Here is a 54,495-nt window from a genome sequence, read left to right on the forward strand (position 1 = left end):
GCTCGTACTCCTGCTCGTGCAGACCCGCGGCGGAGCGCGGCCGTTCGAGCACGTCATCACGGGACTGATGGTGCTGATCGCCGTCGGCTTCACGGTCGGCGTCGTCGTCGATCCGCCGGACGCGGGGGCGACGATCGCCGGCCTCGTCCCGCGTTTCGACGGCTCGGAGTCGGTACTGCTGGCCGCGTCCATCCTCGGCGCCACCGTCATGCCGCACGCTATCTACGCGCACTCCGCGCTCGCCCGCGATCGCTTCGGCCACGTCCAGGGTCTCGGCGCCCGTCGGAGGATCCTCGTCGCAACCAGGATCGACGTCACCGTCGCGCTCGCCATCGCCGGCACCGTGAACCTCGCGATCCTCCTCCTCGCCGCGCACTCGCTCGCCGGGGTCGCCGGTACCGACAGCCTCGAGGGGGCACACGCGGCGATCGCGGCGGCGCTCGGGCCCGTCGTCGCGACACTGTTCGCCATCGGCCTGCTCGCCTCCGGACTCGCCTCGACCTCGGTAGGGGCCTATGCCGGAGCCGAGATCATGCACGGGCTGCTGCACCTGCGCGTGCCGCTGGTCGCCCGACGGCTCGTCACCCTGCTCCCGGCACTGCTCGTCCTGGCGCTCGGGATCGACCCCACGCGCGCGCTCGTGCTGAGCCAGGTCGTGCTGTCGTTCGGGATCCCGTTCGCCCTGGTGCCGCTCGTGGCCCTGACCCGCGACCGTCGCCTGATGGGTGAGCAGGCCAACCGCTGGTTCACGACTCTCGCGGCCACGCTCGCCGCCGCCTTCCTCATCGTGCTCAACGCCCTGCTCCTCTGGCTGACCTTCTCCTCCTGACGTCCCCACTGTGAGCCGTTCCGAAGCCCAGCTCGTTATCCTCTGAGAGCGCCTCTCAGGCGCCCGCGCGCTCCTTACGGGCGCCGTCCGCCCGCCGAACGAGAGACCACGCCGTGCCCCGAGACACGATGTCCGCGAAGAACCGCGCCCGCCAAGAGAAGCTCGAGAGCTACAAGCGCGAGCAAGCGCGCCGCAAGCGCAACAGCCGCATCTGGATCGGGACGCTCTCGGCCCTCGCCGTGCTCGCCGTCGGTGGGATCATCGCCGTCACCGTCTTCGGCAACCAGCAGATCGTTCAGGCGCGCCAGATCGACGGCCTCCAGACCTTCGAGAACGACGCCACACACGTCACCGGCTCGGTCGACTACGCGCAGACGCCTCCGGCGGGCGGCCCGCACAACGCGGTCTGGATGAACTGCGGCGTCTACGACCAGCCCGTCCCCAACGAGAACGCGGTGCACGACCTCGAGCACGGTGCCGTGTGGGCCACCTACGACCCTTCGCTCCCGACGAGCGACGTCGATGCGCTGATCGCCGCCCTGCCGAGCACCTACTCGGTCGTCTCGCCCTACGAGGGCCTGAAGTCCCCCATCGTCCTGAGCGCGTGGGACGCGCAGGTCGCGATCGACTCCCCCGACGATCCGCGACTGAAGGCCTTCGTCGAGCGCTTCTGGCAGTCCTCGAGCGCGCCCGAGCCCGGCGCCCCCTGCACGGGAGGCCTCGATGCGCCCGGCAAGCAGTAGAGGGCGCCTCCTCGTCGCCGCCGTCGCGGTGGTCGCGCTGCTGCTCGGTGCGGCCGGCGGCTACCTCGTGGGCGCGCTCGCCCCGTTCGCGCCCACGACGACCCCGTCGAGCACCAGCGCGGAGGCGGGCTTCGCGCGCGACATGCAGGTCCACCACCTGCAGGGCGCCCAGCTCGCGATGATCGCGCGCGAGCGCAGCGCCGACGGGGAGGTGCTGACGGTCTCGAAGGACATCCTGCTCACGCAGCAGCAGCAGGCCGGCCAGCTCTTCGGCTGGCTGACCTCGTGGGGTCTGCCGCAGGCCTCCCCCGAGCCCTCGATGACCTGGATGGGCCGTCCGACGCTCGCCGGGGCTGCTGACGAGCACTCGGCGATGGGGATGTCGACCGAGGAGGGCGTGGTGCCCACGAGGATGCCCGGCCTCGCGACTCCCGAGCAGATTGCGGCCTTGAGCGCCGCCTCGGGCCGCGACTTCGACCGGATGTTCCTCGAGCTGATGATCGCCCACCACCGTGGTGCCATCGACATGGCCGAGGCTCTGCTCGCTCGGAGTCGGCTCGGCGTCGCGACGAACTTCGCTTCCTCCGTCGTCACGGCACAGGAGGCCGAGATCTCGCTGATGGAGCAGATGCTCGCCGACCGGCCGGCGGAGTGACGGGCTCGGCGGGCGCCGGCGCACACAACGTCAGCTGAGTCGGCTTCTCGCGCACGATGGTGCGCGACGGCACGTCTCCGCTGACGTTGGGCGGCCATCGACGTCCACGATGGCGCGGATCGGGGGCCGACTAGGTGGTATCACCTTGCTTTCGCCGACATCTGCCGCTGAGATGCTCGAGGCCCCTTTCTGAGGGCGCCATCCGCCCCTGAGGAGTCCCGCCATGACCGACCCCACCACCTCCATCGCCGCACCCTGGCCGCCGCCGGTCCCAGAGAAGACGCCGAAGACGCGCCGCCGGGTTCCCCTGCAGGCACTCGTCTGGACGTCTCTCGGAGCTCTGATCCTCGGCGCCCTGATCGGCGGCTCTGGCTCGGGCCGTGGCTCCCAGAGGACCGAGGCCCAGCTGAGCGCCGTCCAGGAGCAGCTGGACGCCGCACAGGCGTCGGTGCAGGAGCAGAGCGAGGCGCGCGCGAAGGCCGACTCGGATCGCTCGGCAGCGGAAGCGACGGCGTCGGACCTCCGCAAGACGGTCGACTCGATGACGGCGGAGGCCGCGACAGCGTCGACGACGCTGGCCGGCCGAGACGCGCGCATCGCCGAGCTCGAGGCCGCAGCATCGTCGTCCTCGGCAGCATCGTCGTCCTCGGCAGCGAAGCCTGCCGCCGCAGAGCCCGCGGCCGAGACCGCCCCCGAGCCGGCCGCCGTACCCGCGGAGCCCGCGAGCTCCTCGGTGTCGTACGCGAACTGCGCCGCTGCGCGCGCGGCGGGCGTCGCTCCCCTGTCGACGGGCGACCCCGGCTACAGCCGCAAGCTCGACCGAGACGGCGACGGGATCGCCTGCGAGTAGCAGACTCGTCCTGCGCGGCGCGAGGAGGCGTCGCGCAGGACGACCGTCTTGGCGTCGAGACCCTGCGAGGCGGCTGTCCGCGCGGCGGTCACGCGCTGAGCGCCGAGTCCGCCTGCTGTGCGTAGAGCGAGGCGTAGAGCCCGCCCCTCTCGATCAGTCCGTGGTGGGTCCCCGACTCGACGATCCGACCGCCGTCGACGACGTGGATCGTGTCGGCCGAGACGACCGTCGAGAGACGGTGGGCGATCGCGATGGTCGTGCGGCCTCGGGAGGCGTCGTCGAGCGCGGTCTGCACGATCCGCTCCGAGACGGTGTCGAGCGCGCTCGTCGCCTCGTCGAGGATGAGGACGGCGGGATCCTTGAGAAGCACTCGAGCGATGGCGAGGCGCTGCTTCTCGCCTCCCGACAGGCGATAGCCGCGTTCGCCGACGAGGGTGTCATAGCCGTCGGGGAAGGACGCGATCGTGTCGTGGATGTTGGCGGCTCGCGCGGCGGCCTCGAGCTCCTCGTGAGTGGCCTCGGGTCGTGCGTAGCGGAGGTTCTCGGCGATCGTCGCGTGGAAGAGGTAGGTCTCCTGGCTCACGATGCCGATGTGCGACACGAGCGACTCCTGCGTGAGCTCGCGCACGTCGGTGCCGGCGAAGCGCACCGCGCCGCCGGTGACGTCGTACAGTCGCGGCACGAGGTACGAGATCGTGGTCTTGCCCGCGCCCGACGGGCCGACGAAGGCCACGAACTGCCCGGGCTCGATCGACACCGAGACGTGGTCGAGCGTCGGGCGGGCGTCCTCGGCCTGGTCGGGGTAGCGGAACACGACCTCGTCGAGCTCGACCCGACCGAGCTCGCCGGACACCTCACGGGCCGAGGCGCGGTCGCGGATCGAGGGACGCAGGTCGAGGTATTCGAAGATGCGCGCGAAGAGGGCTCCGGCCGTCTGCAGGTCGAGCGCCACACGCAGGAGACCGAGCAGGGGCCACATGAGTCGAGCCTGCACCGTCGTGAAGGCGACGACGGTGCCGGCGGTCACCGTGGTGCCGCCGAGGATGAGCCACGCCGCGACGAGGTAGACGATCACCGGGATGACCGAGAGGAAGATCTGCACCATCGCGAAGAACCACTGGCCCGACATCTGCTGACGCACCTGCAACTCGATCTGGCGGCCGTTCTCGTCGGCGTAGCGGGCGACCTCCGACTCCTGCCGTCCGAAGCTCTTGGCCAGCAGGATGCCGGAGACGCTCAGGGTCTCTTGAGTGATCGCTGTCATCTCGGAGAGCGATTCTTGCGTCTTCGTCGCGATGCGGGCGCGCACCTGGCCCACCCGCCGCTGCGCGACGACCAGGACGGGAGTGAGCACGACCGCGACGATGGTCATCTGCCACGACAGCAGGAGCATCGCCACGACGGCCGCGATCACCGTCACGGTGTTGCCGAGCACGCTCGAGACGGTGTTGGTGAGCACGCTCGCCACCCCGCCGACATCGTTCGCGAGGCGCGACTGGATCACGCCCGTGCGAGTTCGGGTGAAGAAGCCGAGCTCCATGGCCTGGAGATGACGGAACAGGCGGATGCGCAGCTCGCCCATCACGGTGTTGCCCACGGTCGCGGTGAGGTAGGTCTGCCAGACGCCGAGGATCGCCGAGATCGCCCAGACGAGCACCATCACGCCGACGAGCTCGAGCAGAACGGGCAGGTCGGGCGTGCCGGAGGTCGGGAACAGGCCGTGGTCGAAGGCGAGCTGGGTGAGCAGCGGCGGGACGACCGTGAGGGCCGCGCCGACGAGGACGAGGACGACCGTGAGGGAGAGCTTGGCGCGGTGGAGGCGGAAGAGCTCGGCGATCCGGCGGAGAAGTCCGGGGATGCGCGGGGCCTCGGCGTTGCTGCGGCGTTGGCTGTCGGGGTCTCCGCCGGAGATCTTCCCGGGGCGTGCACCTCCGCCCCGCATCCCGCCGCCTGCCGCGACGTCGCCCATCCTGCTCACCGCTCGACCATAGCCCCGGGCACCGAGATCCCTCGCCGCTTCCGCCCACGGCGAATCCGTGCTTTCGACGTGCACAGAGAGGGGGCCTCGACACGGGATGTCTCGAGGCGCCCTCTTGCGGGCGAGAGCGGAGCGACCGCCGACGGTGCGTCAGCCCTTGGTGGCGCCGGCGAGGAGACCGCGAACGAAGAACCGCTGCAGCGCGAAGAACACGATGAGGGGAACGATGATCGAGATGAACGCTCCGGCGGTGAGCAGCTCCCACGACTGTCCGTACGATCCCGAGAGGTCTTGCAGCGCCTTCGTGATCGGCAGACCGGCTCCCGAGGTGAAGACCGTCGCGACCAGCAGGTCGTTCCACACCCAGAGGAACTGGAAGATGCCGAACGAGGCGATGGCCGGCACCGCGAGCGGCAGCACGATGCGGAAGAAGATCTGCCCGTGTCCCGCTCCGTCCACGCGCGCCGCCTCGATGACTTCGCCGGGGATCTCCGAGATGAAGTTGTGCAGCATGAAGATCGCCAGCGGGAGGGCGAAGATCGTGTGCGCGATCCACACCTTCGCGTAGGAGCCGTCGAGCCCGTTCACCCCGAGACCGGGGAGGATGTACAGCCCTCCGATCCGCAGGCCGTCCGAGAACAGCTGCAGGAGTGGCACGAGGGCCATCTGGATCGGGACGATCTGGAGCGAGAACACGAGCACGAAGAGCGTGTTGCGGCCCTTGAAGTCGATCCACGCGAAGGCGTAGGCCGCCAGGCTCGCGATCGTGATCGGGATGAGCGCCGCGGGGAGCGTGATGACGAGCGAGTTCACGAATGCCTTGCCGAGCGTCAGGCTGTCGCCCGAGTTGAGGGCGTTCGTGTAGTTGTCGAGAGTGAAGCCGGGGTTGGCGAAGATCGTCCACCAGCCGGTGGTCTTGATGTCGTTCGCCGGTCGGAACGACGAGATGAACAACCCGAGGGTCGGGAGGGTCCAGATCGCCGCGATGATCGCCGCCGCGAGAGTGGCGCCGCGCGAGGTGGTGGCCCTCCGCACCTTGCCGCTTGCGGCCTCGATCTTCGATTCCCCGCGGAGGAGGCGGCGTTCGGTGGTGCGATCGACCGGGACCTGGATCGGAGTGGGCGTGACGCTCATCGGATCTCCCTCTGCTTGGCGAGCTGGCGGGCGTTGTAGACGACGATGGGGAGCACGAGCAGGAACAGGATGACCGCAAGGGCCGCGCTGTAGCCGCTGCGGGCGCCGAGCTGGAACTGGCGGACCATCTCGAAGGCGAGGACGGTGGTGTCGGAGCGGCCGCCGGTCATCGCCGAGACGATGTCGAAGACCTTGAGGGAGGCGATCGAGATCGTCGTGAGGACGACGACGATCGAGGAGCGGATGCCCGGCACCGTGACGTTCCAGAAGGCCTGCCACGCGGTCGTGCCGTCGAGCGACGCCGCCTCGAGCTGTTCGGCCGGCACGCCCTTGATGGCCGCCGAGAGGACGGTCATGGCAAATCCGGCCTGGGTCCAGATCAGGACGATGACGAGGAACAGGGTGTTCCACGGCTCGAGACCGAGCCAGTCGATCGGCGTGCCTCCGAAGGCGGTGAGGATGCCGTTCAGCAGGCCGATCTGCTCACCCTGGCGCACGTCGTAGAAGAACTTGAAGATGATCGACGCGCCGACGAACGAGATCGCCATCGGCATGAACACCAGCAGTTTGAAGAACTTCTCTCCGCGGCTCTTGTCGATGAACACCGCGTAGGCGAGGCCGATCGCGGTCGCCGTGATCGGTGCGAGGAGCACCCAGACGACGGTGTTCAAGAACGCCGTGATGCCGTCGGGGCTCGTGAACACCCAGACGAAGTTGTCGATCCCCGCGAAGCCCGAACCGTCGTTCTTCATGAAGGCGTTGATCGCCGTGGTGATCGTCGGGTAGATCAGGCCGATGAGGATGAAGAAGGCCGCCGGCGCCATGAACGCGATCAGCTGGAGGCCGTAGCCCGCGCCTTTGCGGGATCGGAAGTCCAGGAGGAACAGCACACCGCCGAGCGCGGCGGCGACGACGGCGATCCACAGGACGGAGTTGTAGAGGCCGAAGGCGAGGAGGAGGACGACCGGCAGGATCACGGTCACGGCGAGGCGGAGCACGGTGTAGCCGGCACCGCGCCGAGGAGCGATCTCGACGAAGAAGAGAATGACCGCGACCACGGCCGCGAACGCCAACAGGATGAGAGGGATCTGCGCGAGCGGCGGCACGCTCGCGAGCCACTGGAAGAATGCGGACATGGACGCCCTTTCGAGTGCGACTCTGAACTCAGGTGAAGCCTAGCCCCGGGGCCCGCTCTCGCGGGGCCTGGCGCTAGGCAACGGCGCAGGGCCGCCGCTCGGGGTGGAGCGGCGGCCCTGCACTGTCGTGCTAGGAGGTGTATCCCGCTTGGATCTCCTGGAGGACCTGGTCGGTGCTCGATCCGTCGATCCAGTCCACCATTCCCTTCCAGAAGCTGTCAGAGCCGACGGACTTCGGCATGAGGTCCGAACCGTCGAAGCGGAACGTGGTGTCCGGGTTCTGCAGGATGCTGATCGAGTCCTTCAGGATGTCGCTGCCCGCGTTGGCCGGGTCGAGTCCCTTGTTCGCCGAGATGACGCCTCCGAGCTTGACGCGGCTGTTGGCCCAGTCGGCGCTCGACAGGTAGGCCTGCACCTTGGCGGTGTCGGCGTCGTTCGAGAACGCGGCGACCATCTCGCCACCACCCGTGACGGCCTGGGGGTCGTCGGCCTTCACCGGCGGGGTGAGGAACGCCCACACGTCGCCGTCCTTGGCGACCTTGGCGCCGGCCGCGGTCAGGAAGCCCTCGAAGAAGGAGGCCTGGTGGGTCAGAGCGCAGCTTCCGTTGGCCACGTTCTGGGCGACGTCGCCGAACGCGGTCGAGTTGATCGACTTGACGTCGCCGTAGCCGGCGTTGACGAGGGTCGGGTCGAGGAGGATCGAGCCGACGGAGTCGAACGCCTCCTTGATCTTGGGGTCGGTGAACTTCGTGTCGCCGGCGACCCAGGAGTCGTAGACGTCGGGCCCGGCCTCGCGGAGGACCGCGTCCTCGATCCAGTCGGTGCCCGGCCAGCCCGAGGCCTCGCCGGAGTTGAAGCCCGCGCACCACGAGGGTCCGCCGGTCTTCTGGGCGATCGTCTTGCCGAGCGCCTCCATCTCGTCCCATGTCTGGGGAACCGAGACGCCCCACTCGGCGAACTTCTTCGGCGAGTACCAGACGTAGCCCTTGACCGACGCCATCAGCGGCGCGCCGTACTGGGTGCCGTCGACCTGGCCGTACTTCTGCCAGTCCGCCGACCAGTTCTTCTGGACGTTGGCGAGCGCGTCGGCCGGGAGCTTCTGCACCTTGCCCGAGGCGATCGTGTCGGCGAGGAGCCCCGGCTGCGGGAAGATCGCGAGGTCGGGGGTGTCGCCGCCCTGGACCTTGATGCCGATCTGCTTCTCGAACTCCTTGTCGCCCGTGTACTTGATCTCGATGTTGTTCTGCTTCTCCCAGTCCGCCCAGGACTGCTCGAGAAGGGTGGCCTCGTCGCCGTTGATGGTGCCGTACACGTTGACGACGCCGTCCGCCGTGCCGACGTTGCCGGCCGAGTTACCGCCGCCGGCGTTGGGATCGTTGGGGTCATTGCTGCTGGAGCAACCCGAGAGAGCGATGCCGGCTGCCGCGAGAACGGCGACCGGGACGGTGATACGGCGGTGCAGGGATGACCGCATACTTCCTCCTCATTGAGTGGTGGATCAGCCGAGGGAGCCGCCCCCTCGGTCGAGACCGGGGCCTGTGGCGGCTCGAAGCGTGTGCCGCGACAACTCGGATGGTGGTGATGGCGACGCCGGGAGGACCTGCGGTGAATCTGAAGGACCTTCGAGCGAACCATCGGGTGTGACGTGGGTGGGCTCCCACGAAGGGAAACCTTTCCACAAGAACGATGAAAGCACAACGAAGTCGATAGAGCGCTCTCTCAGGTAACGATTCGGCGTCAAACCGGGCTTGTACCGCGTGCGGCCCCCACGAACCTCCACGTGGACTGGCCGGACGCCATGCCGCGCGGTATAACTTCCTGGAACCGTTTCCAGCATCGAGGCAGGGGGCGTGGGGAGGAACGCCGTGACAGGCATCGAAGAGGTCGCCGAGCTCGCCGGGGTGTCGAAGGCGACGGTCTCGCGGGCGTTGAGCGGTCGAGGCTACGTCTCGGCCGGCACGAAGCAACGGGTCGAACTCGCCGCCTCCAGCCTGGGATACGTCGTCTCGGCCAACGCGTCGAGCCTGGTCACCGGTCGCAGCAACAACATCGCGGTCATCATCCCGATCATCAACCAGTGGTTCTTCGCCGGCATCATCGAGGGCATCGAACGCGCCCTGCTCGCGGCCGGCTACGACCTGCTCCTCTACAACATCGACAAGCACCTCGAGGCGCGCCGCAGCGTGTTCGAGTACTACCTCGTGCGCAAACGCGTCGACGCCATCGTCGCCGTCACGCTCGAGATCTCGCCACACGAGACCGAGGCGCTGCTCGCCCTCGGCAAGCCGATCGTCGGCATCGGCGGCGAGCTGCCCGGGATCCCCACCTTCAGCATCGACGACGTCGCCGCCGCTCGACTGGCCACCGAGCACCTCCTCTCCCTGGGCCACGAGCGCGTCGTCCACATCGGCGGGCTCACGGAGGAGGAGATGGACTTCCACGTGCACACCAAGCGTCGAGAGGGCTTCTTCGAGGCGCTCGTCGCCGCTGGCCGGCAGCCGGACCCCTCCGACTTCGTGCCCACGCGCTTCGACATCCCCGGGGGCCACCGCGCCGGCCGGCAGGTCCTCGGCGATCCGCGCTCGCGACCGACCGCGATCTTCGCGGCCTCCGACGAGATCGCCATCGGCATCATCCTCGCCGCACGCGAACTCGGCCTGTCGGTGCCCGAGGACGTCTCGATCATCGGTATCGACGACCATCCGCTCGCTGAGCTGTTCGGGCTCACCTCGATCCGACAGGACCCTCGTCAGCAGGGCGAGCTCGCGGTCGAGCTGGTCCTCGGCGCGCTCGCAGCGGGAGCGCGCGGCGAGGAGCCTCCGCCCGCACGCCACACGATGATCCCCGCCTCCCTCGTCATTCGCACGAGCACCTCGGTTCCACGGGGAGCGAGAATCGGAGCATGACCGACACCGACTCCCCCGCCGTCCGCGACGTTCCCGAGCGCTCCCGATTCGAGATCGAGGTCGGCGGCACGGCGGCCGGCTTCGCGGCCTACGTGCGGCACGACGACGAGGTCGTGCTGACCCACACCGTCATCGACGAGGGCTGGGAGGGGCGCGGGCTCGGCGGCGTTCTCGCGCGCGCGGCCGTCCTCGCCATCACGGAGGCGGGAGGCACCGTGGTTCCGCGCTGCCCGTTCATCGCGTCGTGGCTGCGCAAGCACCCCGACGTCCCGGCGCGCGTGCGCTGGCCCGAGGACTGAGCCCGGCACCCGAGCCCTCCCGCGTCCGCGCTCAGGCGGGAGGCGTCGTGACGGCGATCTCCTGCAGCGCCCACGAGTTGCCGTCGGGGTCGCCGAAGTAGGCGTACTTCACGCCGCCCATGTCGTACACCTCGCTGACCTCGAGCGAGCGGGCGGCGAGCTCGGCTCGAGCGGACGCGATGTCGTCGACGACCAGGTGGAGATTGCGGACGACGCCCTCCTCCGGCCCGGGACCCATGCCGGTGCCGATCACGATCGAGCAGGCAGAGCCGGGCGGTGTGAGCTGCACCACCCGCATCGTCGGCGACGGGCGGACGTCGTGATCCAGGTGGAAGCCGACGACCTCGGTGTAGAACGCGAGGGAGCGATCGACGTCGGTGACGGGAAGGGGAACGAGCTCGAGACGCATCTGCACGCGACCAGTCTGCCGGCCGCCCACGGTGACACGCGCATGCCCGGCGACCGCGGTCAGGCGCGAGGGGCGACGACCAGTCGCTCGTGCATGATCTCGACGGCACGTTCGAGCACACGTCGATCGCCGGGCGCCAGATCGGCGAAGATCGGAGTGAGTGCCTCGCCGAGATGCGTGCGCCAGGAGGCGAGCGCCTCGGCTCCCGCCGGCGCCAGACAGATCTGCCACGCTCGCGCGTCGACCGGATCGGCGACCCGGTCGAGCCAGCCGGCATCGACGAGGTTCTTCACGATCTTGGTCATCGTGGGCTGCGACACGCGGCTCTGGTTGGCCAGCTCTCCGAGCCGCATCGGCCCGATCGAGAGCAGCACCGAGAGCGTGCGCCACACGGCCTGCGACTCCTGGTTGTCGGTCGCCTGAGCGGCGAGACGGACGAGGCGATGCGTCACCGAGACGAAATCGCTCAGGAGCTCGCTGAGCGAGACCTCGCTCGGAGGCACGTCGCGCGCGGGGAGCCCGGCAAGCGGATCGATCACAGTCACCTTCCGATTTTAGAGGCGCCTGCCCGCGCCAACGCGGGAACGACACAGGGCGCCACCCCCGAAGAGGTGACGCCCTGTGTCTGCGCGAACCGCCCGGAGGCGGACTCGCTTCACCCGTGCGGGTGACCGGCCGGAGCCGGCGGGGACTACTTGACGGTGACGGTCGCGCCGGCGCCCTCGAGCTGAGCCTTGGCCTTGTCGGCGGTCTCCTTGTTGACGGCCTCGAGGACAGCCTTGGGAGCGCCATCGACGAGAGCCTTCGCCTCACCGAGGCCGAGGCTGGTGAGCGCGCGCACCTCCTTGATGACCTGGATCTTCTTCTCGCCGGCCGACTCGAGCACGACGTCGAACTCGGTCTGCTCCTCGACCTCTTCGGCGGGGGCAGCAGCGCCGCCACCGGCCGCGGCGACCGCGACGGGAGCAGCAGCGGTGACCTCGAAGACCTCTTCGAACTTCTTGACGAACTCCGAGAGCTCGATGAGCGTGAGCTCCTTGAAGGCCTCGATGAGCTCGTCCTGCGTGAGCTTTGCCATGATTTTTCTCCTTGTTTTTCTTTGTCTACGAACCGCGCGCGCACTGCCTCCCTAGGGAAGACGTCAGCTCGCGGACTCCTGCTTTTCACGCAGCGCCTCGACCGTGCGAACGGCCTTGGACAGCGGTGCGTTGAACAGATATGCGGCACCGAACAGCGAGGCCTTGAAGGCGCCGGCAAGCTTGCCGAGCAGAACTTCGCGGGACTCGAGGTCGGCGAGCTTGCCTACCTCTTCTGCGGTCAGCGGGTTACCGTCGAAGTAACCGCCCTTGACCACGAGGAGAGGGTTTGCCTTGGCGAAGGCACGCAGCGACTTCGCGACGGCGACAGGGTCGCCGTGCACGAACGCGATGGCCGAAGGGCCAGCGAGCTCGTCGTCGAAGGACGAGATACCGGCGTTGTTCGCCGCGATCTTGGTCAGCGTGTTCTTCACCACGGCGTAGGTTGCGTGCTCACTGATGTCCTTGCGCAGCGTCTTGAGCTGAGCAACGGTGAGACCGCGGTACTCGGTCAGCAGAACGGCCGTCGAGCTCTGGAACTTCTCCGTGAGTTCGGCAACCGAGGCTTCCTTGTTCGCCATGGCTACTCCTGTGAATTCTCGTGCCGGTAGCCCGAAGGCAGGCAAAGAAAAAAGCTCCGACGCAGGGGCGCGGAGCTGGGGAGACGCAATGATTGCGATTCGTGACTCGTGCACCTGCGCGGGCAATTCGCTTCGCGAATCCTTCGTCCGGTGCAGTCCTCGCGGGGCCGGGGCCCTGCTCGCACGCACACCGGAAACCGGCGGTCTTTGGCTCCAGACAGAGTACGACGCGGAAGGCGTGGGCGCAAGTCGGGGACGGCCGCTCGTGACCTCCGGAGGCAGAGAGGACCGATCGGACGGTCCGCTCCCCGGCAGCGACGTGCCGCTCCACGCACCGCGGGTCCCGACGGGGGATGCTGGTCGCATGACCGCTCCGTCTCCGCAGCCCGACAGGAGCCGAGTCGACTCCGCCATCGCCTCGGTCGAGGGCGAGTTCGGCACCTTCTTGCACCGCGTGCGCGCCGCGATGCGCTCGTACGCCGAGCGGCTGCATCCCGAGCTCGGCGCTCTGGGCTACCGGACGCTCTCGACGCTCGAGCGCTACGGCCCGATGCACGCGGGCGCGCTGGCCGAGCTGCTCGAGATGGACAAGTCGGCGTTGAGCAGGCAGCTCACGGCGCTCGACAGGCTCGGCTTCCTCGTCCGAAGGCCTGACCCTCAGGACGGGCGCGCGACGATCCTCTCGCTGACGCCCGCGACGGCCGAGCGGCTGAGCGAGATCCGCAGCTCCAACCAGGCGATCATGCACGAGGAATTGCGGGCGTGGGATCCCGCTGACGTCGAGCGCTTGGCCGTCCTGCTGCACCGGATCAACGCACTCGACATCTGAGCGGCAGGCCCGGACCGCCTCCGCTCGACGAGACCCGCGCCGTCGACGGCAGGCCTAGCACCCTCGCAGCGCCGGGACAATCAGCCGACACCTGTGAGGAGGACTGCGTAGCGTCGAACGCGATGGATCCGCTCACCTCCGCCTCGCTCCCCACCGATGTCGACGACGCCCTCACGTTCGCGCGCGCCCTCGGGGCCGCCGCACCGCGTCCCGGAACCGGCCGCACCGCGGAACTGCACGGACTCCTCCTGCGAGTGGCGCGCCGAGACCTGGGCGCCGCCCGCGCCCTCGAGCCGCACCTCGATGCGCTCGCGATCCTGGGGGAAGCGGGGGTGCATTCCCCTGAGCTCGGGATCGCCGCCGACGCGTCGTGGGGTGTCTTCGCCGCGGAGGGCGGCGACGAGCCACTCGTCGCCCGCGAGCGTGATGGCGCGTGGACCCTCGACGGCGTGAAGCCGTGGTGCTCGTTGGCCGACCGCCTCGACGCGGCCCTGGTCACCGCCCACCTGGGCGACGCCTCCGGCGAGCGCAGGCTCTTCGCCGTGCCGCTGCGGGAGGCGACGGTGGCGCCCGAGGCCGGCGCCTGGCATGCACGGGGGCTGGTCGAGGTGCCCAGCGGGCCCGTCCGCTTCGGCGGCGCCTCCGCCGCGCCCGTCGGCGAGACCGGGTGGTACCTCTCGCGTCCGGGATTCGCGTGGGGCGGCATCGGCGTCGCCGCCTGTTGGCTCGGTGGCGCGCTCGGGGTCGCCGCTACGGTCGCGTCGGCGGCGGCACGGCGCGACGAGCCCCACCTCCTCGCGCACCTCGGCGCGATCGACACGGCCGTCGCAGCATCGCGGCGAGCGCTGGCGGAGGCGGCGACCGCCATCGACGCGGGAGAGGCCCAGGGCGCCCGTGGCTCGCTCCTCGCGCAGCGCGTCCGGGCGAGCGTCGCGTGGGCCGTCGAGGAGATTCTGGTGCGCGCCGGACGCGCCCTCGGACCAAGCCCCCTCGCCCTCGACGCCGAGCACGCCGCCCGCGTCGCCGATCTCACCCTGTACGTGCGCCAGCACCACGCCGAGCGCGACGACGCGGCGCTCGGGCGGGCCTTGCTCGCCTCGGGAGAGACGGAGCTGTGGTGAGTCGTCCCTTCGACGGACGCCTCGAGGGCACGCCCGTCGAGCGATGGCGCGAGGACGGCCGCCGCGACCGCCTCCCCCGCCTCGAGCTGCCCGAGCCGGTCGAGCGACTGCTCGTGGTCGTCGCGCACGCCGACGACGAGACGCTGGGCTGCGGCGGCACCCTCGCGCTCGCTCGGAGAAGAGGGCTCGCCGTCGACGTGGTGATCGTGACCGACGGAGCCGCCGCGCACGGCGCTCCCGACACGACCCTCGCCTCCACCCGACGCGACGAGGCCGCCGCCGCACTGCTGCAGCTCGGTGCCGGCATCGGCCTGGAGTTCCTCGAGGTGCCGGACTCGACGACCCCGGAGCACCGCGACCGCATCGCGGCGCACGTGCGCCGGCGCGCAGCGGGAGCGCCGGGCACCGTCCTCCTGCTCTCGACCTGGACCAGCGACGGGCACCGCGACCACCGCGTGGTCGGCGAGGTCTGCGCCACGATCGCTGCCGAGTACGCCCATCCGCTGCTCGCCGCACCGATCTGGCTGTGGCACTGGGCCGACCCCGACGACGACGAGGTGCCGTGGAGCGCGCTCGCTCGGGTCGCGCTCGACGAGGAGGCACTCGCGCGGACACGGCGGGCGCGTGCCTGCTACCGGAGCCAGACGGAGCCCGGGCCGGACGGGTCGGCTCCCGTGCTGCACCCCCTGTTCGTCCGCACTTTCGCGGGCGACGACCGACTCGTCCGGGTGCGGGGGTGGACATGAGCTCGTTCGACGAGCTGTACGCCCGGCACGAGGACCCGTGGGGCTACACCAGCCGCTGGTATGAGGAGCGCAAGCGGGCCCTGACCCTCGCGTGCCTGCGTGAGCGGCGCTATGCCTCCGCGCTCGAGGTGGGAGCGTCGATCGGCGTGCTGGCGGAGGCGCTCGCGGGGCGGGTCGACCGTCTGCTCGCCATCGACGTCGCGGAGGCGGCCGTCGAGCGCGCCGCCCGGCGACTCGCTCACCTCCCCCACGTCCAGGTCCGCCGGCACGATGTCACGACCGGCGTCCCGGAGGGCCCGTTCGACCTGATCGTGCTCTCGGAGGTCGGCTACTACCTGGGACGCGAGGCGCTCGAGTCGACGCTGGTCGGCCTCCGCGACCGGCTCGCGGTCGACGGGGAGCTGGTGACCGTGCACTGGCGGCACCCGATCATGGGGCTCGAACTTGACGGGGACGCGGTGCAGCAGGCCGTCGCCAGGCTCGGCCTCCCGCGCGTCGTGCGGCATGAGGAGGAGGACCTGCTGCTCGAGGTCTACGCGCGCGACGGCGACTCGGTGGCGAGGCGGGCGGGGCTGGTGTGAGGCACGGTATCGAGGAGGTCGTGGTCGTCGTGCCCGCGCACGACGAGCACGAGCGGGTCGGGGCGCTCGTCGCCTCCGTGGCCGCGAGCGCGCGACACCTGCGCTCCGGTGCGCCCTCCGTGTGCGTGCGGATCCTGGTGGTCGCCGACGGCTGCTCCGACGCCACCGCAGCGGTGGCCCGCTCGAGGGGAGCCGAGGTGCTCGAGCTCGATCGCCGCGGTGTCGGAGCAGCCCGCGCGGCGGGGATCGCGCACGTCCTCGCCTCCGCCCTCGTCCCGCACGAGCGCCTCTGGATCGCGAACACCGACGCCGACTCGGTAGTCCCCTCCGACTGGCTGCTCGCGCACATCGAGCACGCGCGCCGCCACGACGCCCTGCTGGGCACGGTGCGCCCCGACCCTGCCGATCTCGCTCCGGAGGCGTACGGCCGCTGGCGCGAGACCCGGGAGCGCGAAGAGGCGGTCGGCAGCATCCACGGGGCGAACCTCGGAGTACGCGCGAGCGCCTACCTCGCCGCCGGCGGCTTCGGCACGGAGACTCTGCACGAGGACGTCCGGCTCGTCGAGCGCCTGCGCACGACGGGCGCGCGAGTGGGCGCGAGCGACCGCGGCGAAGTGGTCACCTCTGGTCGACGTGACAATCGGGTGTCCGGCGGATACGGGCGCTACCTGCACGAGCGCTTCGCCGGCGACGAGGTCACGGCTTCAGCCTGAGCCCTTGGAGGCGGATCGCTGCGCGCGACGGACCCGAGAGGCGCGCCCGCGGACACGACGAAGGGGGTCGCTGTCAATGGTCAGGCCGCGGTTTGTCATGAAGTGCGCAGGAGAGTCAAATGGGTGACGAGCACAGCCGTGTGCTCTCCGATGGAAGGGTCACCGCATGAATCCCCGCCTCGTCCTGCTGGCACTCGTCGCCTTCGCCGCGTACGTCTTCGGCGCACGTGCCGGGCGCGCTCGGTACGAAGAGCTGCGTCACCTGGCACTCGGTGTGTGGAACGACCCTGCCACGAAGAAGACACGCAAGAAGCTCAAGAAGACCTCGAAGCGCGAGGCCAAGCAGCTCACCGCCATCGCGAGCAAGGCCCGCGACAAGGTGCAGCGCTCCCTCCGCTGACCACCGCATCGGGACGGAAAACCGCTTTGAGAGACGCCAGCATCATCGGCGTCGTCGCTCGCATCGGAACGGCCGGTCGAGCACCACAAGAAGGAGAAACATCATGGGCATCATCAGCTGGATCATCCTCGGCCTGATCGCGGGAGCGCTCGCCAAGCTCATCCTCCCGGGTCGTCAGGGCGGTGGCTGGATCATCACCATCGTCCTCGGCATCGTCGGCGCGCTGCTCGGCGGGTTCCTCAGCTCGCTCTTCGGCATCCGCGACGCGGTCACCGGCATCAACATCGTGAGCATCATCGTCTCGGTCGTCGGCGCCATCGTGGTGCTGCTGATCTACGGCGCGGTCACGGGCCGCAAGTCCCGCGCGTAATCCGCGCCCTGAAGTCCCTCCGGCCTCCGCGCCGGGGGGACTTCGTCGTTTCCAGACACACGCAAATCGGCGGACGCTGGGCGTTCGCCGAGCGCACAAGGGGTTGATGCGGGGAGCGGTCGGCGGTGGACTGAAGACACGACGCCGCGGCTCCGCCGCGCCCGTCGCCCCCGACGAAAGGACGTGACTCCGTCATGAGCAACGAGACCGGAACGGTCCCCACGATCACCCTGAACAACGGCGTGGAGATCCCGCAGCTGGGCTTCGGCGTGTTCCAGATCGACCCCGCCGAGACCAAGGACGCCACCCTCGCGGCCCTCGAGGTCGGCTACCGCCACATCGACACGGCCGAGATGTACGGCAACGAGGCAGGCGTCGGAGAGGCAGTGCGCGCCTCCGGGCTCGACCGCTCCGACGTGTTCGTCACGAGCAAGCTCAACAACGGCTTCCACGCCCGCGAGGACGCGCTCGCAGCGATCGACTCGACCCTCGCCGAGCTGAAGTTCGACTACGTCGACCTCTTCCTCATCCACTGGCCGCTGCCGAAGGTGGGCGACTACGTCGAGACGTGGAAGGCCATGGAGGAGATCTACCGCAGCGGCAAGGCGAAGGCGATCGGCGTCTCCAACTTCCAGACGAACCACCTCAACCGCCTCCGCGCGGAGGCGACCATCGTGCCCGCGGTCAACCAGATCGAGGTGCACCCGTACCTCGTCCAGGAGGAGCTGCGCGCGTACGGCATCGAGCACGGCATCGCGACGGAGGCGTGGTCGCCGATCGCGCAGGGGCTCGTCCTCGACGACGAGACGATCGTGCGCATCGCCCGCAACGTCGAGCGCACCCCGGCCCAGGTCGTGCTCCGCTGGCACCTCCAGCGGGGCGACATCGTGTTCCCGAAGTCGGTGACCCGTGCGCGGGTCGAAGAGAACTTCGCGCTCTTCGACTTCGAGCTCGACGACGAGGCGATGACCGACATCGCGGCCCTCGACCGCGGACACCGCACCGGACCGGACCCCGACACCTTCAACTACATCCCCCGCTGATCGGCCGAGAGGCCTCTCGGCGGCGTTCGGCCCGCAGAGTCCATAGATTCTGCGGGCCGAACGTGTATGCGGCAACCGGTCAGGCGCGGCGGGAGTCGCGCCACGAGTGTTCCGGTGCGAAGCCGAGCACCTCGCGGGCGTGGTCGATCGAGAGCAGGGTGTCGTTCACTCCGAGATCGCCGCGCACCTCGACTCCCGGGAACACCTCCTCGACCAGTTCGGCGTTGGGCCGCGACATCACCGTGTCGGCCGCCGCGATGATGAAACGGTCGAAGCCGGTCTCCTTGCGCAGCAACGCCTTCTCGACCGCCTGCGCCCCATCGCGACCGTCGATGTAGGCCCACAGGTTCCACTTGCGCAGCATCGCGTCGGAGTCGAACGACGGGAACTCCGCGTAATCCTCCTCGTCCATCACGTTCGAGAAGCGCAGCCCGGTGATCGCGAGATCCGGATGCCAGCGGCACAGCTCGATCGCCATGTGCTCCTCGAGGTGCTTGGTCAGCGAGTAGACGGTCTCGGGGCGCGCGGGGTACTTCTCGTCGACGGGAATGTAGGGGGGCGGCACGTCGAAGGGCAGCCCCAAGACGGTCTCGCTGGAGGCGTAGACGATGGTGCGGATGCCCGCGCGGATCGCTCCGTGGAACGCGTTGAACGTCGCGATCATGTTGTTGTGGAAAGTGGCGATGTCGGGGACCAGGCCCGGCGCGGGGATGGCGGCCAAGTGGACGAGCGCGTCGACTCCGTCGTGCTGGTCGCCGACCGCCTGGAGCGCGTCGACCACCTGGCCATAGTCGGTGATGTCGATGCGGACGAAGCCGAGGCCGCGCTCGCCGGCGCGATCGAGAGTGACGACCTGGTGCCCGGAGGCGCGAAGACGGGTGACGACACTACGGCCGAGCTTGCCGGATCCTCCGGTGACTGCGATTCTCATGCTCGAACGCTAACGGGCCGCGAGCGGTCGGGGCGAGGGCTGGCGGATCAGCCCCGAGCGTGGAGCGAGATGCCGCCGCCGACCTCGGGAGTCGTCTCGTCGGCCACGAGCCGCGTCCAGCGACGCAGGACCGCTGCACCTGCCGCATCGTTCACGAGATCGTCGACGACGATCACGGGGTAAGGCTTCTCGGGCACGCCCTCGGCCGGGCGGACGTCGACGTGGGCGACGTCGTAGGCGTGCTCGAACAGCCAGTCGGCCATGGCGTAGTCGCTCCGGGAGTCGCCGACCGTCCGCCAGCGCTGCGGGATGGCGCCGGTCGCGCCGAGCAGCTCGACGGCGCGCTGGGCGCCGAGGTCCTTGCCGAGCCGGTTCGACTCGATGTCGGTGGAGATGACCGTGGGGTCGATGCGGTAGTCGACCGCCCCCCGATCGTTCGGGTAGCGGATGCCGCGGCGCTCGACTCCGAGGCCTGCCGCCGTCATGATCTGCAGGGCGTCGGCGTCGAAGACGAGCTGGCGCTCGAGGTAGTCCTCGCTGTCGAGGTCGACGAGTTGCTCGGCCGAGACCATCGCGCGCTTGGTCTCGTCGAAGAAGACGAGGTCGTCGTAGTCCTGGCGGATCATCCGCTCGAGATCGTCCGCGACGGCGGGCGGAATCGCCAGCGACCGGTCGACGATCGGCTCGGAGGTGCCGCGGTAGTCGACGGTGAACCAGACCGCGCCCTTCTCGCAGACGCACACGATGCGCGCCTCCGCCGAGACACCGCGCTCGAGCAGTGCCGGCAACACGCGCTCGCGCAGGAAAGCGTCGGAACGCCCCGTGTTGAACACGATTGGGATCCCGGCGTTCGCGAGCGCGACGAGGTCGTCCGCGATCTCGGGGATCGCGATGGTACGGGTGATCGGGCTCGCGATGGGCCCGTCGACGTCGAGGAGAAGGCCGAGCGGAGGAGGTGTGGCAGTCATCGCGCACCATTCTGCCGTGCCGGACGCGCGGTGAGCACCGCCGCGAGATGCCACTTGTGCGCGGCTTTACCGGCGTGTCGTGCGCACAAGTGGCATCTCGCGGCGGGTCAGCGCGGCTGGCGGCGGGGGCGGCGAGCGAGGAGGAGGGAGATGAGGCCCAGGGCGACGGCGGCTCCCGAGAAGAGCAGCCACGGGGCGGGCTCCGTGCCCGTCGAGGCGAGGCCGCCAGAGTCCGCGGGCCCCGCGATCGGAACGGCGGTCGGCTCGGGGCTCGTGGTGGGGCCGGGGTCGACGGTGGGCTCCGGTGACGGCCCGGGGGCGGCCGTGGGGTCCGGCGTCGGAGTCGGCTCCGGACTCGGGGTCGGCTCCGGCGTCGCCGTCGGGGTCGGGGTCGGCTCCGGAGTCGTCGGGAGCGTGACGGCCGCGCCCTCCGGCGCCACCGCGAGCAGCGCCCGAGCGAGGTCGCTGAACGCACCGACAGGGTGGTTGCGAAAGACCGGTGACGTGCCGAAGAGGAACCCCTCAGTGCCCGACGCCGTCGAGAACGAGACGGCCGAGGGCTGCCCGGCCGCATCCCCCCTGGACCCGCCCTCGGAGTCGACCCAGTGCCCAGCGAGCAAGGTGCGGTCCACGGCATATCTCTGCTCGACGACGACGGAGCTGTCGAGGTCCGAGAACCAGAACGCCGGCGAGACGAAGGCGGTGTCCTGCGGATAGTCGCCGAGCACACCCTCGGCCGGAGTCTCGACCGAGACGATGCCGTTGGAGCCCCACGTGCCGCCCCGCAGGGCAAGGCCCGCGAGACCGAAGTCGGACACGAACGCGGCCCCCGCCTCTCCGCGGCCGACCACGTCGCCGCCCCTCGCGAGGAACGCCTCCACGGCGGCGCGCCCCGCGGACTGCTCAGGACTGAACCAGAGCGGACTTCCGACGAAGAGAACATCGACGCCCTCCAGCGAGACGGCCCCCGAGACGAGGGAGTCGGCGGAGATCGCGACGGTGTCGGTGAAGCCCAGCTTGGCCAGAGCATCGCGGTCCTCGTGCGTGCCGGAGAAGGCGATACGGAGGGCATCGAGGGCCGTGCCATCCTCGGCGCGCACCCGGTCGGCCGTTGTCGCGGTGAAGTCGACTCCGAAGACGGCGGCGGCCTGCTCGGCCGCGCGCCGCCCGACCGCATCGGCATGGAGGGCGATGGTGCCGTCCTCGAACTGCTCGAGGGCGACTCCGTCGGCGAGGAGCGCCGTGACCGCCTGGTACTCCAAGACGCCGCGAGGCTCGAAGGCGAGGTATTCCCCCGCGGGGACCGAACCCGTCGGAGCGACCGCGGTCACCGGCTCAAGGCCGATCGGCGGCAGCTCGTCCGTCGTGGATCCGATCGCCGCGACATCGGCACCCCAGAGGAGCGAGAGACTCCAGGCCGAGACGTCGTACATCTCGGGAACCCGGCTCGAGATGTCACTGCCGTCGGCGAGGAGCACGTTGGCGAGCCCCCGCACCGGCTGATGCATGTCGACCAGATACGTGCCTGCAGGGTAGCTCGTGCCTGCGAGGGTGGTCGCCGAGGTCGTGCGCGACACCTCGACGCCGTGTGCCAGGAGCTGGGCGACGAGGGTCTCGGCGTCCGAGACGGAGCGCTGACGGTCGTCGACGGGGATGACGTAGGCGCGCGGATACTCCGTCGCGGAGACGTCGGTCTCGTCCCAGATCTCGGTCCACTCGCTCGGCATGCCCTCAGGAAGATCGGCCGGGGTCACGTCGGCGGGGATCTCGACGGCAGGCGCACCGGTGACGCCACGCTCGAAGATCGCCGCCTGGTTGCCCAGCAGCGCGTCGCGGTGGGTGGCGACGTAGTCGACGGACGCGTCCATGACGATCCCGGCGACCTCGATGTCGATGTCGGCGTTCGCCTGGCCCTGCGCGACGTCATCGGTCCGGCCGAGGGGCAGCTCCACCGTGTTCGTGATCGCGCCCTGGAACGCGACGTACTGCGGCGCGAAGATGGGCGGCCAGTCGTCCCAGCCGGCGCGGATGTCGCGGTAGGGGATCAGGATCTTGCCTGTGTTCTCGGTCGTCGCGCTGCCGTCCGCGGCGAGGTAGGTGTTGCCGGGCACCTCGGCCTCGACCACGCGGCGCTCGACCTCGAGCGCGGTCGCGTAGGCGTGCGGGAGGAAGAGGTCGTACTCGTAGTTCTCCCCGTGCGGCGGCCCGCACGGCTCGACCTGGAGGATGCCGGTGTACCCGTGGAGGTCGATGAAGGAGATCGGCTGGAGCAGGCTCGACAGGTCGCGGATCACGGCGGCCTCGTTGGTCGCCCCGGTGATCATGTCGCGGTTCGGGTCGTAGCCGGCGGCCACGGCGCGCTGGCCGAGAGCCCGCCCATCGGGGTTGTTGGTGACGGTGAAGTAGAGGCGGTTGCCCTCGAGCAGAGCCGCTGTCTCGGGATCCTCGGCGGCGGCGAGACGCTCGATGTAGTCGAGGATCGCGTCGCTTCCCTCCCACTCGTTGCCGTGGATGTTGCCGTTGAACCAGAGAGGGAGCTTGTAACCCTCCCGCAGCTCCGTGTCGACGGCGGCAGCCGCGGGCTCATGCTTGAGCCGATCCCGCCACTCGGCCTGCTGGGCCGTCTCGGCGGCGGTCTCGGGAGCGGTGACGGTGACCAGGTAGATGTCGCGACCGAGACCGGACTTCCCGACCACCTGCGTCGAGACGCGGTCCGAGCGTTCCGTGAGCGCGTTGAGCTGCGGCGCAATGGCGTCATAAGGCGTGACTCCGCGCACGAGAGAGGCGTCGCTCGGGTCGACCGGCACCTCCGTGAGCGGCACCTGCAGCGGGTAGCTGCTCGGCAGCGTGAGGGGCGCGGAGGCGGGGCGCACGAGGTCCACGCGGCTGTAGTCGGCGGAGGTCGTGGCGGTCGCGGGCGGCGTGACCAGCAGTCCGCCGGCGGCGAGCGCGAGCGCTGCGCCTCCCGAGACGAGGACGGTTCGAGATCTCAAGCGCGGTTCTTCCCTTGTCGAGGCGTGTCGGGACGGGTGGGCGCGGTCCACGATCGAGACGTCGACGATGATGTGAACCCTCTCAGGAAGATAGGCCGTCCGTGTTTCCGCGACGTGTCGCGCTGATTCCCGTCACCGACACGTTCCGCACCGGCGCCGACCTCCGCGAGATGCCACTTATGCGCACGTCCGTCGGCGTGTCGCGCGCATAAGTGGCATCTCGCGGAGGGGGGAGGGCGGGGGCGGGCAGGGGGGAGGCGGGCCGTAGCGTGGGGGCATGGCAGTGACGCTCCCGGAGCCGCGGCTCCCTTCCCTCCTCGACTCCCCCGTGATGCGCTGGGGGGTCCTCGCGCCCGGCTCGATCGCGGGCTCCTTCGTCGACGCGCTCCAGAAGCACACGCGGCAAAGGGTGGTCGCGGTCGGCTCGCGCTCGCTCGAGAGGGCACAGCGATTCGCCGGCCGCTTCGGGATAGACCGCGCCTCGGCCGGCTACGAGGCCGTCGTCGACGACCCGGAAGTCGACGTCGTCTACATCGCCTCGCCGCATTCGGAGCACGCGCGCCACGCACTGCTCGCCATCGCCGCGGGAAAGCACGTCCTCGTCGAGAAGCCGTTCGCGCCGACTCCGGGCGAGGCCGAGATGATCGTGCACGCCGCGCGCGACGCCGGGGTCTTCGCGATGGAGGCGATGTGGATGCGCTACCTGCCGCACATGGACGTGGTCCGCCAACTGCTCGCCGACGGGGCCGTCGGCACGCCCGTCCTCGTGTCGGCCGACTTCGGAGCCGCCTTCGCGTTCGACCCGAGCAGCCGTATCTTCGACCCGGCCCTCGCGGGAGGCGGCCTGCTCGACGTGGGCGTGTACGCCTCCTCGTTCGTCTCGATGGTGGCGGGGACGCCGCAGAGCACGGTGGTGGCCGGCAGTCTCGCCTCGACCGGTGTCGACGCGACGGCGACGATCGTCGGCAGCCATGCGAGCGGCGTCCAGTCGGTCGCCACCTCGACGGTGCTGGCCGACACGCGGCATGCGGCGAGCGTCGCCGGGAGCGAGGGGCGGATCGATGTGCATCCGTCGTTCTGGACACCGAGCGGAGTCACGCTCACACGCGGCTCGGAGAGCGCCTCCTGGAACGACGGGTCGGCGCTGCAGGGCGGCGAGGGGCTCGCGTGGGAGGCGCTACACCTCGCCCAGTACGTCGCGGAGGGGCGCACCGAGTCGCCCCTCCACCCGCTCGACGAGGTGGTGCACGTGGTGCGGACCCTCGACGACGCACGACGTCGGCTCGGGGTGACGGCCTAGCGCGCTAGTGCCCGCGCATCCGACCCCGACTAGTGGGCCGGCAGCTCGACGCGGAAGCTCGTCCGCCCCGGAGCCGACTCGACGAGCACGCGCCCGCCGTGGGCGTCGACGACCGCCGCGACGATCGCGAGTCCGAGGCCCGTCGATCCCGTGGCGCGCGTGCGCGAGGAGTCGCCGCGCGCGAAACGCTCGAACAGCACCGGCACGAGCTCCGGCGCGATGCCCGGCCCCGAGTCGGTGACCGTGATCACGGCGATCGGCGCCCCGGAGGCGTCGCGCTCCTCCGCGAGCGCCGCGACGACGGCCGTGCCGGCGGGCGTGTGGACGGTCGCGTTGCGCAGGAGATTCGCGACCACCTGGTGCAGTCGGAAGCCGTCGCCGCGGACCTCGATCGGCTCCTCCGGGAGCTCGAGGTCCCACTCGTGGTCGGGCCCGGCGACATGGGCGTCCGAGACGGCCTCGATCAGCAGCAGCGTGAGGTCGACGGGCTCCTTCTCGAGGTCTCGGCCTTCGTCGAGGCGGGCAAGGAGGAGGAGGTCCTCGACGAGCGAGGTCATGCGAGTGGCGGCCGACTCGATCCGGTCGAGGGAGTACGCGGCGGCCTCCGGGAGCTCGATCTCGCCGTGGCGGGGCAACTCGGCGTATCCGCGGATGGCGGCCAGCGGGGTGCGCAGCTCATGGGAGGCGTCGGCGACGAACTGCCGCACTTTGTTCTCGCTGGCCTGACGCGCCTCCAGTGCACCGGTGACGTGGTCGAGCATGCGGTTGAAGGCGTCGCCCACCCTGCCGACTTCGGTACGCGTGTCGGCATCCCCTTCGGCGACGCGCTCGACCAGCTCGACCTTGCCGCGCTCGAGGGGAAGCTCGGCGACGCGGGTCGCGGTCGCCTCGACGCGTTCGAGGGGGCGCAAGGCCACGCGGATGATCGCGGTGGCGATCAACGCGACGAGCAGCATCGCGAGCAGGACGACGGCGACGACGATCCACGCCAGGGAGCCGATCGTCGCGTTGACCATGCCCAGAGGCACTCCGACGATGACTACGGAGCCGTCGATGATGCTCGCCTGGGCGCGGTAGTCGCCCAGCGCTCCCGGCAGGACGATGCTGACTGCTCGTCCCTCGGCCGAGACTGCCGCAGCGAGGACCGAGTCGGGGTCTTCCGCGAACTGGCGACAGGTGCCGTCGGCGTCGATGTAGGCGCCGACGAAACTGCCGTCGTCCGTGCGCACCGCGGTGATGGTGCTGAGGTCCTGATTCGGCCCGTTGCCAAAGGATCCGGAGGAGCACGTGGTCGCCCGCTCGAGGCCGCTGGGGCCCGCGAAGCGGCTGGGGCCGTCGAAGTTCTGGAGACGCGAGAGCGACGCGTCGAGCCGCGCATCGGTGCTGTCGTAGAGGATCCTCTGGAGCGAGAACACGCTGACCGCCCCGACGATGCCGGCGGTCACCGCGACGAGGGCGACCACGGCGACGACCATCCGACGGCGGAGCGTCCACGGCGCACGGCGCCCCCGACGCGAGCGCCGCAGCGCCGAGCGCGTCGCGAAGTCGCCGAGCGTGGGGCGCGGGCGCGAGGCCACTAGTCGGCGGGCTTCAGCATGTAGCCCGCGCCGCGCACGGTATGGATCATCGGCGAGCGTCCGGCGTCGATCTTCTTGCGCAGGTACGAGATGTAGATCTCGACGACGCTCGACTTGCCGCCGAAGTCGTACGACCAGACCCGGTCGAGGATCTGCGCCTTGCTGAGGACGCGCCGCGGGTTGCGCATCAAGAACCGCAGCAGCTCGAACTCGGTCGCCGTCAGCTCGATGTCGGAGTCACCCCGGCGCACCTCGTGGCTGTCCTCGTTGAGCACGAGGTCGCCCACGATCACCTCCGGGTCGTCGAGGTCGTTCGCGAGCAGGGTCGAGCGGCGGATGAGGCCGCGCATCCGGGCGACGAGCTCCTCGAGCGAGAACGGCTTGGTGACGTAGTCGTCGCCTCCCGCGGTGAGGCCTGCGATGCGGTCGTCGAGGGAATCTTTCGCTGTGAGGAAGAGCACCGGCGTCTCGCTGCCGTCGGCGCGGACCCTCTGGAGCACCTGGAGACCGTCGATGTCGGGGAGCATCACGTCGAGGACGATGACGTCGGGCCGAAACTCCCGCGTGAGCGAGATCGCGGCGCGCCCCTCGGCAGCCGTGCGCACCTCCCAGCCCTCGTAGCGCAGCGCCATCTGGAGGAGGTCGGTCAGGGTGCTCTCGTCGTCGACGACGAGGACGCGGATGGGGGATCCATCGGCGCGCTTGAGCCGGGCGCGCTGCGCTGAGGCGAGGTGCTTCGAGGGGGCGGGGGTCGACATGCCCCTCAGTATCGAGAGGTTTTCTATGACTCCGCTATGGGCGATCGATGACTGCGCTGATCGTGCCGCCCGGCACGAGCCTCGAACGTCCGTGCCAGCAGGGCGGCGCGGAAGGAGCAGCCGGCGCCACGCTCATCGGCGACTCATAGCCGTCCGCGACACCGCGCATAGCGCGGGTTCCTACGGTCAGGGCGTTCGAGCGGACACCCACCGCTCGGTGCCCACCGAACGAAGGACGCCATGTTCGCCACGTACCTCCGGCGCGAGCTCACCCACCGCCGACGGCAGACGATGATCGTCGCCGCCGGCATGGCTCTCGCCATCGCTCTCGTCATCCTCGTCAGCGCGTTCGCCGCCGGCGTCCGCAACGCCCAGGCCTCGGTGCTCCAGGCGGTCTACGGAGTCGGCACCGACGTCACGGTGACGCAGCCCGCGACCGCGCCCGCCGCCGGCGGCACGCGCCAGCGCTTCGACTTCGGCTCCTCAGACGGCACGACGCAGGGAGGCACCACCTCGGTGAGCCGTACGCGGCTCGAACCCGTCCGCGGCGCGACCACCTTCGACGCCTCGGCACTCGGCACCGCCCAGGGCGTTGCGAACGTCGAGTCGGCCATCGGCGTGCTCTCGCTCAACGACACGACGTTCTCGGGCCAGCTGCCGGAGCGGAACCGCAGCGGCACGGGCGCCGGTCAGGCCGCGCCCACTCCGTCCGCGGGCGGATCCGATGGCGCCGGCGGCTCCTCCTTCGGCGTCGACTCCTTCTCCGTGCTCGGCCTCGACCCCGCCGGCTCGGCGATCGGTCCGCTCGCCGACGTCTCGCTCACCGTCGGCCGCACCTTCACCGCCGCCGACGCGGGCAAGGACGTGGTCCTGGTCGACTCCACCTACGCCACCACCGCGAGCCTCTCGGTCGGCTCGAGCGTCTCGATCGGAGGCACCGACTTCTCGGTCATCGGGATCGTGACGAGCGACTCCACCGACACGAGCACCGCCTCCGACACCTACGTCCCGCTCGACGTCGCGCAAACCCTCTCGGGCCAGACCGGCAAGCTCTCGGCCGTCTACGTCCAGGCCGCGTCCTCCAGCGACATCGGTCAGATCCAGTCCGCGCTGCAGGCCGCGCTGCCCTCGGCGACGGTCTCGACGCAGGCGCAACTCGCCTCTACCGTCTCGGGCTCGCTCTCGACGGCGAGCGACCTCGTCGCGAACCTCGGCACCTGGCTGTCGCTGATCGTGCTGGCCGCCGCCTTCCTCATTGCCACCCTCTTCACGGTCTCGGGAGTCACCCGCCGCACGCGCGAGCTCGGCACCCTCAAGGCGCTCGGCTGGACGGATGGCGCGATCGTCCGCCAGGTCGCGGGTGAGTCGGTCGTGCAAGGCCTCCTCGGAGGCGTGGCCGGCATCGTGCTCGGACTGATCGGCATCGCGATCGTGAACATCCTTGCGCCGACCCTCTCGGGCTCGTCGCGAGCGGGCGCCCTCGCGGCAGGATCCGGTGGCTTTGGCGGCCCGGGTCGCGCCGCCGCGCGCGCCGCCACGACCGCGACGGACGTGACCCTCTCGCTCCCCATCACGGTTCCGGTGATCCTGCTCGCGGTCGGCCTAGCGGTTCTGGGCGGCCTGCTCGCCGGCGCTTTCGGAGGCTGGCGCGCGGCTCGACTCCGCCCCGCAGCCGCGCTCCGCTCCGTCGCCTGACCCCTCCCTCCTCGAAAGGACCCCTCGTGTACACCCTCACCGACGTCAGCAAGCGATACACCGGAGCGAAGACCGCGGTCACGGCGCTCGACCACGTCACCCTCACCATCCCCGACGGCCAGATGGTCGCGATCCAGGGCCCGACGGGAGGCGGTAAATCGACCCTCCTCCAACTGCTCGGAGCGCTCGACCGCCCGACCTCGGGAACGGTCGTGCTCGGCGACCGCGAGATCTCCTCCGCCGGAGACAGGGCCCTCGCGTCGGTGCGGGCGACGGAGGTGGGGATCGTGTTCCAGAGCTTCAACCTGATCCCGACGCTGACCGCGCTCGAGAACGTCGAGACGGCCCTCGCCCCGCAGCATGTGCCCGCCCGCGAACGGGCCGACCGCTCGCGCGCGGCCCTCGACTCCGTGGGACTGGGCGACCGCCTCGACCACCTGCCGGCGGAGCTGTCGGGCGGCCAGCAGCAACGCGTCGCGATCGCGCGCGCCCTCGTGAAGAACCCGCGCGTGCTGCTCGCCGATGAGCCCACGGGCGCCCTCGACGAGGACACGCGCGACGACATCATGCTGCTGCTCGAGACGCTGTGGCAGGAGCTCGGACTGACGCTGGTGATCGTCACCCACGACTCCGCCGTGGCGCGGCGGGCGCAGCGACGGCTGCACATCAAGGGCGGGCGGGTCAGGGAGGCGGCGTGATGCGCCGACGACGGAGCTGAGGTGGAGGCGGCTCCTCGACCAGCGGGCATCCCTGCCGGTCGAGGAACCGCCTCCGCCGTGCGCGGCCGCCAGCCCGAGTGCGCCCGGAGGAACGCGACGGTCCGGACGCCATGCTCGTAGGGAAGACCGGCGCGAGGACGGTGCGCAGCTCAGACCCGCGCGGTCAGTCGGCGGAGGCGATCACGATGTCGTCCCACTCCAGAGCGCGCTCGCGCGGAGCGACCGCCCGGAGCTCCGCGAGCGGCGCCGCGTCGTCGGGAGTCGCGGCACGCAGCGACCACGGCTGCCCGGAGATCAGCGCCCCCTCGGCTTGCGGGTGCGTCGGACGGACGGCGCCGAGGGCTGCGAGCGGGCCGGCCTCTTGCGGCCGCCGCCCGCCTTCTCGGCTTTCTCGCGCGCCTCGCGAGCCTTGGCCTTCGCGGCTTTGGCCCGCGACTCGACCTTGGGCGGGGCGGCCGTGCCGCGGGTCGTACTGCTGCTGCGGCCTCGCACCACGCCGATGAAGTCCTCCGTGTCGTCGGTCTTCTCCTCCGTCACCCACGCGAGACGGACGGGCCACGGCGCCACGCCCGACAGGGGGACGGCGACCACGTCCTTGCGCGAGTGCACGCGCGCGAGCGATTGCGGGACGATCAGCACGCCGACGCCGGCCGCCACCTGCTCGACGGCGTCGTCGAGACCGGCCATGCGGGGCAGCGGGAGACGCGTGCCGTCGGCCACCTCGACCGCGGCCTCGGCCCACTCCGGCACCTCGCTCGGCTCCTGCAGGAGGTGCTCGCCGGCCAGCTCGGCGACGTCGAGCCCCTCGGAGTCGGCGAGCGCGTGCTCGCGGCCCAGGATGACCACCGGCTGCTCGTCGTAGAGGTGGATCGAGCTGAGGTCGTCGGAGCCGAGGGCGCCACGGACGAACGCCAGGTGCGCGCGGCCCTCGCGCAGCACTGCCTCCTGCTCGGCCTCGTCGACGACGGTGATGCGCAGAGGCAGCTCGGGGCGGCGCTCGCCCCAGACCCTCGTCCACTTCGTGGGGGTCACCCCGGCGACCAGGGCGACGGTCAGCGCCGGCCCGGTCACGGCGGCCTCCTCGTCGTCGGCCGGCTCGTGGTGGGGAGTGTCGCTCATCCCCTCAGGGTAGGGGCAGCGCGGCGCGCCGGTAGGGTTGCCGCATGGCCAAGGCGACACAGACGATGAAGGCTGCGACCGCGGCGAAGAAGCTGCAGGTCTACCTGCCCGCGACTCCCGCGGAGTTCCAGGAGTCGGCGATCACGCGTGAGCAGTACGACGAGCTGGTCGCGAACCCGCCGGCGTGGCTCGTGCAGCTGCGCGAAGACGGGCCGCACCCGCGCTCGGTGATCGCCTCGCGACTCAACGTCTCGATCTCGGGTCTCGCTCGCGGAGGGGTGACCGAGGCGCTCACAACGGCTCAGATCCAGGAGCTGCTCGCCGAGGTGCCCGAGTGGCTGCGCGTCGAGCAGAACCGCTACGCAGAGGTGCGCCGCGAGCAGGCCCGCCTGAAGTCGGAGCGCGCGGCCCGAAGCTCCGACTGACGCCTCGCGCCTCAGACGAGCGTCGCCTCACACGGGTCCCAGCTCTCGGGAAGCGCCGGATGCGGCTCGACCGTGCTGGCCACCGGCACCCTCTCGCCCGTCTCCGCGGCCTCGAGGAGCGAGAGCATCACGTCGGTCACGTGATACGCAAGCTCGCCGGAGGCGGCCTCCGGTCGGTCGGCACGGATGGACCGAGCAAGCTCGAGCACTCCCACGCCGCGGGAGGCGCTGGAGCCGACCGCCGCGACGACCTCCGGCTCCCGCCCGCGACGGTGCAGGGTGAGCTCGCCGTCGTGCATGTTCGGGTCGGGCAGGACGAGTGTGCCCTCGGAGCCGTTGATCTCGACGAAGCCGACCCGTTCCAGACTCGACTCGAAGCTCCACACCCCCTGCGCGGAGGCACCCGACTCGAAGCGCATCAGCCCGCCGACGTGCGTCGGGATCGTCACGGGGAACTCCGTGCCCTCGCGCGGCCCGGAGCCGACGACCCGGGTGGCGCGGGCCTGTGACGAGACCGCGGTGACGCTCTCGACCGGGCCGAGGTTCTGCACGAGCGCCGTGAGGTAGTACGGGCCCATGTCGAGCAGCGGACCACCTCCCGCCGAGAAGAAGAACTCCGGGTTCGGGTGCCATCTCTCGGGGCCTGGACCCTGAGAGAGCGCCAACGCCGAGAGCGGGGTGCCGATCGCGCCGCTCTCGATCAGGCGCTGGGCGGTCTGCAGTCCTGCCCCGAGGAAGGTGTCGGGAGCCGTCGCGACCCGCAGCCCGCGCTCCCGCGCGAGCGCGAGCAGAGCGAGGCCGCTGTCGCGGTCGAGCGAGAAGGGCTTCTCGGTCCACACGTGTTTGCCCGCCTCGACGGCGCGGCGGGCGATCTCGACGTGCACGGCGGGGATCGTGAGGTTGACGACGATCTCGATCCCCGGTCGGGCGAGCAGTTCCTCGACGGAGCCGGAGCCGTCGACACCGAACGCCTCCGCCTGTTCCCGTGCCCGGTCGAGGTCGAGGTCGGCGAGGAACAGCACCTCGAGATCGGGGAACTCGGTGAGGTTGGTCAGGTACTGCGTGCTGATGGTGCCGGCGCCGATGACGCCGAGGCCGACACGTCCGGTTCCGTTCATGCGCGGAGGTCGGTGACGGCGGCGAAGGCCGAGGCGAGGCCGTCGAAGATGTCGCCCGCGAAGGCGTCGAACTCGATCACCGGCAGGGCCTGCGGCGCGGCGCGGAGGATCGCGGGGATGTCCATCGCGCCATCTCCGGCGGGCAGCTGCTCCGAGGTGTCTTTCGACACGGGGCCGTCCTTGATGTGCAGGAGGCGGACCTGCTCGCCGAGGCGGCCCAGGACCTGTGCGGGGTCGTCGCCGCCGACCGCCGCCCAGTAGGTGTCGAGTTCGAGCACCAGGCGTCGGTCGAGGAGGCCCGCGAAGTGCTCGAATGCGCTGCGTCCGTCGAGGCGGTTCTCGAACTCGAACTCGTGGTTGTGGTATCCGAGCGTCAGCCCGCGGGAGGCGGCGGGGTCGACCAGTGCGGCGAGCTCGTCGGCGATGCGTGCGACATCGTCGGCCGTGGTCCAGCGGGCGGGGTCGACGTAGGGGTCGATCACGGTCTGTACGCCGAGGGAGGCGGCGAGGTCGAAGAGTGCCTCGACGGAGGCGCCGTCGTGCGCGCCGAGGAGTCGGGCGTGGGCGCTGGGGGCGTTCAGACCGCTCGCGGGCAGAGCGCTGCGGTAGCCCTCGGCGAGCTCGCCGAGGCCGAACAGCTCGACGGCGGTGAAGCCGATCGCGGCGAGGCGGTCGAGGGTCGCCGGCAGATCTGCGGCAAGGGGCTCGCGCACCGAGTAGAGCTGGACGGAGAGTGCTGAGGCTGTGGCCACCGGTGGGGCTCCTTGATCGGTGTCGGACACGATGCTCGGCACCCTACGCGCGCTTCTGCTGGCCGACAAGCAAAACCTGGCCATCTAGCGCGATAAGTGAGCCTTTTGACACGCGGAAGGAGCCGCGCTGTGGTTGACTTCGGCCATGCCAGGTCGCCGCTCCCCCGTCAGCGCGGCCGAAGAGGTGCTCCTGCTTCTCGCCGACGGCAGGCCTCGGACCCGCGCCGAGCTCGCGGTGGAGACCGAGCTCTCGCGAGCGACCATCGCGACCCAGCTCGACGCGCTCGTCGCCTCCGGGCTCGTCACGCGCCTCGACGACGCCCCCTCCTCCGGCGGTCGTCCTGCGGCCCGTCTGGCGCTCGATCCCCGTGCCCGCAGCCTGCTCGCGATCGATCTCGGCGCCGCTCACGCCACCGTCGCCCTCACCGACCTCGACGGCAGGGTCCTTGCGGAGCAGCGGGAGACCATCGTCATCGCCGACGGCCCGCACTCCGTGCTCAACCGCGCCCTCGACATCGCCACGGCCCTGCTCGAGCAGGCGCCCGGGGCGCTCGGCGGAGTCGGCGTCGGCGTTCCGGGGCCGGTCGAGCACGCCACCGGCCGCCCGGTGAAGCCTCCGATCATGCCCGGCTGGGACCGCTTCGACATCCCCGGGTTCGTGTCCGCCCGCCTCCCCGTTCCCGTCCTCGTCGACAACGACGTCAACCTGCTGGCCCTCGGTGAGCACGCGGACCACTACGCCGGAGTCGACGACCTCCTGTACGTGAAGGTGTCCACCGGCATCGGCGCCGGCATCGTCAGCGGAGGCGCGCTCCAGCGCGGCGCGCTCGGCGCCGCGGGCGACCTCGGCCACGTCCACGTGCCCGGCGGCCGGGGCGAGACCGAGCTCGAGGCGATCGCGAGCGGCTCCGCGCTGGCGCGGCGCCTCGCCGAAGCCGGCCGGGACGTCTCCTGCACCTCCGACGTGGTGGCCCTGCTCGCCGCAGGGGACCCGGCCGCGGTGGCCCTCACACGGGAGGCGGGCCGCGACCTCGGCGAAGTGCTCGCGACCTGCGTCAACCTGCTGAACCCCTCCGTCATCGTCGTCGGCGGCAGCATCGCGGAGGCGAGCCACGAGGTCCTCGCGGGCGTGCGCGAGATCGTCTACCGCCGCTCCCTCCCGTTGGCCACGCGCGCCCTCGACATCGTGCAGGCCTCCGGCGGAGGCGGCGTGCGCGGCGCAGCGCTCATGGTGCGTCGCCACCTCCTGTCGCCCGCCCAGGTGGCGCGGCTCCTCCTCTCCTGAGTCGTCGCCCCGCCGGCCTTCACGCCGCGAGGTGCCGCCGGGCGGGCGAGAGGGGCCGCTGGAACCCGCTCTCCCGTCCGCGGCTCCCGTCTCGCGACCGGCGTCACCGGCGCGCCGATTCGCCGCACCGGCGCGACCGTCCGAGAATGAATCGGTGCCCGACTTGCAGCTCTCGTTCCCCTGGGAGGCGCAGCCCGTCTTCGTGGAGGCCGGGCCGCCGCACCTCACACGCGTCGTCGCCGACTCCTCCGATCGCGTCGCTTGGCTGCGGGCCCGATCGCGCGGCATCACCGCGACCGATGTCGCCCGCCTCTCCTCCCCTGCCGCGATCGGCAAGGCCGCCCTCGACAAGCTCTACGGCACGGGCTTCGGAGGCAACGCCTTCACGGATCACGGTCGCGCACGCGAGCCCGAGATCGCCGCCTGGGTGCGCCGCGAGCATGCCATCGAGCCGAGCAGCACCCTCTTCCACGCGAGCCAGGAACGTCGTCATCTCGCCACGCCGGACGGCATCGGCCTCCGCGAGGACGGCCGGCTCGAGCTCTGCGAGATCAAGACCACGACAAAGGCGTGGCGCAGCATTCCCCGTCACTACCTGCGGCAGGTGTTCTGGCAGCAGTACGTGCTCGGCGCCGAGCGCACCCTCGTGGTCTGGGAGCAGCACCGCGACTTCGTGCCGGTCGACGAGGAGCCGCAGTGCCGCTGGGTGGACCGCGACGACGACGAGATCCACATCCTGGTGCGCCTCGCCGGCCTCCTCATGAGCGAGCTGCACGAGCGGACGCGCGCCCGGTGACCGTCCTGCTCCTGCACGGCCTGGGTGGCGACCGCTCCGGGCCGCTCGGACTGCTGCGACCGGCGCTGCCGACCGGGGTCGAGATCATCGCCCCCGATGTCCGTGCGCACGGCGCCTCGGTGCTTCTCGGCTCCTCGGCCGAGTTCTCGCTCGATGCGCTGGCCGACGAGATCACCGAGGAGGTGGTGCGCGCCGGGGCCGCGCACAAGCCGCTCACCGTGCTCGGGATCTCGATGGGCGCCGCGATCGCCCTCCGTCTCGCCGCTCGGCGGGTACTGCCGATCGACCGCGCCGTCTTCGTGCGCCCCGCCTTCACCGCCGACGCGCTGCCCGAGAATCTCGCCGTCTTCCCGGTGATCGCCCAGCTGCTGCACGATTACGGCGCGAAGGCGGGCGAGCGGCTGTTCCGCGCCTCCGCGCCGTTCGCGCGGATCGCCGCGGTGTCACCGGCGTCTGCGGAGGCGCTCACCGCGCAGTTCCGCTCACCGCAGGCCCGCGAGCGCGCCGTCCGCCTCGTCCAGATCCCGCGCAACGCCGCCTACCGCGTCGCGAGCGACCTCGGCGGAGTCATCGCGCGCACCCTGGTCATCGCAGCCGAACGCGATCCCGTGCATCCGGTGTCGGTGGCGGAGGCATGGGCCGGCGCTCTCCCCGAAGCGGACCTCGAGCGGGTCCCCGCCCGCGACGAGGGCCTGGCGCTGCGCGACGAGCGGATCCGCGATCACGTGCGTCGGTGGCTCGCGCCGCGCTGATCTCCTCTATTGCGAGCACGACCCCGACGAACGCGAGCCACAGCACGGCGATCGCCGTCGCGACGAACTCCAGGGTGCCGCCGAGCCCGAGCCAGAGCCGCAGCAGCGAGAGGATCGCGCCCGCTCCCGCGACGACGGCCACGAGGACTCCCGCCACCAATGAGAGCCGCGCCACCGCTGGCCGCTCGCGAGCGGTCGCGAGCTGCAGCATCGCCACGCAGGCCGCCGCGAAACCCAGCACCGCCGCCGAGGTGTGCACGAGGTCCTGCCAGCGGAAGGACGGCCCGACCGGGAGCGGGCAGCCTGCCGTGCAGGTCACCTGCGAAGCGAGCGCGAAGCAGACGGCGGCGACCAGGATCGTCAGTGCCGGCCGTAGTGCCCGCAGAAGTCGTGTGCGCACCGTCCACGATCCAAGGGCGATGAGGGTTCCGCCAGCCGCGACCAGGAGCAGTGCGACGCGGAACGCGTCCGCGGTGGGCAGGTCTGGTGCCCCCATCTCGCTGACGTAGACCCAGCGGCTCGTCCCGATGCTGAACCGTGCGGCGAGCAGGATGCCGAGCCCGCCCAGCACGAGCAGCGCTCCCCCTCCCAGCACCGCGATCCGTCGTGCTCCTCGTGGCATCCCCACATCGTGCCAGAGCTTCGCGTTGCTCAGGCCCGCGAAGCGGCGGAGCGTCTCCGCAATGTTCTTGCACGGGTGACACCGCCGAAACAGCGCCGACTCATTGCCGCGCTTGACTGTCTGTGGCGCACGCAGCGCGGCCGGGGGCGGATCCGTCGCTCCCGACCGTGCACTCACGACGGGCGGTGCCGCGACAGGAGAGGGCGATGATGCACAGGAGCGCGCTCGGGCACGGTCTCGCGATCGGCGAGATCCCGGAGGACCTCGTCCTGCCCGACACGATGACGGCCGCGGTGATGGATGCTCCTGGCGACCCCTCCGTGCTGCATCTCGCCACCGTCCCGACTCCCTCCTCGATCAACGCCGAGTTTTTGGTCAAGGTCGTCGCTGCCGGGGTGAACCCGCTCGACGCCAAGACGAGGGCGGGCCGGGGCGTCGCCTCCGCCATCACCTCCTACCCAGCCGTCCTCGGGCACGACTTCTCCGGGATCGTGCTCTCGAGCCCGTATCCCGCACACCCGCTGCGACCCGGCGACGAGGTCTACGGCTTCGTGATGGTCCCGCGCTACTCCGGCTCCTACGCCGAGTACGTCAGCGTTCCGAGCGTGTCCCTCACTCGCAAGCCGTCGACGCTCTCGCACGTCGAGGCGGCCGGCGTGCCGCTCGCCGCGTTGACCGCGTGGGGCATGGTCGTCGATCTCGCGAAGGCGCACGAGGGGCAGCGGATGCTCATCCACGCCGGTTCGGGCGGGGTCGGCCACTTCGCGGTGCAGTTCGCCTCCTACTTCGGCGCCTCCGTGACGGCGACGGGCTCGACCCGCAATCTGCAGTGGCTGCGCGAGTTGGGTGCCTCCCGTGTCATCGATCACACCGCCGAGCGCTTCGACGAGGTGGTCGAGGGGATGGACGTCGTCATCGACCTGATCGGCAACGTGCACGACCGCACGGGCTCGCGATCGCTCTCGGTTCTGCGGCCCGGCGGGCTCATCGTGAACGCACCCACCGGCAGTTGGCCCGAGCTCTTCGAGGAGGCGGCGGTCGCGGGCGTCCGCGCCTCCACCTACCGCGTCGCCCCCGACGGCGCGACGCTCGCCGTCGTCTCCCGACTGCTCGAGTCGGGAGACGTCCGCGTGTTCATCGACGGAGTCTTCCCGCTCGCGCGAGCACACGAGGCGCACGAGCAGCTCGAGACGGGGCACACCCGTGGCAAGCTCGTCCTCACGGTCTCGGAGGGCTGAGCCCGGCGGGATCCGCAGCGCGGTCGGAGGGGATCCGGGTCAGGGCAGGGGACGCTCCAGCACGAAGTCGTCCTCGTGGCGGTCGCCGACGAGGAAGCGCTTGCGACCGACGACCGCGAAGCCATGCTTGAGGTAGAACCGTTGAGCGCGCCCGTTCTCCTGGTTCACGCCCAGCCAGACACCGGCGGCACCCGAGGCGCGTGCCTCCTCGAGGGTCGCCGCCATCAGGCGCGCGGCGAGACCGGAGCCGTGCCGCTCGGACCGCGTATAGAACTTGCTGAGCTCCACGCTGGGCGCCGAGCTGATCGCGGCGCGGACATCGGGGTCGCTCGGCTCCACGCGCACGAGCATCGTGTAGCCGTCGAGGGCGCCGGAGCCGTCCTCCTCGACGAGGACGGAGCGCATCGGATCGGCGAGGTACCCGCGGAAACGCTCGGAGGAGAGCACCGTGCGGATGAACTCGGCCTTCGCCTCCGCGGTGGTGTGCGGCGGACACGCGAGCGGGAAGGTCTCCCCGGCCAGCTCGGCGAGGCGCTCGGCATCGGAGGCGACGGCGCGGCGGACGCTCATCGAGTGCCGGGCGGGGAGGGACGGGTCACCGCTCCAGTATGCCGGGGCCGGTGCCCGGACGACGAAGGAGGGGGCCCGCCGAAGCGGACCCCCTCCTCGCTTCACCGATCGAGCGGTGAGGACGACCGGCTCAGACGAGGACGTTGACGTCCAGCGGGATACCGGGGCCGAAGGTCGTCGAGACGGCGGCCTTCTGGATGTAGCGGCCCTTCGAGGAGGACGGCTTGAGGCGGATGATCTCGTCGAGCGCCGTCGTGAAGTTCTCCTGGAGCTGCTCCGGCGAGAACGCGGCCTTGCCGACGACGAGGTGCACGTTGGCGTGCTTGTCGACGCGGAACTCGATCTTTCCGCCCTTGATCTCGGTCACGGCCTTCGCCACGTCCGGGGTCACGGTGCCGGTCTTCGGGTTGGGCATGAGGCCGCGGGGGCCGAGCACCTTTCCGAGACGACCGACCTGGCCCATGAGCTCCGGGGTCGAGACGGCGGAGTCGAACGAGGTGTACCCGCCCGCGACCTTCTCGATGAGCTCGGCGCCGCCGACCTCGTCGGCACCCGCGGCGAGGGCGGCCTCGGCCGCCGGACCCGTCGCGAACACGATGACTCGCGCGGTCTTGCCCGTGCCGTGCGGCAGGATGACCGTGCCGCGGACCATCTGGTCGGCCTTGCGCGGGTCGACGCCGAGCTTGAGGGCGACCTCGACGGTGCTGTTGAACTTGGCGGAACCGGTCTCGCGGGCGAGCGCGACCGCCTCCTCAGGGCTGTAGTACTTGCCCTCTTCGAGCTTGGCCGCTGCGGCCCGGTAGGCCTTCGACTTCTGTGCCATGTTGTTTCTCCTTGAAACGAGAATGTGGTTCTAGAGCCTGGCGGGCTCTCCCACGGGTGTTGAGTTCTGGACGGGCGGAGGACTACGCCTCGACCGTGATGCCCATCGAACGAGCGGTGCCGGCGATGATCTTCTCGGCGGCGTCGATGTCGTTGGCGTTGAGGTCGACCTGCTTGGCCTCGGCGATCTCGCGGACCTGCGCGCGGGTGAGCTTCGCGACCTTGACGGTGTGCGGGGTCGAGGAGCCCTTGGCGACTCCTGCGGCCTTCTTGATGAGCTCCGCCGCGGGCGGGGTCTTCAGGACGAAGGTGAACGAGCGGTCCTCGTAGACGGTGATCTCGACGGGGATGACGTTGCCGCGCTGCGACTCGGTCTGCGCGTTGTACGCCTTGCAGAACTCCATGATGTTGACGCCGTGCTGACCGAGCGCCGGACCGATCGGGGGCGCGGGGTTCGCCGCGCCGGCCTTGATCTGGAGCTTGATCAGGCCGGTGACCTTCTTCTTGGGGGCCATTCTGATTCCTTTTCTCAGGGTTCGAGTGGTCGGGGGCTCCCGGCCGCTCTCCCGCGCACCCGACGCAGTCGGATCGCGGTGGAGGAGGGTCGGCCGACGCGCACACGGGGGCGCCGACACGAAAACCCACACGAGCTTACACGAGCGAGGTCGCCCCCGACAGCGCCGGATCGAGAGCTGCGACGGGACAGGTCGGGTGCGCGACGTCACCGAGACGACGAACGCCTCCTCCGGCGAGCGGAGGAGGCGTTCGACAGCGGCGCGGAGGCGCTACAGCTTGGTGACCTGGTCGAACGAGAGCTCGACCGGGGTCTCGCGCTCGAAGAGCGAGACGAGCACGGTGAGCTTGCCGCTCTCGGGCTTGATCTCGCTGATCGAGCCGGGCAGGCCGGCGAACGAGCCCTCCTTGATGGTGATGGTCTCGCCGATCTCGAAGTCGACCTCGGCGGGAAGCACGCGCTGGGCCTGCTTCTGGCCCTTCGCGCCAGCCACCTTCGAGGGGGCGACCTCCTTGATCTCGACGAGGCTCTTCAGCATGGTGAAGGCTTCCTCGAAGCGCAGAGGCGTGGGGTTGTGGGCATTGCCCACGAAGCCGGTCACGCCCGGGGTGTGACGGACGACCGACCAGGAGTCCTCGTTGAGGTCCATGCGCACCAGCACGTAGCCGGGGATGCGGACGCGGGTGACCATCTTGCGCTGGCCGTTCTTGATCTCGACCACGTCCTCCATCGGGACCTGGACCTCGAAGATGTAGTCCTCCGCCTCGAGCGAGACCTTGCGGTTCTCGATGTTCGACTTCACACGCTTCTCGAAGCCCGCGTAGGAGTGGATCACGTACCACTTGCCCGGCTTGCCGCGCAGCTCGGCGCGGAACGCCTCGTAGGGGTCGATCTCCGCGACGTCGCCTTCCTCCTCGGCAACCTCGGCCTCGTCCTCGACGGCCTCGAGGGCCGCTTCGGCCTCCTCGACGGTGTCGATGTGCGAGGCCTGGTCGACCGCGGCGTCGGCCTCGGGGTCGTCGACCGAGCCGATGGCGTCGAGAGCGGCCTCGAGGTCGGAGGCGAGGTCCTCCTCGGACTCGTTCTCGTCGATGACGCTCAGCGCACCGTGTTCGGCGGGCTCGACAGCATCCTCGGCCTGCGACTGGGTGCCGCCCTCCTGCTCCTCCTCGACCTCGGACGACTGCTCGGCAGCCGTCGCCCAGTCGACGTCGTCGCGGTTTCTGTCAGACACTCGTCACAACTCTCTCTCGATCGATCGGGTCCACGCCCGTGAGGGGCGTGCCCGCTGTCGCCGGCATCCTCCGCTCGCGCGGCCCGGATGCTCTCGGCTCACTCGAACACCGGCCGCTCAAGCGGCGGGTGTGCCGAACACGTACGTCACGGCCAGGGCGAACACCCAGTCGAGGAACGACACCAGCGCCATCATGATGATGACGAAGATCAGCACCACCACGACGTAATTGCCCAACTCCTTGCGAGTCGGCGTCACGACCTTCTTCAACTCGGCGATGACCTGCCGGATGAAGAGGGCGATCCGCGCGAACGGGTTACGCCGCGCCGCTCGCTGCTGATTCGCGATCGCGACGACGTCCTCGCTCGGCTCGTCGACTGCTTTCCCGGCCACCTGCACGCACCTTTCCCGCACCGGAACCTCCGGTGTGGCCGGCCGCCCGTCCTGGGCGGCCCTGGACCGATGACCGCTGCATCGCGGGGACCACGTGCGACGGGCATCGATGTGCAGGGCGGACAGGGCTCGAACCTGCAACCTGCGGTTTTGGAGACCGCTGCTCTACCAATTGAGCCACCGCCCTAGAGATGCCGTTGCGGGCATCCGAGGAGGAGGCCGACCGCCGCTGAGTCTCCGCGGCGCCCCGTGGGCGCTGTGAATCCTGGCGGAGATCGACTACCTCGGACGAGTGTACGTGCACCCGCAGGACGTGTCCAGCCGAGGGCGCAGGGGTGCGGGAGCGCCGTGCGCGCGCGCGATACGCTGGCGGTCGTGTCCTCCACCACGCGCATCTCCGCCCGTATCGCCGCCATCGCCGAGTCCGCGACCCTCAAGGTCGACGCGAAGGCGAAGGCCCTCCAAGCGCAGGGGCGCCCGGTGATCTCGTACGCGGCGGGCGAGCCCGACTTCCGCACCCCGGAGCACATCGTCGAGGCGGCGTCGGCGGCCGTGCTCGACCCCAAGAACTACCGGTACACGCCGGCCGCTGGCCTCCCCGAGCTGCGGGAGGCGATCGCGGCGAAGACCGCACGCGACTCCGGCTGGGCGGTCGAGGCCTCGCAGGTCGTCGTCACCAACGGCGGCAAGCAGGCCGTCTACCAGGCGTTCCAGACGCTCCTCGACGAGGGCGACGAGGTGCTCGTGCCCACCCCTTACTGGACCACCTACCCCGAGGCCATCAAGCTGGCCGGAGGCGTCCAGGTCGACGTCTTCGCGGGCGCCGACCAGGGTTACCTCGTCACGGTCGAGCAACTCGAGGAGGCGCGCACCGAGCGCACGAAGGTCCTCCTCTTCGTCTCCCCCTCCAACCCGACCGGTGCCGTCTACTCGTCCGAGCAGACCCGCGCCATCGGGGAGTGGGCGCACGAGCACGGGCTCTGGGTCGTCGCGGACGAGATCTATCAGAACCTCGTCTACGCGATCGACGGCCAAGACGACGCGGGCCCGCTCGAGCGCGCGGCCTCGATCGCCGAGGCCGTCCCCGAGCTGCGCGATCGGACGATCCTCGTGAACGGCGTCGCCAAGACCTACGCGATGACGGGCTGGCGCGTGGGCTGGATGGTCGGCCCGGCCGATGCGATCACGGGCGCCGCAAACCTGCAGTCTCACCTCTCGAGCAACGTCTCGAACATCTCGCAGCGCGCGGCGATCGCTGCCCTCACGGGGCCGCAGGACGCCGCAGAGGAGATGCGTCGGGCCTTCGACCGCCGCCGCCGCACGATCGTCGCCGAACTGAACGCGATCGACGGCATCGAGTGCCCCACTCCGGGCGGCGCCTTCTACGTCTACCCCGACGTGAGCGGCCTCCTCCACCGCGAATGGCACGGCACGACGCCCACCACCTCGCTCGAGCTCGCCGATCTGATCCTCGAGCACGCCGAGGTCGCGACAGTCCCCGGTGAGGCCTTCGGGCCGAGCGGCTACCTCCGCCTGTCGTACGCGCTCGGCGACGACGCACTGCTCGAAGGGGTACGGCGCCTCCAGGCGCTCTTCGCCTGATCCGGAGACGGCGATCCCGGAACGGCCCGGGACGCGCTAGATCGAGGTCCCGACGACGACCGGCTCCGGGTGCAGCAGCACCCCGAACTCGGCGAGGACGCGTCCCTGCACGAAGCGTGCGAGTTCGGCGATGTCCTCCGCGCTCGCGCCTCCCCGGTTCGTGAGGGCGAGCGTGTGCTTGCTCGAGACCGCGGCCCGCGAGCCGGGGAGCGCGAAGCCCCTCGAGACTCCGGCGTGCTCGATGAGCCAGGCGGCGCTGAGCTTGACGAGTCCGCCTCCGGAATCGGGAACGGGCAGACCGATCGGTCGTCCCGCCGCGACGTCGGCGAGCGGCGTCGCCACTCCCGTCTCGGCGGACGGCTCGACGGGCCAGCGCGGAGCGGCGGGAGGCAGCCCGCCGGCGAACGCGTGGGTGACCACGGGGTTCGTGAAGAAGGAACCGGCGCTCGCGGTGTCCGGGTCATCGGGATCCAGGACCATGCCCTTCGCCGCGCGCAGCCGGAGCACGGTCTCGCGCACCTCCGCCGCGCTCACGCGATCGCCGAGCGCGACGCCGAGCGCCGTGGCGAGTTGCGCGTAGGCGACGGGCGAGCCGGCGTCGGCCTTCGCCTCCTCGAGACGGAACTCGACGGCGAGCACTGCGCCCCGACGCCCCTGCTTGAGGACCGAGGTGCGGTAGCCGAGGTCGAGCTCGTCGGCCGCGAGACGGACCGGTTCGCGCGTGCCCTCGTCGAGGAAGGTGACCGCCACGAGGGTGTCCGAGAGCTCTTGACCATAGGCGCCGATGTTCTGCACGGGCGAGGCACCGACTGTGCCGGGGATGCCGCTGAGCGCCTCGAGCCCGACCCAGCCACGCTCCACGGTCGCCGCGACCAGGCCGTCCCACGACTCCCCCGCCTGCACACGGAGATGGACGAGCCCTTCGTCGGCGCAGTCGAGCCGTTCGATCCCGGAGGTGCGCACCCGCACGACGGTGCCCTCGATGCCGTCGTCACCGACGAGCAGGTTCGAGCCGCCACCGACGAGCAGCCAGGGCTCCTCCGTGCTCCAGAGCTGCACGAGCGTCTCGACGAGCTCGGCCTCGGTGGCCGGCTCGAGCAGGCTTTCGGCAGGTCCGCCGACACGCAGGGTGGTGAGGGACGAGAGGAGGGGAGCGCTCATCGAGCCTCGAGCTGGACGCGCGCCTGCGCTTTGCCGAGCACGGACTGGCCGGCGACCGAGACCGCGAGGTCGATCCGAGCCCAGCCGGCCTCGGTGTCGAGGGCACCGACCTTCGCCGTGACGTCGAGGAGGGCACCCTCGCGCGGGTCGACCACGACGGGACGGGTGAAGCGCACCTGATAGTCGACGACCGCGCCGGGATCGCCGACCCAGTCGACGACGACCTGAACCGCGGTCCCCATCGTCAGCATCCCGTGGGCGAGGACGCCCGGCAGCCCGACGTCGGCCGCGATGTCGTCGCGGTAGTGGATCGGGTTGAAGTCGCCGGAGGCGCCGGCGTAGCGAACGAGCGTGCCGCGCTCGAGGAGGAAGCTGCGCTCGGCGACGACCTCGCCGACGGTCAGCTCCGTGAGGACGGGGCTGCTCATTCGCCACCCCTGACCACGAGCGTCGAGACGGCGGTGACGACGTGCTCCCCGTTCGCGTCGACCATCGCCGACTCGGAGGTGACCATCGAGTGCGCGCCAAGGCTCTTGATGCTCGAGACCGTGAGCGTGGCCGTCAGCTCGTCGCCCGCGACGATCGGCCGCGAGGAGGTGAAGCGCTGGTCGCCGTGCACGACACGGTCGAAGTCGATGCCGGCATCCGGCTCGGCGAGCAACTGCGCGAGCGTGTACTCCTGCAGGACGACGGGGAAGGTGGGCGGAGCGACGAGGTCGGCGTAGCCGGCGGCGCGCGCGGCCTCGACGTCGTGGTGGAGGGGAGAGGTCGCCGAGACGGCTCGCGCGAACTCGCGCACCTTCTCTCGCCCCACCTGATAGGGCTCCGTGGGCGCGAAGACGCGCCCGACGAGTTCGGTGTTCACTGGCACCCGGCCATCCTAGGCGCAGGGTTCCGACCGCCTCGGGCACAGAAGCGCCCGAGCACGTCGAGATGGCCATTCTCAATTTCCCATCCGCGTATGGCTGACCGCGGGGCGTTCTTCTTCGAAGCTGGCCGCATGTCGACACCCACGCCCGAGCGAGACTGGGCAGCCTATGCCCGCGAGCTCGGTACCAATCTGCACCGAGCCCGCATCGCCAAGGGAGCGAGCCAGGAGCGCATCGCGCACGCGGCCGGGCTCGCCGGCTACACCTATCAGAAGTTCGAGAAGGGCGAGTCGAAGCCGGGTTCGCCGGCGAATCCGACTCTGCACACCCTGCTCGCACTCTGCGAGGCGCTGGACGTCGACCTGATGGAGATCCTCCCGCCGACCCCGCCCCGCCGCTCACCCGGAGGCACCGAGTAGCGCCAGCACCGTCTGGACGCCACGAGCCAGTCGCGCGGACGAGCTGAGATCGAGGTCGAGCACGCCGAGCCCGTCGGCCTCGAGTCGCAGGCGGGCCTCGCCGCTGCCCGGTCGGCAGAGCGAGACGTGCACCGTCTCCGCGAACGGGTCCCGCTCCGATTCTGCGTCCGCCCAGAGGACCGTCGGTATCGAGAGCGCCGGCGAGCGGTGCAGCCGCTCCTTCGGCGGCACGAGCTCGTCGTGCTCACCCGCGCACCACCGAGGGCACTCGTCGTCATTCCTGTCGTCCAGTCGTCCATCCACGTTCCGCACCAATCGCTCGAGGAGGCAAGCCCACCAGGCGGTACCGACATCGAGGCACTCCTTCGCCCCCGATCCCCGCGTGCTGTGGACAGGAGGCCTCCTCCGATGGGCTGTGGAGGAGCAGGGTCAGAATCCCATACTTAGATGGTGAACGACGTTCCGCCGCGAACGGCGGGTGCGCAGGGTTCCGTGGCGCGATCCGCCACCTCAGCGGTGCACGATCAGCCAGGTCGCGACCGTGAGCTGGGAGCCGTTGTTGACCATCCGGTGGGGCCGCGCGCAGGGGAAGGTGATCGCGTCACCGGGGGCGAGGACCACGACCTCGTCCTCGAACTCGATCGTGAGCTCGCCGCAGCTCACCGTCCCCAGCTCGAAGCCGTCATGTCGGAGGAACCGCCGATGGGCGGTCGACGTCGCTCCCGGCGGATACGTCGACTCGAAGAAGTCGACGGCATCGAGGCGACTCGGCGCGAGACGGCGGAAAAGCACCCCGCCCTCGAGCACCACGGGCGCCGCACCCGCGCGAACCACCGCCGTCTCGACCTCGGAGCCCGGCGCCTCCTGACCGAACACGGCCGCGAGCGGCACACCCAGAACCTCGACGAGGGCGATGAGCCGGCCCACCGAGGGCTGCATCGCACCACGCTCGATCTGAGAGACGGCGCTCACCGAGATCCCGAGCCGGCCCGCGACCGCCTTCAACGACAGTCCGGAGGCGCGCCGCAGCTCGCGCAGGCGCGGCCCGAGACCCTCCGTGTCGACGCTCCCGCCCGCTGGCACGCCCTCGGCTCCAGAGTCACTCGGGAACACCACGCGAACCCTCCTCCTCGAACGTCACACAGCTGTAACGGACCCGAAACGAATGCCGGGCCCGGCGGTCGTACCTTGGCTCGCGTGAAGTCATCACTTCACACTCGTCGCTCCTCGTGGCGCCGACCTCGAGCCCTGACCGGACCGGCGTCGATCGCCCCGACCACCCTGACACATCCGCTCCGTGCCGACTCTGCGCACGACCGCCCCGAGAGGTGGATTCCCACCATGACCGACCGCGCCACCGCACCTCGCGTCGACCTGCCCGTCGTCGACTCCCCCGACCTGCCCGCCGGCGCCCCGCTGATCAAGCCGGGGTACGACGATCGGCTCTCCAACGACGATCTCGCCCCCCTCGCGAAGCAGCGTTGGTCGAGCTACAACATCTTCGCCTTCTGGATGTCGGATGTGCACAGCGTGGGAGGCTACGTGACCGCCGGCTCGCTGTTTGCTCTCGGGCTGGCCGGGTGGCAGGTGCTGGTCGCCCTCGTCGTCGGAATCGTGATCGTCCAGATCTTCTGCAACCTGGTCGCCAAGCCCAGCCAGGTCACGGGCGTGCCCTACCCCGTCATCAACCGCGCGATCTTCGGCATCCGCGGGGCGAACATCCCCGCGATCATCCGCGGACTGATCGCCATCGCCTGGTACGGCGTGCAGACCTATCTCGCGGCGCAGTCGCTGAACATCGTCTTCCTCAAGTTCTTCCCCGGGATGGCCGCGCTCAACACTCCGGAAGCCTCCTTCCTCGGCCTGTCCGCGCTGGGCTACCTCTCGTATGCGATCCTCTGGATCGCCCAGGCCGCGCTGTTCTGGCGCGGCATGGAGTCAATCCGCCGCTTCATCGACTGGGCGGGCCCGGCGGTGTACGTCGTGATGCTGATCCTCGCGATCTACCTCGTCTCGCAGGCCGGCTGGGAGAACATCTCGCTCACTCTCGGTTCCGGCGAGCCCCTCGACTTCGCCGCGTCGATCCCGGTGATGATCTCGGCCGTCGCGCTCGTCGTTGCCTACTTCTCGGGACCGATGCTCAACTTCGGCGACTTCTCGCGCTACGCCCGCAGCTACAAGGCCGTGAAGAAGGGCAACTTCCTCGGCCTGCCGATCAACTTCCTCTTCTTCTCGCTGCTCACCGTGATCACCGCCTCCGCGACCGTGCCGGTCTTCGGCGAGCTGATCACCGACCCGATCCAAACGGTCGAGCGGATCGACACCTGGTTCGCCGTCCTGCTGGGCGGGCTCACCTTCGTGATCGCCACGATCGGGATCAACATCGTCGCGAACTTCATCTCACCCGCGTTCGACTTCTCGAACGTGAACCCGAAGAAGATCAGCTGGCGGATGGGCGGCATGATCGCCGCCGTCGGCTCGGTGCTGCTCACCCCGTGGAACTGGTACTCGAACGACACCGCGATCCACTACACGCTCGGGATCCTCGGCGCCCTGATCGGCCCGCTGTTCGGCGTGCTCATCGCCGGCTACTACGTGATCAGCCGCCAGCGGGTCTGGGTCGACGACCTCTACTCGATGAACGAGAAGGGCCGCTACTGGTTCTCGAAGGGGTTCAATCCCAACGCCGTGTGGGCGACCGCGATCGGCGGAGTCCCCTCCGTCCTCTCGGTCCTCGTCCCGCGCTGGATCGAGGAGGCGGGCGGCGCCTCCTTCACCTGGCTCGGCGACTACAGCTGGTTCATCGGCTGCGGGCTCGGCTTCGTCGCCATGGCGGTGCTCGAGCGCCGGGCGCCGCGGATCGCGCGGCTCGAGGAGGACCTCGAGAATGTGAGCGACGGCGCGCTCGTCTGACCCGGGGAGGGGTGGCACGACGAGGCCGCCCCTCCCCTTTCTCCCGTTGATCGAGGACAGCATGCTCATCACCGTCATCAACCCGAACACCAGCGTCTCGATGACCGAGACGATCGGCCGCGCCGCGCGTTCGGTCGCCTCCATCGGCACCGAGATCGCCGCGGTGACTCCTCCCATGGGGCCGGCCTCGATCGAGAGCCACTACGACGAGGCCCTCGCGGTACCCGGGGTGCTGCACGAGATCGCACGAGCGGAGGCGGCGGGGAGCGACGGCGCCGTGATCGCCTGCTTCGGCGACCCGGGCGTCGATGCCGCCCGAGAGGTCGCGAGCGGCCCGGTGATCGGCGTCGCTGAGGCGGCGATGCACATGGCGACGCTCGTCGGCCGGGGCTTCAGCGTGGTCACGACGCTGTCGCGCACGAGCGGTCGCGCGTGGGACATCGCGCAACGGGCCGGCTTCGGCGAGGCGTGCCGGCAGGTCCGCGCGTGCGACGTCCCTGTCCTGGAGCTGGAGGATCCTCGCTCCGACGCGCGCCGGCTGATCCTCGCGGAGTGCCGCGCCGCCCTGGCCGCTGACGGATCGGACTCGATCGTGCTCGGCTGCGCCGGCATGGCCGATCTCTGCCGCGACCTCTCGCGCGAGCTCGGCGTGCCCGTGATCGACGGGGTCGTCTCGGCCGTGCGCCTGGTCGAGGGCCTCGTGGCGATGGGAGTCACGACCTCGCGCCGCGACGAGTTCGCCACTCCGCGCGCCAAGGCGATGAGCGGGCTGCTCGCTCCGTTCGAGCTCGCCTGAGACCTGACGCACGAGGGGCCCGGGAGTGGTGACTCCCGGGCCCTTCCTGCACTGTCGAGCGGTCAGCGCTGCTGCGTGAGGCGGCGTCGGCGCGTCACGACGAGCGTGACGAGGCCGAGCGCCAGCAGAACGAGCGCACCCGAGCCGATGCCCGCGGTCTCGACGCCCGTGGCGGCGAGGGTGGTGCCGCCGGACGTCGTGGTGGCGGCCCCTGAGGCGACAGTCAAGTGGACCTGGTCGCCGACGAACTCGCGACCGGTCTCCCCGCCGTCGATGAACCCGGCGATGGTGACGCGGACGTCATTGTGTCCGGGGGTGGTCGCGTAGGTCTTGGTAGCACCGGGGAAGTAGCCGCCGTCGAAGGGGATCGAGCCGAGCAGGACCGGGGTGAAGCCGTCGAGCTCGTTCGGGCGCTCGTAGTCGAACGACCAGATCCGGACCTCGCCGCGCGGGACGCAGGCGATCGTGCCGATCTCCGGGACGGTGACGGTGACGGAGCGGACACCGGCCGTCGCGGTCACCGGACCGGAGAGGGCCTCCACGATGTAGTTGTTGTTCGCGCCCAGGCAGGCGTCCAGATCGGTGACGTACAGCGTCTGCACCTGCGTGTAGGGCTCGAGGATCCAGAGAGCGGCTCCGTCGACGTAGTCGATGACGGTCACGGTGACGGTGTACTCGCGAGTGGTGCGGACGGGCACCGTCAGGGTTCCGCCTGCGTAGCCCTCCTCGGTCACACCGACCTCGGCGCTCGCGATGTCGTCGGTGGTCTCAGAGTAGGTCGGCATGATCGCGAGGATGATCGTCGACGCATCGGTGCAGTCCGCGAGCTCGGACGGCGGGATGCTCGCCGTCACGACACCGGGGACCGACAGATCGACGGTGAGCGCAGCCGCATCGAACGGGAGCGCCGGCGGTGCGGACTGGTCGCAGACCGGAGCAGGAGCGGCGCTCGGCTCGGCGGACGGAGCCGGGGTCGCCTCGGGGCTCACCGTCGGAGTCGGCGCGACGGTCGGCTCCGGTGTGCTGGGCGTCGGCGCCCCCGTCGGAGTCGCCGTCGGCTCGGGAGTCGCGGTCGGTGAGGCCGTGGCGGTCACCGTCGGCTCCGGAGTACTGGTGCTCGCGGCCGCCCCCGGCGCGAGAAGACCGGCGGCGAGGCCGACGGCGAGGGTGAGGCACGCGAGACGCGAACGAGAGCGGCGAGGAGCCCCTCGGTGAGACATGGATGTATTCCTTCTCGAGAATGTGGGAGTGGGATCGGCGCCGAAGCTGCCCCCGTAGCGCCTGGCTGATGTCTATCAGTCGACTGAACGCCTCCACATCCACCGTGCGATCAGGTTGTGCATCGATCGGATAACGGGGCCTCGCCCTGCCTCTGCGAGGATCGGGGAATGGCGATTCTCCGCGACCTGGCTTTCGGCGTACGGCTGTTCGGGAGGGGGTTCGGCGCCTGGGTCCGCTCGCCGCGGGCGATGCTGCTCGGCGCGATCCCGCCGCTGATCGTCGGGCTCGTCTTCGTCGGCGTCCTCGTCCTCGTGCTCGCCCGGATCGACGAGGTGGTGGCGACACTGACCCCGTTCCTCGACGGCTGGAGCGACGCGGGGGCGTCGAGCGCGCGCCTCCTGCTCGCGATCGCAGCGGTGGGTGCGGTCGTCGCGCTCGGCGTGGTGCTCTTCGCCGCAGTCACACTGCTGGTCGGCGACCCCTTCTACGAGCGGATCTGGCGCGGCGTCGAGAACGAGCTCGGCGGGGTGCCCGACGAGCACGAGACCGGATTCTGGCGCGGGCTCGTCCGCAGCGCCCGCGACTCCGGGGTGCTGGTCGCCACCTCGCTCGCCATCGGCGTCGTGCTGGTGCTGCTCGGGTTCATCCCCGTCGTCGGGTCGATCGTCGGCCTGGTCGCGGGCGGGCTCGTCGGCGGCCGGGCCCTCGCGGTCGAGCTCACCGGGTTCGCGGGCGACGCCCGCGGGATGAGCCTCGGCCAGCGCCGCCGGCTGCTCGGAGAGCACCGCGCTGTGTCGCTCGGCTTCGGCATCGCGGTGTACCTCAGCTTCCTCGTGCCGGGTGGCGCGGTGATCGCGACGCCCGCAGCGACGGCCGGCGCGACACTCCTGCTGCGGACCCTGCGCGGCGAGTCGACCGAGCGTGTCGCGCCGGCCTTGGCCGCCCCACCTCCGGTCCCCTAGACTCCCTCCATGCGCACGTCGACCCTCCGCCGTTCCTGGTGGCCCGCCTCCTAGGCAGGCCGACGCGCAGACTCCTCTCGCACACGACCGCCTCGACCGGGCGGTCGTTCTGCATGTCGGGGCCCGGGTGAGGGACACCCCGACCCAAGGACCACGATGACCTCGCTCCTCTCCCGCATCCTCGCCTCCGACGGCTCGCTGCCGTTCGCCGTCGTCCTCCGCCAGGGCCAGAGCGAGGTCGACGTCTTCACCGGCGACGTGGTCGACGTGGACGGGCTCGCCGACATCCCGCTCGACGGCGACGACGTGCTCACCCTGGTGCCCTACCGCCAGGTGCGCGAGCGTGGCTTCGCGGCGAAGGACGACGGCGCTCCGTTGCGCAACCTCGTCGTGCGCGAACGCGAGAGCGTGCCGCTCGCCGAGGCCCTGCGCCTTCTGCCCGAGCGCGAGATCCCCGTCGAGGAGCGCGGCTTCGACGTTCCCGACGAGGAGTACGCCGAGATCGTCCGCCGCGTGATCGACGACGAGATCGGCCGCGGCGAGGGCGCCAACTTCGTCATCAACCGCGCGTTCGTTGCTCAGACCGACGCCCCGCCCGTCGAGGCCGTGCTGGCCTGGTTCCGCCGGCTGCTCACGGACGAGTCCGGCGCCTACTGGACCTTCGCGATCCACACTCCCGGCCCCGGCAGCTCGCCCACCGTCACGGCCGTCGGAGCCACGCCCGAGCGCCACGTCTCGGTGCGCGACGGCGTCGCGATGATGAACCCGATCAGCGGCACCTTCCGCCATCCCGCCACGGGCCCCACTGGCGAGGGGGTGCTCGCGTTCCTCGCCGACGTGAAGGAGAGCGAGGAGCTCTTCATGGTGGTGGACGAGGAGATGAAGATGATGAGCGCGGTCTGCCCCAACGGCGGACGCATCCTCGGGCCGTTCCTCAAGCAGATGTCGCGGCTGAGCCACACCGAGTACCTGCTCGAGGGTCACACCGACCTGGACGTGCGCGAGGTGCTGCGTCTGACGATGTTCGCGCCGACGGTGACGGGCTCTCCGATGGAGAACGCGTGCGCGGTCATCGCCGAGTACGAGAAGGAGCCGCGCGGCTACTACTCCGGTGTGCTCGCCCTCTTCGAGCCGGAGGAGCGCGGCTACACGGTCGACGCCCCGATCCTCATCCGCACCGCCTACCTCCGCTCCGACGGTCGCCTCACGGTGCCCGCCGGGGCCACCCTGGTGCGCCACTCCACCCCCGAGGGCGAGGTCGCCGAGACGCGGGCGAAGGCGTCGGGCGTGCTGTCGGCTCTCGGGCTCCTCCCGCACCGCGACATCCCGCCGGCGATCGACCTGAACGCGCAACCGGGTGTGCAGGAGGCGCTCGAGGCGCGCAACGAGCGCCTCGCCTCGTTCTGGCTGCGCCCGCAGGCGCCCGAGCACATCGCGGGGCTGGCCGGCCACACCGCGCTCATCGTCGACAACGAGGACCAGTTCACGACCATGCTCGCGCACCAGCTGCGCCACCTCGGGATGGATGCCCGGGTCGAGCGCTGGTCGGACGTCGATGATGTGCTGCGCGACGACCTCGTCGTCTTCGGGCCGGGGCCTGGCGACCCGAGGGACGACTCCGAGCCGCGGATCGCGCGTCTGCGCGAGCTGATGGAGGAGCGCCTGGCCTCGAGACGACCGCTGCTGGCCGTCTGTCTCAGCCACCAGATGCTGTCGCTGCTGGCCGGCCTCCCGGTCGAGGCGCTTCCCGCGCCTCGTCAGGGCGTGCGGCTGTCGGTCGACGTGTTCGGAGAGGACGCGGCGATCGGGTTCTACAACACCTTCTCCTCCGTCTCGGCGAGCGCCGGCACCACGCCTCTGCTCGGGCTCGAGATCGCGGTCGACCCGGCGACGGGAGTCGTCAACGCTCTGCGGGGCGAGCATGTCGCCTCGGTGCAGGGGCATCTGGAGTCGGTGCTCTCCTCGGACGGACTGCGCACGCTCGAACGGCTCGTGCGCACGGCGACGGCGCAGCCGGCCCGCGCATGAGCGAGGTGCGCCTGATCGCGTCCCCGGCCTACTCGGCAGAGCTGCAGGAGGCGGTCGCCGCCAGCGTGCGCGCGGCGGCGGAGGCGGCGCGCGCCTGGTACGGACGCGGCGACAAGCTCGCGGCCGACGCCGCCTCGGTCCAGGCCATGCGCGCGGTGCTCGCCGAGGCTCCGTTCGACGGCATCGTGGTCATCGGCGAGGGCGAGAAGGACGAGGCCCCCATGCTCGCGAACGGCGAGCGCCTCGGCCGCGCCGCCCACCCCTCGTGCGACGTCGCCGTCGATCCGCTCGACGGCACCCGCCTCACCGCGGAGGGGCTGCCCGGCTCCGTCAGCGTCATCGCGCTCGCCCCCCGGGGAACGCTCTTCGACCCCCGCGACGCGTTCTACATGGACAAGCTCGTCTGCTCGTCCGCCGGACGCGGGGCCGTCTCGCTCGACCTGTCTCCGGCCGAGAATGCGCGGCGGCTCGCGGCAGCCCTCGGCATACCGGTGGCCGAGCTCGTGGTCGCCGTGCTCGACAAGCCTCGCCACTCCGGGCTGATCGCGTCCCTGCGGGAGGCAGGGGTCGCGCTCGAGCTGCGCGGAGAGGGCGACGTGTCGGTCGCGATCGAGGCGGCCGACGCCTCCGGTCGCGTCGACCTCGTGCTCGGCATCGGCGGCACCCCGGAGGGCGTGGTCGCCGCGTGCGCCGTCCGGGCGCTCGGGGGTGTGATGGAGGGGCGCCTCGCCCCGCAGACCGCGCGCGAGCGCGAACGGGCCATCGCCGCCGGCCACGACCTCGACCGGCTGCTCACGCTCGACGCCCTGGTCGCCTCCGACGACGTGCTCTTCGCCGGCTGCCCCGTCTGAGCCCGCGCGACGTGACGGATGTCACGGCCGAGTGGTGACGCGCGGCCGAGCGCTGCGCGCGCCTCCACCGAGAGGCTGGAGGCATGACCTCGACCCCCGTCCACGACCCCCTGTCCACCTCCCCGAGCGCCGCCGCCACGCCTGCCGCGCCCACGACCGCCGTGAGCGCGCACGCGCTCACCAAGGCGTTCGGCTCCTTCACCGCCGTCGCCGGCATCGACCTCACCGTGCAGCCGGGTGAGATCGTCGCGTTCCTCGGCCCCAACGGAGCCGGGAAGACCACGACCATCGACATGATCCTCGGCCTCTCCTCCCCCGACAGCGGCACCGTGAGCGTCTTCGGGCAGTCGCCGCGCTCGGCCATCGCGCGGGGACTGGTCTCGGCCGTGCTGCAGACCGGCGGCCTGCTGAAGGACATCACGGTCCGCGAGACGCTCGAGCTCACGGCGAGCCTGTTCGCCGACACTCGCTCGGTCGAGGAGGTACTCGAGCGCGCCGGCATCACCGAGATCGCGTCCCGGCGGGTTGGCGTCTGCTCGGGCGGCCAGCAGCAACGACTCCGCTTCGCCATGGCGCTGCTGTCGGACCCGGGGCTGCTCATCCTCGACGAGCCCACCACCGGCATGGACGTGGAGGGGCGCCGCGCGTTCTGGAACGCCATCCGCGCCGACGCCGAGCGCGGCCGCACCGTGC

57 protein-coding genes, 1 tRNA gene and 1 pseudogene (2 of these 59 only partly in view) are annotated in these 54,495 nt (G+C 70.6%); 30 read left to right on the top strand and 29 right to left on the bottom strand.

All coding sequences use genetic code 11. The annotated features are described in order from the left end of the window. The 4 genes from ITJ45_RS10475 to ITJ45_RS10490 form a co-directional block, all read left to right on the top strand. On the top strand, window positions 1–829 hold the 3' portion of the coding sequence (locus ITJ45_RS10475) for an Nramp family divalent metal transporter (protein ID WP_194609659.1). Its footprint begins 416 nt before the window's first position; only the last 829 of its 1,245 coding nucleotides appear in the window; its start codon lies off the left edge, out of view; the stop codon is at window positions 827–829. A 113-nt stretch (window positions 830–942) separates the two neighbouring features. After that, window positions 943–1,572 carry a DUF3105 domain-containing protein gene (locus ITJ45_RS10480; protein ID WP_323742984.1) on the top strand — a complete coding sequence of 210 codons (630 nt, stop codon included), beginning with the start codon at window positions 943–945 and terminating at the stop codon, window positions 1,570–1,572. Then, window positions 1,553–2,227, top strand: coding sequence for a DUF305 domain-containing protein (locus tag ITJ45_RS10485; protein WP_194609660.1), 675 nt, complete (start codon window positions 1,553–1,555; stop codon window positions 2,225–2,227). Before ITJ45_RS10480 ends, ITJ45_RS10485 begins: the two co-directional genes overlap by 20 nt. 223 nt (window positions 2,228–2,450) lie before the next feature. After that, a complete protein-coding gene (locus tag ITJ45_RS10490; protein WP_194609662.1) occupies window positions 2,451–3,077 on the top strand; it encodes an excalibur calcium-binding domain-containing protein in 627 nt (208 codons plus the stop codon). Between the two features lie 88 nt (window positions 3,078–3,165). On the opposite strand, the gene ITJ45_RS10495 is transcribed toward ITJ45_RS10490, so the two are convergent. The 4 genes from ITJ45_RS10495 to ITJ45_RS10510 form a co-directional block, all read right to left on the bottom strand. Next, entirely contained in the window at window positions 3,166–5,046 is a 1,881-nt protein-coding gene (locus ITJ45_RS10495) for an ABC transporter ATP-binding protein (protein ID WP_194609832.1), read from the bottom strand. A 159-nt stretch (window positions 5,047–5,205) separates the two neighbouring features. Next, window positions 5,206–6,189, bottom strand: coding sequence for a carbohydrate ABC transporter permease (locus ITJ45_RS10500; RefSeq protein WP_194609664.1), 984 nt, complete (start codon window positions 6,187–6,189; stop codon window positions 5,206–5,208). Beyond that, on the bottom strand, window positions 6,186–7,325 hold the full coding sequence (locus ITJ45_RS10505) for a carbohydrate ABC transporter permease (RefSeq protein ID WP_194609666.1): 1,140 nt from the start codon (window positions 7,323–7,325) through the stop codon (window positions 6,186–6,188). Before ITJ45_RS10505 ends, ITJ45_RS10500 begins: the two co-directional genes overlap by 4 nt. Before the next feature lie 130 nt (window positions 7,326–7,455). Further along, window positions 7,456–8,799 carry an ABC transporter substrate-binding protein gene (locus ITJ45_RS10510; RefSeq protein WP_194609668.1) on the bottom strand — a complete coding sequence of 448 codons (1,344 nt, stop codon included), beginning with the start codon at window positions 8,797–8,799 and terminating at the stop codon, window positions 7,456–7,458. A 391-nt stretch (window positions 8,800–9,190) separates the two neighbouring features. Here ITJ45_RS10510 and ITJ45_RS10515 point away from each other — a divergent pair, with 391 nt between their 5' ends. Both ITJ45_RS10515 and ITJ45_RS10520 read left to right on the top strand, forming a co-directional pair. After that, window positions 9,191–10,231 carry a LacI family DNA-binding transcriptional regulator gene (locus ITJ45_RS10515; RefSeq protein WP_194609670.1) on the top strand — a complete coding sequence of 347 codons (1,041 nt, stop codon included), beginning with the start codon at window positions 9,191–9,193 and terminating at the stop codon, window positions 10,229–10,231. Beyond that, complete coding sequence (locus ITJ45_RS10520) at window positions 10,228–10,530, top strand: GNAT family N-acetyltransferase (RefSeq protein ID WP_194609673.1); 303 nt, start codon at window positions 10,228–10,230, stop codon at window positions 10,528–10,530. Before ITJ45_RS10515 ends, ITJ45_RS10520 begins: the two co-directional genes overlap by 4 nt. Before the next feature lie 31 nt (window positions 10,531–10,561). Here ITJ45_RS10520 and ITJ45_RS10525 read toward each other — a convergent pair whose 3' ends face one another. The 4 genes from ITJ45_RS10525 to rplJ form a co-directional block, all read right to left on the bottom strand. Then, complete coding sequence (locus tag ITJ45_RS10525) at window positions 10,562–10,945, bottom strand: VOC family protein (RefSeq protein WP_323742985.1); 384 nt, start codon at window positions 10,943–10,945, stop codon at window positions 10,562–10,564. A gap of 53 nt (window positions 10,946–10,998) precedes the next feature. After that, window positions 10,999–11,484 carry a MarR family winged helix-turn-helix transcriptional regulator gene (locus ITJ45_RS10530; RefSeq protein ID WP_323742986.1) on the bottom strand — a complete coding sequence of 162 codons (486 nt, stop codon included), beginning with the start codon at window positions 11,482–11,484 and terminating at the stop codon, window positions 10,999–11,001. A 146-nt stretch (window positions 11,485–11,630) separates the two neighbouring features. Further along, the gene (gene rplL / locus ITJ45_RS10535) at window positions 11,631–12,017 is read right to left on the bottom strand and encodes a 50S ribosomal protein L7/L12 (RefSeq protein WP_194609675.1); all 387 of its coding nucleotides are present in this window, start codon (window positions 12,015–12,017) and stop codon (window positions 11,631–11,633) included. A gap of 63 nt (window positions 12,018–12,080) precedes the next feature. Further along, entirely contained in the window at window positions 12,081–12,596 is a 516-nt protein-coding gene (gene rplJ / locus ITJ45_RS10540; protein ID WP_055791018.1) for a 50S ribosomal protein L10, read from the bottom strand. A 364-nt stretch (window positions 12,597–12,960) separates the two neighbouring features. On the opposite strand from rplJ, the gene ITJ45_RS10545 reads away from it, so the two are divergent. From ITJ45_RS10545 to ITJ45_RS10580, 8 genes are all read left to right on the top strand, one after another. Further along, complete coding sequence (locus tag ITJ45_RS10545; protein ID WP_194609677.1) at window positions 12,961–13,425, top strand: MarR family winged helix-turn-helix transcriptional regulator; 465 nt, start codon at window positions 12,961–12,963, stop codon at window positions 13,423–13,425. A 122-nt stretch (window positions 13,426–13,547) separates the two neighbouring features. After that, on the top strand, window positions 13,548–14,546 hold the full coding sequence (locus ITJ45_RS10550) for an acyl-CoA dehydrogenase family protein (protein WP_194609679.1): 999 nt from the start codon (window positions 13,548–13,550) through the stop codon (window positions 14,544–14,546). Next, entirely contained in the window at window positions 14,543–15,292 is a 750-nt protein-coding gene (locus ITJ45_RS10555; RefSeq protein ID WP_194609681.1) for a PIG-L deacetylase family protein, read from the top strand. Before ITJ45_RS10550 ends, ITJ45_RS10555 begins: the two co-directional genes overlap by 4 nt. Next, on the top strand, window positions 15,289–15,873 hold the full coding sequence (locus ITJ45_RS10560) for an SAM-dependent methyltransferase (protein WP_194609683.1): 585 nt from the start codon (window positions 15,289–15,291) through the stop codon (window positions 15,871–15,873). The genes ITJ45_RS10555 and ITJ45_RS10560 overlap by 4 nt, the downstream gene beginning before the upstream one ends. After that, a complete protein-coding gene (locus ITJ45_RS10565; protein WP_194609685.1) occupies window positions 15,870–16,586 on the top strand; it encodes a glycosyltransferase in 717 nt (238 codons plus the stop codon). Before ITJ45_RS10560 ends, ITJ45_RS10565 begins: the two co-directional genes overlap by 4 nt. Window positions 16,587–16,752: 166 nt before the next feature. Then, window positions 16,753–16,986, top strand: a complete 234-nt coding sequence (locus tag ITJ45_RS10570; RefSeq protein ID WP_194609687.1) for a hypothetical protein — start codon at window positions 16,753–16,755, stop codon at window positions 16,984–16,986. 103 nt (window positions 16,987–17,089) lie between these two features. Beyond that, window positions 17,090–17,356, top strand: a complete 267-nt coding sequence (locus ITJ45_RS10575) for a GlsB/YeaQ/YmgE family stress response membrane protein (RefSeq protein ID WP_194609689.1) — start codon at window positions 17,090–17,092, stop codon at window positions 17,354–17,356. A gap of 194 nt (window positions 17,357–17,550) precedes the next feature. Beyond that, window positions 17,551–18,399 carry an aldo/keto reductase gene (locus ITJ45_RS10580; RefSeq protein WP_194609691.1) on the top strand — a complete coding sequence of 283 codons (849 nt, stop codon included), beginning with the start codon at window positions 17,551–17,553 and terminating at the stop codon, window positions 18,397–18,399. A gap of 79 nt (window positions 18,400–18,478) precedes the next feature. Here the strand turns inward: ITJ45_RS10580 and ITJ45_RS10585 are convergent, their stop codons facing one another. The 3 genes from ITJ45_RS10585 to ITJ45_RS10595 all read right to left on the bottom strand — a co-directional run bounded on the left by ITJ45_RS10585 (window position 18,479) and on the right by ITJ45_RS10595 (window position 23,291). Continuing rightward, window positions 18,479–19,330 carry an NAD-dependent epimerase/dehydratase family protein gene (locus ITJ45_RS10585; protein ID WP_194609693.1) on the bottom strand — a complete coding sequence of 284 codons (852 nt, stop codon included), beginning with the start codon at window positions 19,328–19,330 and terminating at the stop codon, window positions 18,479–18,481. A 47-nt stretch (window positions 19,331–19,377) separates the two neighbouring features. Then, entirely contained in the window at window positions 19,378–20,298 is a 921-nt protein-coding gene (locus ITJ45_RS10590; protein ID WP_194609695.1) for a hypothetical protein, read from the bottom strand. A 107-nt stretch (window positions 20,299–20,405) separates the two neighbouring features. Then, complete coding sequence (locus ITJ45_RS10595; RefSeq protein WP_194609697.1) at window positions 20,406–23,291, bottom strand: M14 family zinc carboxypeptidase; 2,886 nt, start codon at window positions 23,289–23,291, stop codon at window positions 20,406–20,408. Window positions 23,292–23,568: 277 nt separating this feature from the next. Between ITJ45_RS10595 and ITJ45_RS10600 the strand changes: the two genes are divergently transcribed. Then, a complete protein-coding gene (locus ITJ45_RS10600; protein ID WP_194609698.1) occupies window positions 23,569–24,591 on the top strand; it encodes a Gfo/Idh/MocA family protein in 1,023 nt (340 codons plus the stop codon). A 29-nt stretch (window positions 24,592–24,620) separates the two neighbouring features. On the opposite strand, the gene ITJ45_RS14335 is transcribed toward ITJ45_RS10600, so the two are convergent. Further along, window positions 24,621–26,168: a sensor histidine kinase gene (locus ITJ45_RS14335; protein ID WP_323742987.1), complete on the bottom strand. Its 1,548-nt coding sequence runs from the start codon at window positions 26,166–26,168 to the stop codon at window positions 24,621–24,623. After that, on the bottom strand, window positions 26,168–26,926 hold the full coding sequence (locus tag ITJ45_RS10610; protein WP_194609700.1) for a response regulator transcription factor: 759 nt from the start codon (window positions 26,924–26,926) through the stop codon (window positions 26,168–26,170). The genes ITJ45_RS14335 and ITJ45_RS10610 overlap by 1 nt, the downstream gene beginning before the upstream one ends. Window positions 26,927–27,166: 240 nt before the next feature. Here ITJ45_RS10610 and ITJ45_RS10615 point away from each other — a divergent pair, with 240 nt between their 5' ends. After that, window positions 27,167–28,621, top strand: coding sequence for an ABC transporter permease (locus ITJ45_RS10615; protein WP_194609702.1), 1,455 nt, complete (start codon window positions 27,167–27,169; stop codon window positions 28,619–28,621). Between the two features lie 26 nt (window positions 28,622–28,647). Continuing rightward, window positions 28,648–29,319, top strand: a complete 672-nt coding sequence (locus tag ITJ45_RS10620; protein WP_194609704.1) for an ABC transporter ATP-binding protein — start codon at window positions 28,648–28,650, stop codon at window positions 29,317–29,319. Window positions 29,320–29,634: 315 nt separating this feature from the next. Here ITJ45_RS10620 and ITJ45_RS10625 read toward each other — a convergent pair whose 3' ends face one another. Then, the gene (locus ITJ45_RS10625; RefSeq protein ID WP_194609706.1) at window positions 29,635–30,459 is read right to left on the bottom strand and encodes a LysR family transcriptional regulator substrate-binding protein; all 825 of its coding nucleotides are present in this window, start codon (window positions 30,457–30,459) and stop codon (window positions 29,635–29,637) included. 44 nt (window positions 30,460–30,503) lie between these two features. Here ITJ45_RS10625 and ITJ45_RS10630 point away from each other — a divergent pair, with 44 nt between their 5' ends. Continuing rightward, window positions 30,504–30,884, top strand: a complete 381-nt coding sequence (locus ITJ45_RS10630) for a DUF5997 family protein (RefSeq protein WP_194609708.1) — start codon at window positions 30,504–30,506, stop codon at window positions 30,882–30,884. Between the two features lie 11 nt (window positions 30,885–30,895). Here ITJ45_RS10630 and ITJ45_RS10635 read toward each other — a convergent pair whose 3' ends face one another. Both ITJ45_RS10635 and ITJ45_RS10640 read right to left on the bottom strand, forming a co-directional pair. After that, window positions 30,896–32,002 carry a Gfo/Idh/MocA family protein gene (locus ITJ45_RS10635; protein ID WP_194609710.1) on the bottom strand — a complete coding sequence of 369 codons (1,107 nt, stop codon included), beginning with the start codon at window positions 32,000–32,002 and terminating at the stop codon, window positions 30,896–30,898. Further along, window positions 31,999–32,754, bottom strand: a complete 756-nt coding sequence (locus tag ITJ45_RS10640) for a sugar phosphate isomerase/epimerase (RefSeq protein WP_323742988.1) — start codon at window positions 32,752–32,754, stop codon at window positions 31,999–32,001. The genes ITJ45_RS10635 and ITJ45_RS10640 overlap by 4 nt, the downstream gene beginning before the upstream one ends. A gap of 145 nt (window positions 32,755–32,899) precedes the next feature. Here ITJ45_RS10640 and ITJ45_RS10645 point away from each other — a divergent pair, with 145 nt between their 5' ends. From ITJ45_RS10645 to ITJ45_RS14070, 3 genes are all read left to right on the top strand, one after another. Then, a complete protein-coding gene (locus tag ITJ45_RS10645) occupies window positions 32,900–34,039 on the top strand; it encodes an ROK family transcriptional regulator (protein ID WP_194609714.1) in 1,140 nt (379 codons plus the stop codon). A 202-nt stretch (window positions 34,040–34,241) separates the two neighbouring features. Continuing rightward, window positions 34,242–34,835 carry a YqaJ viral recombinase family protein gene (locus ITJ45_RS10650; RefSeq protein WP_194609840.1) on the top strand — a complete coding sequence of 198 codons (594 nt, stop codon included), beginning with the start codon at window positions 34,242–34,244 and terminating at the stop codon, window positions 34,833–34,835. Further along, complete coding sequence (locus ITJ45_RS14070) at window positions 34,832–35,587, top strand: alpha/beta fold hydrolase (RefSeq protein ID WP_323742989.1); 756 nt, start codon at window positions 34,832–34,834, stop codon at window positions 35,585–35,587. Before ITJ45_RS10650 ends, ITJ45_RS14070 begins: the two co-directional genes overlap by 4 nt. A 31-nt stretch (window positions 35,588–35,618) precedes the next feature. Here ITJ45_RS14070 and ITJ45_RS10655 read toward each other — a convergent pair. Further along, window positions 35,619–36,209: pseudogene (locus ITJ45_RS10655) on the bottom strand (DUF998 domain-containing protein); the annotation flags it as partial. Window positions 36,210–36,490: 281 nt separating this feature from the next. On the opposite strand from ITJ45_RS10655, the gene ITJ45_RS10660 reads away from it, so the two are divergent. Continuing rightward, window positions 36,491–37,447 carry an NADP-dependent oxidoreductase gene (locus ITJ45_RS10660; RefSeq protein WP_194609843.1) on the top strand — a complete coding sequence of 319 codons (957 nt, stop codon included), beginning with the start codon at window positions 36,491–36,493 and terminating at the stop codon, window positions 37,445–37,447. A gap of 39 nt (window positions 37,448–37,486) precedes the next feature. Here ITJ45_RS10660 and ITJ45_RS10665 read toward each other — a convergent pair whose 3' ends face one another. The 6 genes from ITJ45_RS10665 to ITJ45_RS10690 all read right to left on the bottom strand — a co-directional run bounded on the left by ITJ45_RS10665 (window position 37,487) and on the right by ITJ45_RS10690 (window position 41,167). Next, window positions 37,487–38,017, bottom strand: a complete 531-nt coding sequence (locus ITJ45_RS10665) for a GNAT family N-acetyltransferase (protein ID WP_194609718.1) — start codon at window positions 38,015–38,017, stop codon at window positions 37,487–37,489. A gap of 130 nt (window positions 38,018–38,147) precedes the next feature. Beyond that, the gene (rplA, locus tag ITJ45_RS10670) at window positions 38,148–38,840 is read right to left on the bottom strand and encodes a 50S ribosomal protein L1 (protein WP_194609720.1); all 693 of its coding nucleotides are present in this window, start codon (window positions 38,838–38,840) and stop codon (window positions 38,148–38,150) included. Window positions 38,841–38,922: 82 nt separating this feature from the next. Next, entirely contained in the window at window positions 38,923–39,354 is a 432-nt protein-coding gene (rplK, locus tag ITJ45_RS10675; protein ID WP_194609722.1) for a 50S ribosomal protein L11, read from the bottom strand. Between the two features lie 270 nt (window positions 39,355–39,624). Then, a complete protein-coding gene (nusG, locus tag ITJ45_RS10680; protein WP_194609724.1) occupies window positions 39,625–40,587 on the bottom strand; it encodes a transcription termination/antitermination protein NusG in 963 nt (320 codons plus the stop codon). Window positions 40,588–40,704: 117 nt separating this feature from the next. Next, entirely contained in the window at window positions 40,705–40,980 is a 276-nt protein-coding gene (secE, locus tag ITJ45_RS10685) for a preprotein translocase subunit SecE (protein ID WP_194609726.1), read from the bottom strand. Window positions 40,981–41,094: 114 nt separating this feature from the next. Further along, a tRNA-Trp gene (locus ITJ45_RS10690) sits at window positions 41,095–41,167 on the bottom strand. Window positions 41,168–41,346: 179 nt separating this feature from the next. Here ITJ45_RS10690 and ITJ45_RS10695 point away from each other — a divergent pair. Next, window positions 41,347–42,582: a pyridoxal phosphate-dependent aminotransferase gene (locus ITJ45_RS10695; RefSeq protein WP_228493869.1), complete on the top strand. Its 1,236-nt coding sequence runs from the start codon at window positions 41,347–41,349 to the stop codon at window positions 42,580–42,582. A gap of 36 nt (window positions 42,583–42,618) precedes the next feature. On the opposite strand, the gene ITJ45_RS10700 is transcribed toward ITJ45_RS10695, so the two are convergent. From ITJ45_RS10700 to ITJ45_RS10710, 3 genes are read right to left on the bottom strand one after another with little or no spacing between them, the layout of a single operon-like run. Next, window positions 42,619–43,743 carry a UDP-N-acetylmuramate dehydrogenase gene (locus ITJ45_RS10700; RefSeq protein WP_194609730.1) on the bottom strand — a complete coding sequence of 375 codons (1,125 nt, stop codon included), beginning with the start codon at window positions 43,741–43,743 and terminating at the stop codon, window positions 42,619–42,621. Continuing rightward, window positions 43,740–44,171 carry a MaoC/PaaZ C-terminal domain-containing protein gene (locus tag ITJ45_RS10705; protein WP_194609731.1) on the bottom strand — a complete coding sequence of 144 codons (432 nt, stop codon included), beginning with the start codon at window positions 44,169–44,171 and terminating at the stop codon, window positions 43,740–43,742. Before ITJ45_RS10705 ends, ITJ45_RS10700 begins: the two co-directional genes overlap by 4 nt. Further along, window positions 44,168–44,614, bottom strand: a complete 447-nt coding sequence (locus tag ITJ45_RS10710; RefSeq protein WP_194609733.1) for an FAS1-like dehydratase domain-containing protein — start codon at window positions 44,612–44,614, stop codon at window positions 44,168–44,170. The genes ITJ45_RS10705 and ITJ45_RS10710 overlap by 4 nt, the downstream gene beginning before the upstream one ends. A 129-nt stretch (window positions 44,615–44,743) precedes the next feature. Between ITJ45_RS10710 and ITJ45_RS10715 the strand changes: the two genes are divergently transcribed. Beyond that, window positions 44,744–45,031 (top strand): helix-turn-helix domain-containing protein, encoded by a 288-nt coding sequence (locus ITJ45_RS10715; protein WP_194609735.1) that lies wholly within the window; start codon window positions 44,744–44,746, stop codon window positions 45,029–45,031. Here the strand turns inward: ITJ45_RS10715 and ITJ45_RS10720 are convergent. Continuing rightward, window positions 45,011–45,334 carry a hypothetical protein gene (locus tag ITJ45_RS10720; protein ID WP_194609737.1) on the bottom strand — a complete coding sequence of 108 codons (324 nt, stop codon included), beginning with the start codon at window positions 45,332–45,334 and terminating at the stop codon, window positions 45,011–45,013. The two genes, ITJ45_RS10715 and ITJ45_RS10720, sit on opposite strands and share 21 nt — an antisense overlap. A gap of 207 nt (window positions 45,335–45,541) precedes the next feature. After that, window positions 45,542–46,147, bottom strand: a complete 606-nt coding sequence (locus ITJ45_RS10725) for a helix-turn-helix domain-containing protein (RefSeq protein ID WP_323742990.1) — start codon at window positions 46,145–46,147, stop codon at window positions 45,542–45,544. A gap of 225 nt (window positions 46,148–46,372) precedes the next feature. On the opposite strand from ITJ45_RS10725, the gene ITJ45_RS10730 reads away from it, so the two are divergent. Further along, window positions 46,373–47,944 carry an NCS1 family nucleobase:cation symporter-1 gene (locus tag ITJ45_RS10730; RefSeq protein ID WP_194609739.1) on the top strand — a complete coding sequence of 524 codons (1,572 nt, stop codon included), beginning with the start codon at window positions 46,373–46,375 and terminating at the stop codon, window positions 47,942–47,944. A gap of 61 nt (window positions 47,945–48,005) precedes the next feature. Next, a complete protein-coding gene (locus ITJ45_RS10735) occupies window positions 48,006–48,740 on the top strand; it encodes an aspartate/glutamate racemase family protein (RefSeq protein WP_194609742.1) in 735 nt (244 codons plus the stop codon). Window positions 48,741–48,802: 62 nt separating this feature from the next. Here the strand turns inward: ITJ45_RS10735 and ITJ45_RS10740 are convergent, their stop codons facing one another. Next, the gene (locus ITJ45_RS10740) at window positions 48,803–49,960 is read right to left on the bottom strand and encodes a hypothetical protein (protein ID WP_194609743.1); all 1,158 of its coding nucleotides are present in this window, start codon (window positions 49,958–49,960) and stop codon (window positions 48,803–48,805) included. A gap of 168 nt (window positions 49,961–50,128) precedes the next feature. Between ITJ45_RS10740 and ITJ45_RS10745 the strand changes: the two genes are divergently transcribed. From ITJ45_RS10745 to ITJ45_RS10760, 4 genes are all read left to right on the top strand, one after another. Beyond that, on the top strand, window positions 50,129–50,923 hold the full coding sequence (locus ITJ45_RS10745) for an EI24 domain-containing protein (protein ID WP_194609744.1): 795 nt from the start codon (window positions 50,129–50,131) through the stop codon (window positions 50,921–50,923). A 156-nt stretch (window positions 50,924–51,079) separates the two neighbouring features. Beyond that, a complete protein-coding gene (locus tag ITJ45_RS10750; RefSeq protein ID WP_194609745.1) occupies window positions 51,080–52,951 on the top strand; it encodes an anthranilate synthase family protein in 1,872 nt (623 codons plus the stop codon). After that, window positions 52,948–53,802: a fructose-bisphosphatase class II family protein gene (locus ITJ45_RS10755; protein WP_194609747.1), complete on the top strand. Its 855-nt coding sequence runs from the start codon at window positions 52,948–52,950 to the stop codon at window positions 53,800–53,802. The genes ITJ45_RS10750 and ITJ45_RS10755 overlap by 4 nt, the downstream gene beginning before the upstream one ends. A gap of 83 nt (window positions 53,803–53,885) precedes the next feature. Continuing rightward, on the top strand, window positions 53,886–54,495 hold the 5' portion of the coding sequence (locus ITJ45_RS10760) for an ABC transporter ATP-binding protein (RefSeq protein WP_194609749.1). 347 nt of this gene lie beyond the right edge of the window; 610 of the gene's 957 nt are visible here — the first part of the coding sequence; it begins with the start codon at window positions 53,886–53,888; its stop codon lies off the right edge, out of view.

The organism is Rathayibacter sp. VKM Ac-2879 (genome assembly GCF_015351245.1).
In the GTDB taxonomy this organism is placed as follows: Bacteria; Actinomycetota; Actinomycetes; order Actinomycetales; family Microbacteriaceae; genus Rathayibacter.

What these genes read in the sequence shown, in the direction of transcription:
- ITJ45_RS10485 (WP_194609660.1), top strand. Translation starts at nt 1,553, where the DNA reads ATGCGCCCGGCAAGCAGTAGAGGGCGCCTCCTCGTCGCCGCCGTCGCG.
- ITJ45_RS10490 (WP_194609662.1), top strand. Translation starts at nt 2,451, where the DNA reads ATGACCGACCCCACCACCTCCATCGCCGCACCCTGGCCGCCGCCGGTC.
- ITJ45_RS10495 (WP_194609832.1), bottom strand. Translation starts at nt 5,046, where the DNA reads ATGGGCGACGTCGCGGCAGGCGGCGGGATGCGGGGCGGAGGTGCACGC.
- ITJ45_RS10500 (WP_194609664.1), bottom strand. Translation starts at nt 6,189, where the DNA reads ATGAGCGTCACGCCCACTCCGATCCAGGTCCCGGTCGATCGCACCACC.
- ITJ45_RS10505 (WP_194609666.1), bottom strand. Translation starts at nt 7,325, where the DNA reads ATGTCCGCATTCTTCCAGTGGCTCGCGAGCGTGCCGCCGCTCGCGCAG.
- ITJ45_RS10510 (WP_194609668.1), bottom strand. Translation starts at nt 8,799, where the DNA reads ATGCGGTCATCCCTGCACCGCCGTATCACCGTCCCGGTCGCCGTTCTC.
- ITJ45_RS10520 (WP_194609673.1), top strand. Translation starts at nt 10,228, where the DNA reads ATGACCGACACCGACTCCCCCGCCGTCCGCGACGTTCCCGAGCGCTCC.
- rplL (WP_194609675.1), bottom strand. Translation starts at nt 12,017, where the DNA reads ATGGCAAAGCTCACGCAGGACGAGCTCATCGAGGCCTTCAAGGAGCTC.
- rplJ (WP_055791018.1), bottom strand. Translation starts at nt 12,596, where the DNA reads ATGGCGAACAAGGAAGCCTCGGTTGCCGAACTCACGGAGAAGTTCCAG.
- ITJ45_RS10545 (WP_194609677.1), top strand. Translation starts at nt 12,961, where the DNA reads ATGACCGCTCCGTCTCCGCAGCCCGACAGGAGCCGAGTCGACTCCGCC.
- ITJ45_RS10550 (WP_194609679.1), top strand. Translation starts at nt 13,548, where the DNA reads ATGGATCCGCTCACCTCCGCCTCGCTCCCCACCGATGTCGACGACGCC.
- ITJ45_RS10560 (WP_194609683.1), top strand. Translation starts at nt 15,289, where the DNA reads ATGAGCTCGTTCGACGAGCTGTACGCCCGGCACGAGGACCCGTGGGGC.
- ITJ45_RS10570 (WP_194609687.1), top strand. Translation starts at nt 16,753, where the DNA reads ATGAATCCCCGCCTCGTCCTGCTGGCACTCGTCGCCTTCGCCGCGTAC.
- ITJ45_RS10575 (WP_194609689.1), top strand. Translation starts at nt 17,090, where the DNA reads ATGGGCATCATCAGCTGGATCATCCTCGGCCTGATCGCGGGAGCGCTC.
- ITJ45_RS10580 (WP_194609691.1), top strand. Translation starts at nt 17,551, where the DNA reads ATGAGCAACGAGACCGGAACGGTCCCCACGATCACCCTGAACAACGGC.
- ITJ45_RS10585 (WP_194609693.1), bottom strand. Translation starts at nt 19,330, where the DNA reads ATGAGAATCGCAGTCACCGGAGGATCCGGCAAGCTCGGCCGTAGTGTC.
- ITJ45_RS10590 (WP_194609695.1), bottom strand. Translation starts at nt 20,298, where the DNA reads ATGACTGCCACACCTCCTCCGCTCGGCCTTCTCCTCGACGTCGACGGG.
- ITJ45_RS10600 (WP_194609698.1), top strand. Translation starts at nt 23,569, where the DNA reads ATGGCAGTGACGCTCCCGGAGCCGCGGCTCCCTTCCCTCCTCGACTCC.
- ITJ45_RS10610 (WP_194609700.1), bottom strand. Translation starts at nt 26,926, where the DNA reads ATGTCGACCCCCGCCCCCTCGAAGCACCTCGCCTCAGCGCAGCGCGCC.
- ITJ45_RS10615 (WP_194609702.1), top strand. Translation starts at nt 27,167, where the DNA reads ATGTTCGCCACGTACCTCCGGCGCGAGCTCACCCACCGCCGACGGCAG.
- ITJ45_RS10625 (WP_194609706.1), bottom strand. Translation starts at nt 30,459, where the DNA reads ATGAGCGACACTCCCCACCACGAGCCGGCCGACGACGAGGAGGCCGCC.
- ITJ45_RS10630 (WP_194609708.1), top strand. Translation starts at nt 30,504, where the DNA reads ATGGCCAAGGCGACACAGACGATGAAGGCTGCGACCGCGGCGAAGAAG.
- ITJ45_RS10635 (WP_194609710.1), bottom strand. Translation starts at nt 32,002, where the DNA reads ATGAACGGAACCGGACGTGTCGGCCTCGGCGTCATCGGCGCCGGCACC.
- ITJ45_RS10645 (WP_194609714.1), top strand. Translation starts at nt 32,900, where the DNA reads ATGCCAGGTCGCCGCTCCCCCGTCAGCGCGGCCGAAGAGGTGCTCCTG.
- ITJ45_RS10660 (WP_194609843.1), top strand. Translation starts at nt 36,491, where the DNA reads ATGACGGCCGCGGTGATGGATGCTCCTGGCGACCCCTCCGTGCTGCAT.
- ITJ45_RS10665 (WP_194609718.1), bottom strand. Translation starts at nt 38,017, where the DNA reads ATGAGCGTCCGCCGCGCCGTCGCCTCCGATGCCGAGCGCCTCGCCGAG.
- rplA (WP_194609720.1), bottom strand. Translation starts at nt 38,840, where the DNA reads ATGGCACAGAAGTCGAAGGCCTACCGGGCCGCAGCGGCCAAGCTCGAA.
- rplK (WP_194609722.1), bottom strand. Translation starts at nt 39,354, where the DNA reads ATGGCCCCCAAGAAGAAGGTCACCGGCCTGATCAAGCTCCAGATCAAG.
- ITJ45_RS10700 (WP_194609730.1), bottom strand. Translation starts at nt 43,743, where the DNA reads ATGAGCGCTCCCCTCCTCTCGTCCCTCACCACCCTGCGTGTCGGCGGA.
- ITJ45_RS10705 (WP_194609731.1), bottom strand. Translation starts at nt 44,171, where the DNA reads ATGAGCAGCCCCGTCCTCACGGAGCTGACCGTCGGCGAGGTCGTCGCC.
- ITJ45_RS10715 (WP_194609735.1), top strand. Translation starts at nt 44,744, where the DNA reads ATGTCGACACCCACGCCCGAGCGAGACTGGGCAGCCTATGCCCGCGAG.
- ITJ45_RS10730 (WP_194609739.1), top strand. Translation starts at nt 46,373, where the DNA reads ATGACCGACCGCGCCACCGCACCTCGCGTCGACCTGCCCGTCGTCGAC.
- ITJ45_RS10735 (WP_194609742.1), top strand. Translation starts at nt 48,006, where the DNA reads ATGCTCATCACCGTCATCAACCCGAACACCAGCGTCTCGATGACCGAG.
- ITJ45_RS10740 (WP_194609743.1), bottom strand. Translation starts at nt 49,960, where the DNA reads ATGTCTCACCGAGGGGCTCCTCGCCGCTCTCGTTCGCGTCTCGCGTGC.
- ITJ45_RS10745 (WP_194609744.1), top strand. Translation starts at nt 50,129, where the DNA reads ATGGCGATTCTCCGCGACCTGGCTTTCGGCGTACGGCTGTTCGGGAGG.
- ITJ45_RS10750 (WP_194609745.1), top strand. Translation starts at nt 51,080, where the DNA reads ATGACCTCGCTCCTCTCCCGCATCCTCGCCTCCGACGGCTCGCTGCCG.
- ITJ45_RS10755 (WP_194609747.1), top strand. Translation starts at nt 52,948, where the DNA reads ATGAGCGAGGTGCGCCTGATCGCGTCCCCGGCCTACTCGGCAGAGCTG.